The sequence below is a fragment of the Streptacidiphilus sp. PAMC 29251 genome (assembly GCF_054208735.2).
Window position 1 is genome coordinate 2,778,653 of the sequence record NZ_CM135725.2, and the last position, 55,603, is coordinate 2,834,255.

The 55,603-nt window shown below is 72.8% G+C and carries 50 protein-coding genes, 5 pseudogenes and 1 riboswitch (1 of these 56 only partly in view); of the genes and pseudogenes, 25 read left to right on the plus strand and 30 right to left on the minus strand.

The window, feature by feature from the left end; translation table 11 throughout:
* Positions 1–617, minus strand: the 5' portion of a protein-coding gene (gene pip / locus ACXKR8_RS12955) for a prolyl aminopeptidase (RefSeq protein ID WP_458273051.1). It extends 343 nt beyond the left edge of the window; only the first 617 of its 960 coding nucleotides appear in the window; its start codon is at positions 615–617; its stop codon lies beyond the left edge, outside the window.
* Positions 618–661: 44 nt separating this feature from the next.
* On the opposite strand from pip, the gene ACXKR8_RS12960 reads away from it, so the two are divergent.
* The 3 genes from ACXKR8_RS12960 to ACXKR8_RS12970 all read left to right on the plus strand — a co-directional run bounded on the left by ACXKR8_RS12960 (position 662) and on the right by ACXKR8_RS12970 (position 2,756).
* Positions 662–1,207 (plus strand): GNAT family N-acetyltransferase, encoded by a 546-nt coding sequence (locus ACXKR8_RS12960; RefSeq protein ID WP_462100486.1) that lies wholly within the window; start codon positions 662–664, stop codon positions 1,205–1,207.
* A gap of 111 nt (positions 1,208–1,318) precedes the next feature.
* Positions 1,319–2,161 carry an SAM-dependent methyltransferase gene (locus ACXKR8_RS12965; RefSeq protein WP_458273053.1) on the plus strand — a complete coding sequence of 281 codons (843 nt, stop codon included), beginning with the start codon at positions 1,319–1,321 and terminating at the stop codon, positions 2,159–2,161.
* A 64-nt stretch (positions 2,162–2,225) separates the two neighbouring features.
* Positions 2,226–2,756 carry an HAD domain-containing protein gene (locus ACXKR8_RS12970; RefSeq protein ID WP_458273054.1) on the plus strand — a complete coding sequence of 177 codons (531 nt, stop codon included), beginning with the start codon at positions 2,226–2,228 and terminating at the stop codon, positions 2,754–2,756.
* Between the two features lie 33 nt (positions 2,757–2,789).
* Here ACXKR8_RS12970 and map read toward each other — a convergent pair whose 3' ends face one another.
* Entirely contained in the window at positions 2,790–3,557 is a 768-nt protein-coding gene (gene map, locus ACXKR8_RS12975) for a type I methionyl aminopeptidase (RefSeq protein WP_458273055.1), read from the minus strand.
* Between the two features lie 62 nt (positions 3,558–3,619).
* On the opposite strand from map, the gene ACXKR8_RS12980 reads away from it, so the two are divergent.
* The gene (locus ACXKR8_RS12980; RefSeq protein WP_458273056.1) at positions 3,620–3,898 is read left to right on the plus strand and encodes a helix-turn-helix domain-containing protein; all 279 of its coding nucleotides are present in this window, start codon (positions 3,620–3,622) and stop codon (positions 3,896–3,898) included.
* Between the two features lie 43 nt (positions 3,899–3,941).
* Here the strand turns inward: ACXKR8_RS12980 and ACXKR8_RS12985 are convergent, their stop codons facing one another.
* Positions 3,942–4,562 (minus strand): class I SAM-dependent methyltransferase, encoded by a 621-nt coding sequence (locus ACXKR8_RS12985; RefSeq protein WP_458273057.1) that lies wholly within the window; start codon positions 4,560–4,562, stop codon positions 3,942–3,944.
* Between the two features lie 255 nt (positions 4,563–4,817).
* On the opposite strand from ACXKR8_RS12985, the gene ACXKR8_RS12990 reads away from it, so the two are divergent.
* The 3 genes from ACXKR8_RS12990 to ACXKR8_RS13000 all read left to right on the plus strand — a co-directional run bounded on the left by ACXKR8_RS12990 (position 4,818) and on the right by ACXKR8_RS13000 (position 8,450).
* Positions 4,818–5,573, plus strand: coding sequence for an ABC transporter ATP-binding protein (locus ACXKR8_RS12990; protein ID WP_458273058.1), 756 nt, complete (start codon positions 4,818–4,820; stop codon positions 5,571–5,573).
* The gene (locus ACXKR8_RS12995; protein ID WP_458273059.1) at positions 5,560–7,734 is read left to right on the plus strand and encodes a YhgE/Pip family protein; all 2,175 of its coding nucleotides are present in this window, start codon (positions 5,560–5,562) and stop codon (positions 7,732–7,734) included. Before ACXKR8_RS12990 ends, ACXKR8_RS12995 begins: the two co-directional genes overlap by 14 nt.
* Before the next feature lie 122 nt (positions 7,735–7,856).
* Positions 7,857–8,450 (plus strand): TetR/AcrR family transcriptional regulator, encoded by a 594-nt coding sequence (locus ACXKR8_RS13000; protein ID WP_458274970.1) that lies wholly within the window; start codon positions 7,857–7,859, stop codon positions 8,448–8,450.
* On the opposite strand, the gene yczE is transcribed toward ACXKR8_RS13000, so the two are convergent.
* Positions 8,416–9,084: a membrane protein YczE gene (yczE, locus tag ACXKR8_RS13005; protein WP_458273060.1), complete on the minus strand. Its 669-nt coding sequence runs from the start codon at positions 9,082–9,084 to the stop codon at positions 8,416–8,418. The two genes, ACXKR8_RS13000 and yczE, sit on opposite strands and share 35 nt — an antisense overlap.
* A 90-nt stretch (positions 9,085–9,174) precedes the next feature.
* On the opposite strand from yczE, the gene yczR reads away from it, so the two are divergent.
* The gene (gene yczR, locus ACXKR8_RS13010; protein ID WP_458274971.1) at positions 9,175–10,638 is read left to right on the plus strand and encodes a MocR-like transcription factor YczR; all 1,464 of its coding nucleotides are present in this window, start codon (positions 9,175–9,177) and stop codon (positions 10,636–10,638) included.
* A 15-nt stretch (positions 10,639–10,653) separates the two neighbouring features.
* On the opposite strand, the gene ACXKR8_RS13015 is transcribed toward yczR, so the two are convergent.
* Positions 10,654–11,190: a dihydrofolate reductase family protein gene (locus ACXKR8_RS13015; protein ID WP_458273061.1), complete on the minus strand. Its 537-nt coding sequence runs from the start codon at positions 11,188–11,190 to the stop codon at positions 10,654–10,656.
* A 717-nt stretch (positions 11,191–11,907) separates the two neighbouring features.
* Here ACXKR8_RS13015 and ACXKR8_RS13020 point away from each other — a divergent pair.
* Positions 11,908–12,528, plus strand: coding sequence for a DUF4126 domain-containing protein (locus tag ACXKR8_RS13020; protein WP_458273062.1), 621 nt, complete (start codon positions 11,908–11,910; stop codon positions 12,526–12,528).
* A 27-nt stretch (positions 12,529–12,555) separates the two neighbouring features.
* On the opposite strand, the gene ACXKR8_RS13025 is transcribed toward ACXKR8_RS13020, so the two are convergent.
* Complete coding sequence (locus tag ACXKR8_RS13025) at positions 12,556–14,031, minus strand: MFS transporter (RefSeq protein ID WP_458273063.1); 1,476 nt, start codon at positions 14,029–14,031, stop codon at positions 12,556–12,558.
* A 117-nt stretch (positions 14,032–14,148) separates the two neighbouring features.
* Between ACXKR8_RS13025 and ACXKR8_RS13030 the strand changes: the two genes are divergently transcribed.
* The 3 genes from ACXKR8_RS13030 to ACXKR8_RS13040 are packed head-to-tail and all read left to right on the plus strand — an operon-like array spanning position 14,149 to position 16,239.
* Complete coding sequence (locus tag ACXKR8_RS13030; protein ID WP_462100487.1) at positions 14,149–14,604, plus strand: TetR/AcrR family transcriptional regulator; 456 nt, start codon at positions 14,149–14,151, stop codon at positions 14,602–14,604.
* Positions 14,595–14,717: a hypothetical protein gene (locus ACXKR8_RS13035; protein WP_462100677.1), complete on the plus strand. Its 123-nt coding sequence runs from the start codon at positions 14,595–14,597 to the stop codon at positions 14,715–14,717. The genes ACXKR8_RS13030 and ACXKR8_RS13035 overlap by 10 nt, the downstream gene beginning before the upstream one ends.
* Positions 14,718–14,745: 28 nt before the next feature.
* Positions 14,746–16,239 carry a phytoene desaturase family protein gene (locus tag ACXKR8_RS13040; RefSeq protein WP_458273065.1) on the plus strand — a complete coding sequence of 498 codons (1,494 nt, stop codon included), beginning with the start codon at positions 14,746–14,748 and terminating at the stop codon, positions 16,237–16,239.
* 39 nt (positions 16,240–16,278) lie between these two features.
* Here the strand turns inward: ACXKR8_RS13040 and ACXKR8_RS13045 are convergent, their stop codons facing one another.
* A complete protein-coding gene (locus tag ACXKR8_RS13045) occupies positions 16,279–17,055 on the minus strand; it encodes a hypothetical protein (RefSeq protein ID WP_458273066.1) in 777 nt (258 codons plus the stop codon).
* Positions 17,056–17,134: 79 nt separating this feature from the next.
* Positions 17,135–18,055, minus strand: coding sequence for a methylenetetrahydrofolate reductase [NAD(P)H] (gene metF, locus ACXKR8_RS13050; protein ID WP_458273067.1), 921 nt, complete (start codon positions 18,053–18,055; stop codon positions 17,135–17,137).
* A gap of 163 nt (positions 18,056–18,218) precedes the next feature.
* On the opposite strand from metF, the gene ACXKR8_RS13055 reads away from it, so the two are divergent.
* Positions 18,219–19,340, plus strand: a complete 1,122-nt coding sequence (locus tag ACXKR8_RS13055) for a polyprenyl synthetase family protein (RefSeq protein ID WP_458273068.1) — start codon at positions 18,219–18,221, stop codon at positions 19,338–19,340.
* 15 nt (positions 19,341–19,355) lie between these two features.
* Here the strand turns inward: ACXKR8_RS13055 and thiE are convergent, their stop codons facing one another.
* The 3 genes and pseudogenes from thiE to ACXKR8_RS13070 form a co-directional block, all read right to left on the minus strand.
* Complete coding sequence (thiE, locus tag ACXKR8_RS13060) at positions 19,356–20,033, minus strand: thiamine phosphate synthase (protein WP_458273069.1); 678 nt, start codon at positions 20,031–20,033, stop codon at positions 19,356–19,358.
* On the minus strand, positions 20,030–20,395 hold the full coding sequence (locus ACXKR8_RS13065; protein ID WP_458273070.1) for an Rv2175c family DNA-binding protein: 366 nt from the start codon (positions 20,393–20,395) through the stop codon (positions 20,030–20,032). Before ACXKR8_RS13065 ends, thiE begins: the two co-directional genes overlap by 4 nt.
* A 39-nt stretch (positions 20,396–20,434) precedes the next feature.
* Positions 20,435–21,668, minus strand: a pseudogene (locus ACXKR8_RS13070) (NAD(P)/FAD-dependent oxidoreductase).
* A gap of 48 nt (positions 21,669–21,716) precedes the next feature.
* Positions 21,717–21,802: riboswitch (TPP riboswitch) on the plus strand.
* A 9-nt stretch (positions 21,803–21,811) separates the two neighbouring features.
* On the opposite strand from ACXKR8_RS13070, the gene thiO reads away from it, so the two are divergent.
* From thiO to ACXKR8_RS13095, 5 genes are all read left to right on the plus strand, one after another.
* Positions 21,812–23,047 carry a glycine oxidase ThiO gene (thiO, locus tag ACXKR8_RS13075; protein ID WP_458273072.1) on the plus strand — a complete coding sequence of 412 codons (1,236 nt, stop codon included), beginning with the start codon at positions 21,812–21,814 and terminating at the stop codon, positions 23,045–23,047.
* On the plus strand, positions 23,044–23,265 hold the full coding sequence (thiS, locus tag ACXKR8_RS13080; RefSeq protein ID WP_458273073.1) for a sulfur carrier protein ThiS: 222 nt from the start codon (positions 23,044–23,046) through the stop codon (positions 23,263–23,265). Before thiO ends, thiS begins: the two co-directional genes overlap by 4 nt.
* A gap of 9 nt (positions 23,266–23,274) precedes the next feature.
* Positions 23,275–24,069, plus strand: coding sequence for a thiazole synthase (locus ACXKR8_RS13085; protein ID WP_458273074.1), 795 nt, complete (start codon positions 23,275–23,277; stop codon positions 24,067–24,069).
* A 112-nt stretch (positions 24,070–24,181) separates the two neighbouring features.
* The gene (gene pknB, locus ACXKR8_RS13090; protein ID WP_462100488.1) at positions 24,182–26,143 is read left to right on the plus strand and encodes a Stk1 family PASTA domain-containing Ser/Thr kinase; all 1,962 of its coding nucleotides are present in this window, start codon (positions 24,182–24,184) and stop codon (positions 26,141–26,143) included.
* A gap of 36 nt (positions 26,144–26,179) precedes the next feature.
* Positions 26,180–26,884, plus strand: coding sequence for a nitroreductase family protein (locus tag ACXKR8_RS13095; protein ID WP_458273076.1), 705 nt, complete (start codon positions 26,180–26,182; stop codon positions 26,882–26,884).
* Between the two features lie 6 nt (positions 26,885–26,890).
* Here ACXKR8_RS13095 and ACXKR8_RS13100 read toward each other — a convergent pair whose 3' ends face one another.
* The gene (locus tag ACXKR8_RS13100) at positions 26,891–27,436 is read right to left on the minus strand and encodes a GNAT family N-acetyltransferase (protein WP_458273077.1); all 546 of its coding nucleotides are present in this window, start codon (positions 27,434–27,436) and stop codon (positions 26,891–26,893) included.
* A 14-nt stretch (positions 27,437–27,450) separates the two neighbouring features.
* Positions 27,451–28,102: pseudogene (locus tag ACXKR8_RS13105) on the minus strand (sulfite oxidase-like oxidoreductase).
* A gap of 159 nt (positions 28,103–28,261) precedes the next feature.
* Between ACXKR8_RS13105 and bfr the strand changes: the two are divergent.
* Positions 28,262–28,741: a bacterioferritin gene (bfr, locus tag ACXKR8_RS13110; protein ID WP_458273079.1), complete on the plus strand. Its 480-nt coding sequence runs from the start codon at positions 28,262–28,264 to the stop codon at positions 28,739–28,741.
* Here the strand turns inward: bfr and ACXKR8_RS13115 are convergent.
* Entirely contained in the window at positions 28,738–28,974 is a 237-nt protein-coding gene (locus ACXKR8_RS13115) for a (2Fe-2S)-binding protein (RefSeq protein ID WP_458273080.1), read from the minus strand. The two genes, bfr and ACXKR8_RS13115, sit on opposite strands and share 4 nt — an antisense overlap.
* 141 nt (positions 28,975–29,115) lie before the next feature.
* Positions 29,116–30,478, minus strand: a pseudogene (locus ACXKR8_RS13120) (class II 3-deoxy-7-phosphoheptulonate synthase).
* A gap of 357 nt (positions 30,479–30,835) precedes the next feature.
* Here ACXKR8_RS13120 and ACXKR8_RS13125 point away from each other — a divergent pair.
* Positions 30,836–32,793: pseudogene (locus ACXKR8_RS13125) on the plus strand (anthranilate synthase family protein).
* A 10-nt stretch (positions 32,794–32,803) separates the two neighbouring features.
* Positions 32,804–35,974: a S41 family peptidase gene (locus ACXKR8_RS13130; RefSeq protein ID WP_458273083.1), complete on the plus strand. Its 3,171-nt coding sequence runs from the start codon at positions 32,804–32,806 to the stop codon at positions 35,972–35,974.
* A gap of 42 nt (positions 35,975–36,016) precedes the next feature.
* Here the strand turns inward: ACXKR8_RS13130 and ACXKR8_RS13135 are convergent, their stop codons facing one another.
* The 6 genes from ACXKR8_RS13135 to ACXKR8_RS13160 form a co-directional block, all read right to left on the minus strand.
* The gene (locus ACXKR8_RS13135) at positions 36,017–36,478 is read right to left on the minus strand and encodes an FMN-binding protein (RefSeq protein WP_458273084.1); all 462 of its coding nucleotides are present in this window, start codon (positions 36,476–36,478) and stop codon (positions 36,017–36,019) included.
* A gap of 15 nt (positions 36,479–36,493) precedes the next feature.
* Positions 36,494–37,879, minus strand: coding sequence for a ferredoxin reductase family protein (locus ACXKR8_RS13140; RefSeq protein ID WP_458273085.1), 1,386 nt, complete (start codon positions 37,877–37,879; stop codon positions 36,494–36,496).
* 92 nt (positions 37,880–37,971) lie between these two features.
* Positions 37,972–38,997 (minus strand): 6-phosphofructokinase, encoded by a 1,026-nt coding sequence (locus ACXKR8_RS13145; protein WP_458273086.1) that lies wholly within the window; start codon positions 38,995–38,997, stop codon positions 37,972–37,974.
* Positions 38,998–39,106: 109 nt separating this feature from the next.
* Positions 39,107–39,754 carry a response regulator gene (locus ACXKR8_RS13150; protein WP_458274972.1) on the minus strand — a complete coding sequence of 216 codons (648 nt, stop codon included), beginning with the start codon at positions 39,752–39,754 and terminating at the stop codon, positions 39,107–39,109.
* 29 nt (positions 39,755–39,783) lie between these two features.
* Positions 39,784–41,034, minus strand: coding sequence for a MacS family sensor histidine kinase (macS, locus tag ACXKR8_RS13155; protein WP_458273087.1), 1,251 nt, complete (start codon positions 41,032–41,034; stop codon positions 39,784–39,786).
* 15 nt (positions 41,035–41,049) lie between these two features.
* On the minus strand, positions 41,050–41,760 hold the full coding sequence (locus ACXKR8_RS13160; protein WP_458273088.1) for a lysophospholipid acyltransferase family protein: 711 nt from the start codon (positions 41,758–41,760) through the stop codon (positions 41,050–41,052).
* A 155-nt stretch (positions 41,761–41,915) separates the two neighbouring features.
* Here ACXKR8_RS13160 and ACXKR8_RS13165 point away from each other — a divergent pair, with 155 nt between their 5' ends.
* Together ACXKR8_RS13165 and ACXKR8_RS13170 are read left to right on the plus strand one after the other, a co-directional pair.
* Positions 41,916–42,674 (plus strand): alpha/beta hydrolase, encoded by a 759-nt coding sequence (locus tag ACXKR8_RS13165; RefSeq protein WP_458273089.1) that lies wholly within the window; start codon positions 41,916–41,918, stop codon positions 42,672–42,674.
* 5 nt (positions 42,675–42,679) lie between these two features.
* Complete coding sequence (locus ACXKR8_RS13170) at positions 42,680–43,246, plus strand: hypothetical protein (RefSeq protein ID WP_458273090.1); 567 nt, start codon at positions 42,680–42,682, stop codon at positions 43,244–43,246.
* Between the two features lie 17 nt (positions 43,247–43,263).
* Here ACXKR8_RS13170 and ACXKR8_RS13175 read toward each other — a convergent pair whose 3' ends face one another.
* The 6 genes from ACXKR8_RS13175 to ACXKR8_RS13200 form a co-directional block, all read right to left on the minus strand.
* Entirely contained in the window at positions 43,264–44,022 is a 759-nt protein-coding gene (locus ACXKR8_RS13175) for an endonuclease/exonuclease/phosphatase family protein (protein ID WP_458273091.1), read from the minus strand.
* Positions 44,023–44,121: 99 nt separating this feature from the next.
* Positions 44,122–45,063 carry an ROK family glucokinase gene (locus ACXKR8_RS13180; protein WP_458273092.1) on the minus strand — a complete coding sequence of 314 codons (942 nt, stop codon included), beginning with the start codon at positions 45,061–45,063 and terminating at the stop codon, positions 44,122–44,124.
* Between the two features lie 179 nt (positions 45,064–45,242).
* Entirely contained in the window at positions 45,243–45,749 is a 507-nt protein-coding gene (locus tag ACXKR8_RS13185) for a DUF5304 family protein (RefSeq protein WP_458273093.1), read from the minus strand.
* 107 nt (positions 45,750–45,856) lie between these two features.
* Positions 45,857–47,104, minus strand: coding sequence for an ArsA family ATPase (locus ACXKR8_RS13190; protein WP_458273094.1), 1,248 nt, complete (start codon positions 47,102–47,104; stop codon positions 45,857–45,859).
* Positions 47,104–47,562, minus strand: coding sequence for an SRPBCC family protein (locus tag ACXKR8_RS13195; RefSeq protein ID WP_458273095.1), 459 nt, complete (start codon positions 47,560–47,562; stop codon positions 47,104–47,106). The genes ACXKR8_RS13190 and ACXKR8_RS13195 overlap by 1 nt, the downstream gene beginning before the upstream one ends.
* A gap of 50 nt (positions 47,563–47,612) precedes the next feature.
* Positions 47,613–48,380 (minus strand): metallophosphoesterase family protein, encoded by a 768-nt coding sequence (locus ACXKR8_RS13200; RefSeq protein WP_458273096.1) that lies wholly within the window; start codon positions 48,378–48,380, stop codon positions 47,613–47,615.
* 177 nt (positions 48,381–48,557) lie between these two features.
* Here ACXKR8_RS13200 and ACXKR8_RS13205 point away from each other — a divergent pair, with 177 nt between their 5' ends.
* Positions 48,558–50,351: an AMP-dependent synthetase/ligase gene (locus ACXKR8_RS13205; protein WP_458273097.1), complete on the plus strand. Its 1,794-nt coding sequence runs from the start codon at positions 48,558–48,560 to the stop codon at positions 50,349–50,351.
* 7 nt (positions 50,352–50,358) lie between these two features.
* Here ACXKR8_RS13205 and ACXKR8_RS13210 read toward each other — a convergent pair.
* A pseudogene (locus ACXKR8_RS13210) lies at positions 50,359–51,514 on the minus strand (glycosyltransferase family 4 protein).
* Here ACXKR8_RS13210 and ACXKR8_RS13215 point away from each other — a divergent pair.
* Positions 51,513–52,895: a glycosyltransferase 87 family protein gene (locus ACXKR8_RS13215; RefSeq protein ID WP_458273099.1), complete on the plus strand. Its 1,383-nt coding sequence runs from the start codon at positions 51,513–51,515 to the stop codon at positions 52,893–52,895. The pseudogene ACXKR8_RS13210 and the gene ACXKR8_RS13215 sit on opposite strands and share 2 nt — an antisense overlap.
* A gap of 14 nt (positions 52,896–52,909) precedes the next feature.
* On the opposite strand, the gene ACXKR8_RS13220 is transcribed toward ACXKR8_RS13215, so the two are convergent.
* Both ACXKR8_RS13220 and ACXKR8_RS13225 read right to left on the minus strand, forming a co-directional pair.
* The gene (locus ACXKR8_RS13220; RefSeq protein WP_458273100.1) at positions 52,910–54,265 is read right to left on the minus strand and encodes a hypothetical protein; all 1,356 of its coding nucleotides are present in this window, start codon (positions 54,263–54,265) and stop codon (positions 52,910–52,912) included.
* 41 nt (positions 54,266–54,306) lie between these two features.
* Positions 54,307–55,371, minus strand: a complete 1,065-nt coding sequence (locus ACXKR8_RS13225; RefSeq protein WP_458273101.1) for a C40 family peptidase — start codon at positions 55,369–55,371, stop codon at positions 54,307–54,309.
* Between the last annotated feature and the right edge of the window lie 232 nt (positions 55,372–55,603).

Below are 55,603 nucleotides of genomic sequence, written 5' to 3' on the forward strand. Positions count from 1 at the left end.
TCCCAGGCGAGCCAGTCGGCAGCGGCCTTCTCCCGGATCGCCCGGTCGGGGTTCTCCATCAGCCGCGCGTACGCCGCCAGCAGGTCGCCGTCCCGCTCGTCCGCGGGGACGCCGTCGCGGAACCGGTCCCACGCTTCGGGGTAGAACCGCCCGGCGCCCCGGTAGAGCCAGTCGATCTCGGAGCGGCGCGTCGTCGTCACCGCCGGGATGACCATCTCGCTGACCCGCTCGGGGTGCTGTTGCGCATAGGCCAGGACGAGCGTCGAGCCCCAGGAGGCGCCGTTCAGCAACCACCGCTCGATGCCGAGGTGTTCGCGCAGCCGCTCCATGTCGTCGATCAGGTGCTGGGTGGTGTTCAGACTCATGTCCGCCGCCGGATCGCTGGCGTGCGGGGTGCTGCGGCCGCAGTTGCGCTGGTCGAAGCGGATCACGCGGTAGCGCTGCGGGTCCCAGGCCCGCGTCGGCCGCTGCGGCGCACCCGACCCCGGGCCGCCGTGGACGTTCAGAGCGGGCTTGCCCTCAGGGTTGCCCAACTGCTCGTAGTAGACGCGGTTGCCGTCTCCGGTGTCGATAAATCCACTGTCGTAGGGTTCGGTCGGAGCATAGAGATCAACCATAACGTTCGATCCTACGGGGGCTCCGCAACTGGATATCCTGCTCCATGACGATGAACGAATCCCTCCCCCCGCTCCGGCTCACCGGACGCGGCCTGGTGCTGCGTGAGTGGACGGACGACGACGCGGCCGCCCTCGCCGAGATCTTCGACGCTCCGGACATCGCCTACCGCACTCCCCTGGCCTCGCCCTTCGACCTGCAGGCCGCACAGGAGCACCTCGAGCGAGTGCGCCGACGCCGGATCGACGGCCACCGGATCCACCTGGCCATCACCACCGACGGACGGCATCCCCAGGGCGAAGTACTGCTCAACCTGTCCAGCCGCAGCATCGGCTACGTCGTCGGCGCGGCCCACCGCGGCCAACGCCTGGCCGTACGGGCGGTGCAGCTGCTGACCGAGTACGCACATCGGGAGCTGGCCCTGCCCCAGGTCCTGCTGGAGATCGAGCCCGACAACCACCCCAGCATCGCCGTGGCCCGATCCGCAGGGTTCCACCTCACTGACAGCGCACCAGAGGTGGTGCAGGACAAGGGACGCAGCTACACCCTCCTGACCTGGACGCACGAGGACTCGCTGCCAAGCCGCCTGTAGGGGCAAATCCCTTGGCACTGACCCAAGTTGTCCGATTGTCCGTCCACGCCCCACCCACCGCGCCTAGGGTGGCTCCCGACTGTTCCGGGGAGAACACACAAAAGAGGCGGCATGACGACCCAGCCCGACGCGTGGATGACCGACACCGGCAGCGACTACCACCCTCCGACCGAGTTGAACACCGGCGTCGCGCATCCCTCCCGGGTATACGACTTCCTGTTGGGCGGAAAGGACAACTTCCCGGCCGACCGGGCGGCGGGCGAGGCCATGCTCGCGCTCGGCGATGAGGCCCGCACCGCCGCGCGGGCCAACCGCGCCGCGCTGCAGCGCGCCGTGCGCCACGTGGCCGGCCTGGGCATCGACCAGTTCCTCGACATCGGCACCGGCATCCCGACCGCGGGCAACACCCACCAGGTCGCCCAGCAGGTCAACCCGGACGCCCGGGTGGTCTACGTCGACAACGACCCGATCGTCCTGGCCCACGCCCGCGCCCTGATGTCCGGCAAGGGGCACGGCGCCACCAAGGTGCTGCAGGCCGATCTTCGCGAGGTCGAGGCCATCCTCGACTCCGAGGAGGTCAAGGCCCTGATCGACTTCACCCGGCCGGTCGCACTGCTGCTGGTCGCGGTGCTGCACTTCATCCCCGACGGCGACGACCCGCACGGCATCGTGGCCCGGCTGCTGAAGGCCCTGCCCTCGGGCAGTTTCCTGGTCCTCACCCACGGCACCAGTGATGTGCTGACCGAGGAGGAGAAGGCAAAGGTCGACTCGGCGTACAGCAAGGTCTCGTCGATGCTGCAGCTGCGCACCCGGGGCGACATCGCCCGCTTCTTCACCGGCCTGGACCTGGTCGAACCCGGCCTCGTCCTGGCCCCGTTCTGGCGCCCGGACACCGAGCCGCCGCAGGGCAGCGACCGAATCGGAATCCTCGCCGGCGTCGCCACCAAGCCCTGACACCCAGCGCCGGGGTCCGGGTCGGCGCCGGCCGGTCACCCCCGGGAGCCGCTATCGTTCGGCGGTGACCGGTTCCGCCGAACTCCCGCTGCTCTTCCTCGATGTCGATGGACCGCTCATCCCGTTCGGCGCAGCCGCGCATCCGACCTACCGGATCGGCGACGAGCCGACGGGCAGCGGCTCGAACCCGCTGCTGAGCAGAATCAACCCGGCGCTGGGCGCCAGGCTGGCGGCGCTTCCGTGCAGGCTGGTCTGGGCGACCACGTGGATGACCGACGCCAATGAGTGCGTCGCGCCGCGGCTCGGACTGCCGGAGCTGCCCGTGGTGCTCTGGCCGGAGCCGTCCGACGACGATGACCGGAACGACTGGGAAGAGCGGGATGCCCGCGCGGGACTGCACTGGAAGACCCGCGCACTCGTCGACTGGGCCGCCGGGAGGGCGTTCGCCTGGGCCGACGACGAGATCACCGCCACCGATCGGGCCTGGGTGTCGACCCACCACGGCGACCACGCGCTCTTGCACCGCGTCGACCCCCGCCTTGGCCTGACCGACGCGGACTTCGCCCTCCTCGACGAGTGGTTCCGCAGGCTGTGAGCCGGCCGTCCACGTCGTGAGCGGGTCGGCGGGTCAGGGCAGGGTGAGGACGCGGGGGCCGTCCTCGGTGATGGCGATGGTGTGTTCGATGTGGGCGGCCCGGCTGCCGTCGATGGTGCGCAGGGTCCAGCCGTCGGGGTCGGTGCGGTACTCGTTGCGGCCTCCGGCCATCAGCATCGGCTCGATGGCGAGGGTGAGGCCGTGCCGCAGGGCGAAGCCGCGACCGGGGCGTCCGTGGTTGGCGACGTGGGGGTCCTCGTGCATCTGGCGGCCGATGCCGTGGCCGCCGAAGTCGGTCGGCATGCCGCAGTCGGCCGTGCGGGCGACCGCGCTGATGGCGTGGGAGATGTCGCCGATGCGGTGGCCGACGGTGGCGGCGGCGATGCCCGCGTCCAGGGCCTGCTGGGTGGCGGCGATGAGTTCGAGGTCGGCGGGGCGGGGGGTGCCGACGGTGAAGCTGATCGCGGCGTCGCCGGTCCAGCCGTCGAGTTCGGCTCCGCAGTCGACGCTGACCAGGTCGCCGTCGCGCAGCCGGTAGTCGTCGGGGATGCCGTGCACGACGGCGTCGTTGACAGAGGCGCAGATGACGGCGGGGAAGGGGCTGGGGGCGAAGGAGGGCTGGTAGCCGAGGAACGGGGAGCGGGCGCCGGCCGCGTCCAGGACGTCCCGGGCGGCTTGGTCGAGCTCGCGCAGGCGGACCCCCACGGCCGCCGCCGCCCGAGCGGCGGCGAGGGCGTGGGCGACGACGCGTCCGGCCTCGCGCATCTGCTCCAGTGCGGTGTCCGTCTTGATCTCCACCATGGTGTGCGACTCCCTGCGAGGCGGTGCTACCCAATACTTATACCGGTATTAGTATCACGGACATGGTGAGAGTTCCTTTGAGTCCGCAAGAGCGGCAACGTGGAGAGCGCTTCGGAGCCATGCTCCGCGAGGCCCGTGGCGACCGCAGCATGGTGGACGTGGCAGCGGCGGCCGGGGTGTCCGCGGAGACCCTGCGCAAGATCGAGACCGGCCGGGCCCCGACCCCGGCCTTCTTCACCGTGGCCGCCCTGGCCCACGCCCTGGACCTGTCGCTGGACGTCCTGGCCGCGGCCTGCGCGCAGGATGCCGACAGCGGCGGCCAGGAGGCCATGTCGGCGTGAACCTCGGCTCCGGCTCCGGCCACCGGATCCCGTCGGCGCCGGATCAGGACGGAGCCGTCCAGGACATGGCCAGGGCGAAGCCCAGGTCGTCGAACCGGGCCCCGGGAAAGACGCTGCCGTAGAGGTCGCGGAACTGGTCCCGCGACAGGTAGCGGTCGCTGAGCAGATGCGCCAGCCACTCCCTGCCGTGCCAGAAGCGCAGCTGGAACCAGGCGTCGCGCAGACCGACCCGGCGGATCTCCCGGGGGAAGTCCCGGACGGCCGGCCAGGTGTAGGCCTCGCGCGGGGGTGTCGGGTAGTGGTCGCAGACGTTGTCGATCACGGCCACGGTGCCGCCGGGCCGGACCAGGCCTTTCAGGTGCTCCAACCCGGCCCGGTAGTCCGGGACGTGATGCAGCATCGTGTGGCTGTAGACCAGGTCGAAGCCGTCGTCGTCGATCAGGTCGAAAAGGTCGCTCCGCAGATAGCGGACGTTCGGCCGGGCGCGCGTAGCCCTCGCGATGTCGAGCAGCGGGGCGCTGAGGTCGAGGCCGACGACCTCCCCGAAGTCCTCGGCGAGCAGCTCCACGGCGTGCCCCGAACCACATCCCGCGTCGAGCGCCCGCTCGCCCTTCAGGCCCAGACCGGCCAGCCAGCCCGTGTTCTGCCCGGGCAGCAGCCCCACAAAACGATCGTAATTCCGGGCGAAACGGTCAAATGACTGGGGATCAGCTCTCTGCGGCATACCCCTGCTTACACGGAACCCGGCCCCCGGCGCAGGCCCGCGAGACGTTCGCCACATCGGCCGGGAACCGCCAGCAGGAGCCGTTTGCGTGACGAAAGGGCGGTTACAGTTTGTACTGACCAGTCAGTATAAAAAGAGGGGGGCCGGATCCTCGTGGAGGACCGCACCGAAGCAGAGCCGTCAGCGGGGCCGTCCGTGGAGCCGGAACAACCCGAGCAGCCGACAGAACCGACCGGGCCCGCTGCGGCCACCGTGACCGCCGAGGGCCTGGGGCTGCGGGGTCCGCGTGGCTGGGTCTACCGGGGCGTGGAGTTGGCCGCGGAGCCCGGCAGCCTGACGGTGATCGGCGGAGCGGCCGGTTCCGGTCGCACCTCTCTGCTGCTCACCCTCTCCGGGCGGATGAAACCCAGCGAGGGCCTGGCCGTGGTGGCCGGGCTGCGGCTGCCGCAGCAGGCGGCGGCGGTACGGCGGATCGCCGCGCTCGGTCCGGTGCCCGGGGTCAACGACCTGGAGGGCACCCTCACCGTGGCGGAGCACCTGCGCGAACGCCGGCTGCTGCACTTCTCCCGGCGCTCGCAGCGGCACGCGCCGCGCCGCACCGTCGAACAGGCGCTCGCCCTGGCCGGGCTGACGGTCGACGAGCTGCCCGCCGGGCTCCGCACCCCGGTCCGTACGCTCGGCCCGCTGCAGGCGCTGCGGCTGTCCACCGCGCTCGCCCTGCTGGGAAGCCCCCGGCTGCTCTGCGTGGACGACGCCGACGACCGGCTGCCCGCCGGGGACCGGGACGCCGCCTGGGCCATGCTGCGCGGCATAGCCGACCAGGGCACCACCGTCCTCGCCACCGCCACCGACGGCTCCGCCCGCGCCGACCTGGTCGTGGCCCTCACCCCGGAAGACCTCACCCCGGAAGACCTCACCTCGGAAGGGGAGTCCGCCGATGCGCACGCCTGACCTGGCCCGCCCCGGACCGGCCCGCCTTGAGCTGCGCCGCTTCTACCGGGGACGACTCCCCCGCGCCGCGCTGGTCGCACTGATGCTGCTCCCGCTGCTCTACGGCGCGCTCTACCTGTGGTCGTTCTGGAACCCGTACGGCCATCTGAACCGGCTGCCGGTCGCCCTGGTGGTGCAGGACCAGCCGGTCACCGTGCAGGGGAAGCAGATCGACGCCGGCCAGCAGCTCGCCGACCAGCTGAAGAAGCGTCAGATCTTCGGCTGGGACACCGTCAACTCCCAGCAGGCGGCCAAGGGGGTCGCCTCGGGGAAGTACTACCTCTCGCTGACCATCCCGGCCGACTTCAGCCGGGACATCGGCAGCAGCGACAGCGACCACCCCGCCGACGGGGAGCTGAAGGTGCAGACCAACGACTCCAACAACTACATCGTCGGCCAGATCTCCCGCTCGGTGTTCGACGAGATCCGCGCCGCCACCTCCAGCCAGGCGTCCAAGGGCTTCTACGACCAGGTCTTCGTCAGCTTCTCCGACATCCACGACCAGACCGTCAAGGCCGCCAACGGCGCCGACAAGCTCGCCTCCGGGGCCGAGCAGGCCCAGCAGGGCGCGAAGAAACTGGCGACCGGCGCGCAGAGCGCCCAGAGCGGGGCGCAGCAGCTGGCCACCGGCCTGGACACCGCCAGCCGGGGCAGCGCCGCGCTGGCGAAGGGCCTCGGCAGCCTGGACCAGGGGGCCGGCCAACTCGCCTCCGGCGCCCGGCAGGCAGCCACCGGGACCCAGCAACTCGCCGATGCGGTCAACTCGGTGGCCGCCGACCTCTCCCCGCTGCTGCACGAGCACCCCCAGCTGATCAGCACCTCGGCGACCCTGGTCGCCACCAACGCCAGGAAGATCGCCGCCGACCTCGGCAAACTGCCCGCGGACAGCCGCAAGGCGCTCGCGGACGCCCGTACCGCGTCCGGCCAGCTGGACTCCCTCTACGCCAAGGAGTGCGGGGCCGGCCCGTCCACCCTCGACTGCACCCGGCTGCACACCGCGGACCAGGCCGCCCACCAGGTGCTGGACGTGGCCGGACGGCTGAACACCCAGGTCCAGCAGCTCGCCCCGGAACTGGGCTCGCTGGCTGCGGACGCCGACCGGGTGGCCGCCCTGGCCAAGCCGCTGGAGCAGCCGGGTCTGGCCCGGAAGTTCGACACCGCCGTGGCCCAGGTCAACCAGCTGAACAAGGGCGTGCACACGCTGGCCACCGGTGCGGCCGCACTGCAGCAGGGGGCCGGGCAGGCCAGGATCGGGGCCGACACCCTGACCAGCGGTATGACCAGCCTCGACAGCGGCGCGCACACCCTCTCCAGCGGCCTCTACCGGCTCTCGGACGGGGCGCGGCAGCTGGACAGCGGTCTCGGCACCCTGGCCGGGGGCTCTGACAAGCTCGCCGACGGCCTGCACAGCGGCGCCGGACAGATCCCCGACTACGACAGCGACCAGCGCGACGCCAGGGCCGCCGCGATGAGCGACCCGGTCCAGCTGGCCAAGGACGAGCTCAACGCCACGCCCAACTACGGGACCGGCTTCGCCCCCTACTTCATCCCGCTGGCGCTCTGGGTCGGCGCGATGGTCGGCTACATGCTGCTGCGCCCGCTCAGCAACCGGGTGCTGGCGGCGAACGCGCCGGCCTGGCGCGCGGCGCTGGCCGGCTGGCTGCCGGTGGCCGGACTCGGGCTGCTGCAGGCCGCGGCGCTGATGGCGGTGCTCTACGGGGCGCTGGGCCTGCGGCTGGCGCACCCGGTCGGGGTGCTGGGGTTCCTGGCGCTGACCGTGCTGTGCTTCTCGGCGGTGACCCAGTGGCTGAACGCCCGCTTCGGCCCGGCCGGCCGGCTGCTCGCGCTGGCCCTGCTGATGCTGCAGCTCACCTCCGCCGGGGGCACCTACCCGGTGGAGACCAGCCCCGGCTTCTTCGGCGCGATCCACCCCTACCTGCCGATGAGCTATGTGGTGGCCGGGCTGCGACGGCTGATCAGCGGCGGCGACCTGACCGCGGTGTGGACCGGCAGCGCGGTACTGGCGGCCTTCACCCTGGCCGCGCTGGCTCTCACCACGCTGACGGCCCGTCGCCGCCAGATGTGGACCGTGGCCAGGCTGCACCCGGAGCTGACGCTGTGACAGTACGGCTGCCGGGCCGCGGCAGGGTCCGCACGGCCGCCGGGGCCGAGGTCGGCACGGCGGCCGGGGCCGAGGTCGGCACGAAGGTCCGCGCGGCGGCCGGGGCGGGTGACAATGGGGCTATGAGCACCACCTCCCGCCGTGACGCGACCCGCCAGAAGCTCTACGAGGCCGCGGTGACGCTGATCGCCGAACAGGGCTTCTCGGCGACCACCGTGGACGAGATCGCCGAGCGGGCCGGGGTCGCCAAGGGCACCGTCTACTACAACTTCGCCAGCAAGTCGACGCTGTTCGAGGAGCTGCTGCGGCACGGCGTCGGGCTGCTCACCGCCGCACTGAAGCAGGCAGGCCCCGAGGCCGGGCTGAGCGGCCTGGCGGCGCTGGACGCGATGGCCAGGGCGGGCCTGGAGTTCATCCGGACCTATCCGTCCTTCGCCCAGCTGTTCGTCGCCGAGACCTGGCGCACCAACCGGACCTGGCACGACACCCTGCGACTGATGCGCGAGGAGACCGTCTCGGTGGTCGCGGCGGTGCTCGCCGAGGCGGTCGCGGAGGGGGAGCTGCCGGACGACCTGGACGTGCAGCTGACGGCGTCGGCGGTGTTCGGCATGGTGCTGGTGGTCGCCCTGGACTGGCTGGCGTTCCAGCCGGAACGCAGCCTGGACGACATCCACGGCGGGCTCAGCCGACTGCTGCGGGCGCGGATGCCGGCCTGACCGGCTCCACCGGCTGGCCCGGCTTCGGCGTCGAGTTCGGCTCGCGGACGGTGAACAGCGGCAGGAAGAACTGCACCAGCGGGCCGATGGCCAGCGCGTAGGCGACGGTGCCGACCCCGGCGCTGCCGCCCATCAGCAGGCCGACGGCCAGCACGGTCAGCTCGATGGCGGTGCGGACCACCCGGACCGGCCGTCCGGTCCTGCGGCAGAAGCCGGTCATCAGCCCGTCCCTGGGCCCCGGGCCGAAGCGGGCGCCGATGTAGAGGCCGCCGGCCACGCCGTTGAGCACGATGCCGGCCACCAGCACCCCGATCCGCAGCGGGAGCCCGTGCAGGGTGGGGATCAGCGACAGTGCGGCGTCCACGGAGAGGCCGATGACAAAGACATTGCTGACCGTGCCGAGGCCGGGTCGCTGCCGCAGCGGGATCCAGAGCAGCAGCACAGCGGCGCCGACGATCATGGTGACGGTGCCGAAGGACAGCCCGGTGTGCCGGGTCAGGCCCTGGTGGAAGACGTCCCAGGGGTCCAGCCCGAGCGCTGCCCTGATCTGCAGGGCCATGCTGCCGCCGTAGAGGGCGAGGCCGAGGTACAGCTGGACCAGGCGGCGGGTCAGCGCGGCGGTGCCGGTGCTCATGGAAATCGGTCCCCCTTGGAATTCTCTGCTTCTGCTGCCACCCTGGACGGTATTGGCCTGCCTTTCCAGGGCCAATCACAGAGAGGTGGACTGGTCTTGAGCACACGTTCCTCCATCGGCGCGATCCAGTTGGAGCGGGTGCTGGCCGACTGGCAGCAGGGGCGCGGGCCGGCCTACCGGGCGCTGGCCGGGTCGCTGCGCACGCTGGTCCTGGACGGACGGGTGCCGGTGGAGACCAGGCTCCCGGCCGAGCGCGAGCTGTGCGCGGTGCTCGGGGTGAGCCGGACCACGGTCACCGCGGCCTATGAACTGCTGCGCGACGAGGGCTTTCTGGCCAGTCGTCGGGGCTCCGGCAGCTGGACCGCGCTGCCGGCCGGGCGGCCGATGCCGGTGGCCGGGCTCTCGCCGTTCCCGACCGACCGGGGCGGGGTGATCGACCTGGGCGTGGCCGCGATGTCGGCGGCCGAGCCGTGGATCAGCCAGTCGATGGCGGCGGCCTGCATGGAGCTGCCCGCATACACCCGTACCCACGGCGACTTCCCGGCCGGGCTGCAGGTGCTGCGGGAGGCGGTGGCCGAGCGCTTCGCGCAGCGCGGACTGCCGACCACCCCCGAGCAGGTCATGATCACCAGCGGCGCGGCCGGGGCGCTCACCCTGCTGCTGCGCGCCCTGGTCGGCCCGGCCGACCGGATCGCGGTGGAGTCCCCCAGCTACGCCAACGCGCTCCAGGCGATCCGCTTCCACGGCGGCCGGGCCGTCCCGGTTCCGTTCGAGCAGGACGGCTGGTCCATGGACGCCTGGGCCCGCGCCCTGCGCGAGGCCGCGCCCACGCTGGCCTATGTGATCCCCGATTTCCACAACCCGACCGGGCTGCTGATGCCGGACGAGCAGCGGCGCGAACTGGTGGCGCTGGCCCGGGCCACCGGGACCCAGCTGATCGTGGACGAGACCATGGTCGAGCTCTCCCTCGACGACAGCGTCCCGCTGCCCCGGCCGATGGCCTCCTTCGACCGCAGCGGCAGCGTGATCACCATCGGCTCGGCCGGCAAGACCTTCTGGGGCGGGCTGCGCATCGGCTGGATCCGGGCCGCCCCGGAACTGATCCGCCGGATCGCCGGCGACCGCGCCAGCCTGGACGTCTGCTCCCCGGTGGTGGAGCAGTTGGCGGTGCGTCACCTGCTGACCGAGTGCCTGCCGGAGGTGCTGGCCTTCCAGCGGCAGCGGGTCAGGGAGCAGCGGGACGCACTGGTCGAGGCGGTGCACCGGGAGCTGCCCGGCTGGACCTTCCGGATCCCGGACGGCGGCCTGTCGCTGTGGGTCCGCACCGAGGACGGCGGCATCGGCGGCAGCGCGCTGGCCGCGACCGCGGCGCAGTCCTTCGGCGTCTGGATCGGCTCCGGTCCTCGGTTCGGCGTGGACGGCGTGCTCGAACGCTTTGTCCGGCTGCCGTTCGCCCAGCCGGTGGAGGTGTCGCAGGAGGCGGTCCGGCGCCTGGCCGCCGCCCGGGCCGCAGGGGCCGGAACGCCGGCCCCCGCGGAGTTCTCCCTGCTCTGAGAGCCAGGAAGAGCGCTAACGAATCACGCGGTAGTCGACGAGCAGATAGCCGGTCGGTGAGATCCCGCTTCGGATCGATTCGAGCTGAATCGACGGCAGGCCGTCGAGGAGCCGTCGTCCGCGGCCGGCGATCCTCGGCGCGATCACCAGCCTGAGTTCGTCGACCACGCCGGCGGCGAGCAACGCCTGCGCGACCGAGATGCTCGCGTGGACGCCGACATCGCCTCCGGACTGCTGCTTGAGATCCCGAACGAATTCGACCAGCCCGCCGTCGAGCGCCGTGGCATGGGCCCAGTCCTGGTCGAGGGGCGTGGATGTCGCGACGTACTTGGTGACGTGGTTGATGAAGGTCGCGAAGGGCTCGATCTGGCTTCCCGGCCAGAACTCCGCCCACTCGGCGTAGCTCCGGCGGCCAAGGATGACCGCGTCCTGTGTCGCGATCACAGCGGCGAGGTTGGCGTCCATCGCGGCGTCCCAGTCGGTGAAGAACCCGTCCGGGGCCTCGGCAACCCCGTCGAGGGACAACAGCTCATACACAACGATCTTTCGCACGCCCTGTACCTCCGATTGGTATCGATGCAGGGGTGACTGATCAAGCCGCCGAAACTCATCGCTGGGTGCGTTCGGCCGAGAGCGGTGTCCAACGCCGAGAGCAGTGCTCGTGCCGAGAGCGGTGTCCGAAACCGAGAGCAGTGCTCGCACGGGAGAGCACCGCGCATGCGGGCGAGCGGTGCTCACAACGGAGAGCCCCGCTCACATGTGCGAAGGGACGGTGTCTGCGTCCCGGCGTATCCCCTCCGCCGGCGTGCAGGCACCGCCCCTACGCTTCCCCCGATGGGCTCCCCGAGCCCACTGGTCGGCGGCGTGTTCGTGCCGCCCTGGCCGGGCAACTGCTCCGCCGCCCCGTGTCGGCGGTGCAGTCCCGTGCCAGCCCTGCGGCCTGCGTCGACCGGCCCCCGTCGGCCGCACCTGTTGCTCCCCAGGAGGAGCCCCCCGTGTGCGTCCGCCACCGGTCACCGCTGGCCACGTACCGGGCGTCGGACCTTCCGGCCCTTTGCGGCCCCGGTCCTTCCCGGTGACCCATACTTTGCCCTTTCCGCAGGTCGCGGGACATCCGTGCTCCTACTCAACCCGCCAGGTGGGTATCACTGAGTACCTGTACTCAGTGATCGCCCCGGGGAACGGGCTGCTTGCCGCTGGCGTCGGATACGGTGTCGTGCACCAGGGCCAAGGCCGGGGCCAGGGCCGGTCCGACAAGGGGACGCCACCGTGTCACTCATTCCGTTGATCTTCACCAGTGGCTGGGCCAGTGGCGTGAACGCCTACGCCGTGGTGCTGCTGATGGGCCTCCTCGGCCGCTTCGACGGCATCGCCTCGGTGCCGCCCGCGCTGGAGCGGACGGATGTGCTGGTCGCGGCGGGGGTGCTGTTCCTGTGCGAGGCGGTGGCCGACAAGATCCCCTACATCGACTCCTCCTGGGACGCGGTGCACACCGTCATCCGGCCGGTCGCGGGCGCCGTGGTCGCGGCACTGCTGGCCGGCCACGCCCATGACTCCCTGGGTTCGCTGGCGGCCGGGGCCCTGGGCGGGACCACCGCGCTGGCCAGCCATCTGGTCAAGGCCGGGCTGCGGATGGGCGTCAACACCTCGCCGGAACCCTTCAGCAATATGATCATCAGCGTGCTGGAGGACCTGACCGTCGGCGGCCTGGTCTCCCTGGCCCTGTTCCATCCGGTGCCTGCGGCGATCATCGCCGGGATCCTGCTGCTGATAGGCCTGATCCTGCTGGGCTTCACGCTGAGCCGGATCCGCCGCTTCTGGATCCGCCGCCGCGAGCGCCGCGCGCTCCGCGCCGCGAACCTCCCGGGCCCGGTCCAACAACAGCGCTAGCCATTCCGGACACGCGAGCCGCCCTCCCTAGCCGCGCTGGACGCCGGCGCTGGCGCGCACCCGCCCCGGCGGGCGGATCACCGCGACGATCAGCAGCAGCGCGATACCCATCCCCAGTGCCGCGACCCCCATCGCCGCGGACACCCCGTGCGCGAACAGCGCCTGCGCCGAGCGTCCGGCCGGGTGCCTGGTCGCCGAGGAGAACACGGTGAGCAGCACCGCCGTCCCCAGCGCGCCACCCGCCTGCTGCATGGTCTGCAGCGTCCCCGAGGCGGCGCCGGACTCCTCCGGCCGGACCCCGGAGAGGATGGTGATGCTCAGCGGCACCATGGTGAACCCGGCTCCGGTCCCGAACAGCACCATCGACGGCAGGATCCCGGTGGCGTAGGCGGTGTCGGCGTCGATCCCGGTCAGCAGCAGCAGGCCGGTGAGCAGCAGCAGCGGGCCGCCGAACAGGAACGGGCGGCTGCCGTAGCGGGGCACCAGCCTGGGCGCCAGCCGGGCCCCGACGAAGATCAGCAGGGCCAGCGGCAGAAAGGCGAAGCCGGTCCGCAGCGGGCTGTAGCCGAGCACGTTCTGCAGGTACTGGGTGACGAAGAAGAACATCCCGAACATGGCCGCGGGCAGCAGCAGCATGGTCAGGTAGCCGCCACCCCTGACCCGGTCGGTCAGCAGGTGCAGCGGCAGCAGCGGCCTGGCCGCGCGGGCCTCCCACCAGACGAACCCGGTCAGCAGCAGCACGGCCGCGGCGAAGCAGCCGAGCGTGGACGGGGAGCTCCAGCCGGCCGTGGCGGCGCGGATGAAGGCGTACACCAGGCCGCCGGTGCCGAGGGTCGCGGTGACCGCTCCGCCCAGGTCGAGCCGGCCGGGGTGGCGCTCGGGCTCACGGATCAACCGGGGCGCCAGCAGCACCACGGCCACCCCGAACGGGACGTTGATGAACATCACCGCACGCCAGGAGAAGTACGAGGTCAGCAGGCCGCCGAGGATCATCCCGACCGCCGCGCCGCCCGCGGACATGCTGGAGAACAACCCGATGGCGCGGGCCCGCCGGGCCGGGTCGCGGTAGGTGCTGACGATCAGCGCCAGGGTGTTGGGCGCGGCGACCGCGGCTCCCACACCCTGGGCCGCGCGGGCGACGATCAGCAGGGCCGGGCTGGTGGCGAAGCCGCCGAGCAGCGAGGCCAGGGTGAACAGCGCGATGCCGGCGGTGAGCAGCCGGCGGCGGCCGAGGATGTCCCCGGCCCGGCCGCCGAGCAGCAGCAGTCCGCCGAAGACCAGCAGGTAGATGTTCTGCACCCAGGACAGCCCGGCCGCGGAGAAGTGCAGGGTGCGCTGGATGCCGGGCAGGGCGATGGAGACGACGGTGGCGTCGAGGACGACCATCAGCTGGCAGCCGAGGATCAGGGCCAGGGCAAGCCCTGGCCGGGGTGGCCGCGGATCCGGTTTTGCCACGCGCTCTTCGGTCGGGGCGGTGTTGCGGGTGATGATGTTCTCGGACATGGCTCTCCCCTGAGGGGTCGTGGCGAAGGAGGGGAACGCAAGCGGAGAGATTCTCCGGTTCCCAGAACGACAATACGGAGATAGTCTCCGGTTATCAACCCTGGATGTGGATGCCGTATGACCGAGCCGCCGCCGGCGCCGCCCGCGCGACCGATGCGCGCCGACGCGCGCCGCAACTACGACCGCCTGGTCGCCGTTGCCACCGAGGCGTTCCTCGAACACGGGACCAGCGCCTCGCTGGACGACATCGCCAAGCGCGCCGCGGTCGGGGCGGGCACGCTCTACCGGCACTTCCCGACCCGGCAGGACCTGGTGGGCGCGGTCATGGAGCAGTGGATGCAGTCGGTGCTGGACGAGGCCGAGCCGCTGCTGGTCGCCGACGATCCGGCGCAGGCCCTGGACACCTGGCTGCGCCGGCTGATCGCCCATGTCACCGTCTTCCGCGGGCTCACCGCCGTCCTGCTGCCCCCCGAGCCGGGCCGCGAGTCCCCCGGCCGGGTGCTGCACACCACCATGGGGACCTGGTCGCCCGGGCCCAGGACAGCGGCCAGATCCGCGGCGACATCGGCATGAAGGACCTGCTGATGCTCATCGGCGGGATCACCTGGGCCTGCGACTCCGGCAAGACCGTGGACACCGACAAGCTGGTGGACCTGATCATGGACGGGCTGCGAGTGCGGAAGTGATCCGCGCCGCCGCATAGGATCAGCGTCCATGGCACGAATCGTCGTCGTCGGCGCAGGTATGGGCGGGCTCGCGGCCGCGGCACGGCTGGCCACGGTCGGCCACCGGGTCACCGTGTGCGAGGCAGGACCGACCCACGGCGGGATGGTCGGCCGGTTCGAACGGGACGGCTTCCGCTTCGACACCGGACCGACCCTGCTCACCCTGCCCGCGGTCTACCGCGACCTGATGCTGAAGACCGGCCGCACCCGGCTGGAGGACGAGGTCGAGCTGCGTCCGGTCGAGCCCGGCAGCGTCCACCTGCTCCCGGACGGGCGCCGGGTCGCGCTCGCCAACGCCTCCCGCGCCAAGGTGGTCCAGGCCCTGGACGACGCCCTGGGCGCGGGCGTCGGCAACCGCTGGGGGGAGCTGCTGGAGCGCGGACGGGGCGTGTGGGAGGCCACCAGGCGCCCGCTGCTGGAGGAGCCGCTGCCGGACGACCCGTCAGCCCTGCACCGCGACCCGTACGTTCCGGCGAAGCGCGGCCTGTTCGCGCGCCCCGCCCGCCCCCCGCGCAGCTCCGCCGAGGTGGCCGCCCGCGAGCTGCGGCACCCCGGCCTGACCGCGCTGCTGGACGAGTACGCGCTGCGCTTCGGGCTCGACCCCAGGCAGGCGCCCGCCTCGCTGGCGGTGCTGCCGTACATGGAGCAGAGCTTCGGCGTCTGGTACGTCACCGGCGGGATGCGGGCCCTGGCCGACGCGGTGCTGCGGCGCTGCGAGCAGCGCCGGGTGGAGCTGCGCTTCGACACCCGGGTCGAGCGGGTGCTCGGCGCCGAGCGGGTCACCGGCGTCCTGCTCGCCGACGGCAGCACCCTGGACGCCGACGCGGTGCTCTGCGACGCCGACCCGACCGCGCTCGGCCTGCCGGGCCCAGGACAGCCCCTGTCCCCGGGCCGGTTCACGGTGCTGCTCGCCCTGCGCGGCGAGCGCCCGGCGGCCGAGCCGCACCGCACGGTCGTGCACGCCCCGGACCGCCAGGACGAGCTGGACGCCCTGTTCTCCGCCGCCCCCAGGCTCTGCGCCCGGCCCACCACCCAGCTGCTGCGCCCGGACGACGCCACCCTCGCCCCGGCCGGACACGAGGCCGCGGTGCTGACGGTGACCGTGCCCGCGCACAACCCGCACAACCCGCGGAACGCGCACAACGGGGCCAACGCCCACACCGGGGCCTTCGACTGGACCGCCCCCGGCGCCGCCGAGGCCTACGCCGACACCGTGCTCGCCCATGCCGCCCCCGAGCTGCGCGAACGGGTGCTGTGGCGGGAGGTGCACACCCCTGCCGACACCGAACGCTGGACCGGCGCCCCCGGCGGCTCGGTCCCAGGACCGGCACTGGCCGGGGCGGACGGCCGCTATCTGCACGCCCCCAACCGCACCGGCACCCCCGGCCTCTACCTCATCGGCGGCGCGGCCCACCCCGGCGGCGGACTCGCCCGAGTGGGCATGTCGGCCGCCGTCACCGCAGAACTGATCGGCACGCCGTAACCCGGCACCCCGCAACCCGGCCCTCCGCAACAGGCAGGCTCAGCCGTACTGCTGGGGGTGGGGCTGCCAGGGGTCGGGTTCGGGCTGCGGCTCGGGCGGTTCGGGCGGGTACGGGGGGTAGGCCTGCTGCTGGTACTGCGGGTCGTAGCCCTCGTAGGAGGGCTCGTAGCCGACGGGCTGGTGCGGCTGCTGCTGTGGCTGCTCGTAGCCGTAGTAGGGCTGCTGGCCGTAGTCGTACTCCGCCGTGTAGGCGGGCTGCTGCTGCGGGGGCTGCTGGTACGGGTCGTAGCCGTTGTACTGCTGCTGGCTGTAGTCGTACTCCGCCGTGTAGGCGGGCTGCTGCTCGTACTCGGGCTGGACGTACTCGGCCGCGGTGTAGTCCAGCGCCGGGTCGTACCCGTAGGCCGGCTGCACGGCCTCCAGCGGTTCCACCGGGCCGACCTCGCCGACCCGCTGGCCGGGCAGCGGGACGGCTCCGACCGGGGCCTCGCCCGCCGGGAAGACGCTGCCGAGCAGCGGCAGCGCGCCCAGTGCGCCCGGCAGCGAGCCGTCGGCCGCGCGCAGCGACCAGTGCGTGCCGCCGCCGGTCCTGACCGAGCGGGTGACCAGGAACTGTCCGATGCCGAAGGCGACCACCCCGGCGCCGATCAGCGGCAGCGAGCCGGTCACCACACCGCCGACCAGGACCAGGAAGCCGAGCAGGGCCAGCGCCCGCCAGTGCGGTTCGGCCCGGTGCTGCAGCAGCAGCTCGCCGAGCAGCCACAACGCCACCACCGCGAAGGCGACGTAGAGCACCGCGTGTCCGACGACGCCCACGATTGCCTACCTTCCTGCTGCTTCTGCTGCTCCTGCTGAACTGCGCCGGCGTTCACCGGCCCCAACCACGGTACTCGGCTCAGGCCGGGCGCTGGTGCAGTCCCAGGTTCCGGTAGATCTCGGTGGTGACGGTGGAGAAGTTCATCGTCATGAAGTGCAGTCCGGGAGTATCCTCCGCGATCAGCCGGCGGCACATCTCGGTCGCGTGCTCGATCCCGAGCGCCCGGACCGCCTTGGGGTCGTCCTCGACCGCGAGCATCCGCTCCGCCAGCGCGGCCGGGAAGACGGCGGTGCTGAGGTCGGGGATGCGGCGCAGCGAGCGGATCGTGGTGACCGGCATGATCTCCGGGATGATCGGCGTCGCGCACCCGGCCGCCGCGACCCGGTCGCGGAACCGCAGGTAGTCGTCCACGTCGAAGAACATCTGGGTGATCGCGTAGTCGGCGCCGGCCCGGCACTTGTCGACGAAGTGCCGGATGTCGCTGTCCCAGTCCGGCGAGCGCGGGTGCATCTCGGGGAAGGCCGCGACGCCGACGCAGAAGTCGCCGGAGTCCTTGATCAGATGCACCAGGTCGGCCGCGTACTCCACACCGCCGGGGTGCTTCACCCAGGGGCCCAGCGGGTCGCCCGGCGGGTCGCCGCGCAGCGCCAGGACGTTGCGGACGCCCTGGTCCGCGTAGTGGCCCAGGATGTTGCGCAGCTCGGCGACGCTGTGGTCGACCGCGGTGAGGTGGGCGACCGGGGTGAGCGTCGTCTCCTGGGTGATCCGGCCGGTGATGTTGACGGTACGGCCGCGGGTGGAGCCGCCGGCGCCGTAGGTCACCGAGACGAAGGTCGGCGACAGTGCCTCCAGCTGCCGGATCGCCTTCCACAGCCCGACCTCGGCCTCCGCCGAGCGCGGCGGCATGAACTCGAAGGAGTAGGAGCGGCTGCCCCGCGCGAGGAGTTCGCGGATCGAGAGTGCTCCGTCGCTGCGGGTGCTGGAGGTACCGAAGGCCATAAAGCGAGATTATCCGCGACGCGCACGGTTTCAGAAATGTCCGTCCGCCCACTGGTACCGCCCCCGCCACCGCGCCGACCTGGCGTTCTGCCGGGGGCTGCGCACCGGTCCCAGGGACCTCCCGCGTTACGCTGGCTGCCCCTGCACTGCTCGGAGCCCGCCGGTGTCCCTCACCTTCCCCCCGTCCCCCCTCGACGTCGCCCGCAGGCCGGGCAGCCCCGTCGACGAGGAACGGCTGCGTTCCCGGGTGGACGCGGCGCTGGCCCGGTTCCTGGACCGCCAGGACGCGGTGCTCGCGGCGATCTCGCCGGAGCTGGCCCCGGTCGCCGAGGCGGTGCGGGAGCTGGTGCGGGGCGGCAAGCGGCTGCGCCCGGCGTTCTGCTACTGGGGCTGGCGCGGGGCCGGCGGCGGGGCCGCCGACGAGGGCGCGGTCACCGCCTGTGCGGCGCTGGAGCTGCTGCAGGCCGCCGCGCTGGTGCACGACGACCTGATCGACCGCAGCGACACCCGGCGCGGGCTGCCGTCCGTGCACCGGCGCTTCGAGTCGCTGCACGCCCGGCAGGGCTGGCGCGGCGACGGCGCGCAGTACGGGGCGGCCAGCGCGGTGCTGCTCGGGGATCTGCTGCTGGTCTGGTGCGACGAGCTGGTCTGGGACTGCGGTCTCGACCTGGCCGCGGTCCGCCGGGCCAAACCGCTGTTCGACCTGATGCGGACCGAGGTGATGGCCGGCCAGTACCTGGACCTGCTGGAGCCTGCCTCCGCGGCCGCCGACGGGGCGATCGAGCGGGCCCGGACGGTGATCCACTTCAAGGCGGCGAAGTACACGGTCGAGCGCCCGCTCCAGATCGGCGGCCTGCTGGCCGCTGCGGAACCGGCCCTGACCAGCGCCTACGCGGCGTTCGGGCTGCCGCTGGGCGAGGCGTTCCAGCTGCGCGACGACCTGCTCGGCGTCTACGGCGACCCGGTCCTGACCGGCAAGCCGGCCGGGGACGACCTGCGCGAGGGCAAGCGGACCCTGCTGGTGGCCGAGGCCCTGGCGCACTGCGGCAGCGCCGACGCCCGGCTGCTGGACGAACTGCTGGGCGCCCCCGACCTGGACCAGCCGCGGCTGGAGCTGCTGCGCGGAGCGATCACCCGCAGCGGCGCGCCGGACCGGGTCGAGGCCAGGATCACCCGCCTGCTGACGGAGGCCCTCACCGCCCTGGACGCCGCCCCCCTGGCCGACCCCAAGGCCCGCCGGGTCCTCCGCAGCCTCGCCGACGCGGCAACGGCCCGGCGGTACTAGCGCAGTTGCCCGGGTTCAGTCGCGTTCGCGGACGCGGCGGGACAGGTCGACCGCGGCGGCGTGCGGGTCGGCTGCTGCGGTGAGGGCGCGGACGACCACGATGCGGCGGGCGCCGGCGTCCAGGACCTGGTCCAGGTTGCCCGGGTCGATGCCGCCGATGGCGAAGAAGGGGCGGTCCGGTGCCAGCTGCGGCTGCTGCTTGGCGGCGTACTCGACCAGGCCGAGGCCCGGCGCGTGCCGACCCGGCTTGGTCGGGGTGGGCCAGACCGGGCCGGTGCAGAAGTAGTCGGCACCGGGTTCCACCAGCGCCGCGTCCACCTCCGCCTCGGCGTGGCAGGAGCGGCCGATCAGCACGTCGGGGCCGAGCACGGCGCGGGCGGCGGCGACCGGCAGGTCGTCCTGGCCCAGGTGCAGCACGTCGGAACCGGCGGCGTGGGCTACGTCGGCGCGGTCGTTCACCGCGAGCAGCCGGCCGTGCCGGCGGCAGGCGTCGGCGAAGACCTCCAGCGCCGCCAGCTCGTGCCGGGCCTCCAGGCCCTTGTCCCGCAGCTGGACGATGTCCACCCCGCCGGCCAGCACCGCGTCCAGGAACTCGGCCAGGTCGCCCTGCTCCCGGCGCGCGTCGGTGCAGAGGTAGAGCCGGGCCCCGGCCAGGGCCTCCCGCGCGGCGGCACCGCCCACCGAGCCGCTCACAGGGCCATCGCCTGCGCCCGGCGCTTGACCTCCGTGCCGCGGTTCTCGTTGAGGGCCTGCGCGGGGGTGCCGGGCAGCGAGGGGTCGTCGGTGAACAGCCACTCCAGCATCTCCTCGTCGGAGAAGCCGCTGTCGCGGAGCAGGGTCACCAGGCCGGTGATGCCCTTGACGGTGCCGCGCTCGCCGATGAAGGCGGCCGGGACCATCAGGGCGTTGTTCTCACCGCGGCGGACGGCGAGGATCGTGCCGTCGTCGACGAGACGGCGGACCTTCGTCACGATCAGGCCCCACTGCTCGGCGATCTCGGGGACGTTCATCCAGGCGGGAATCAGGGCGTCAATTTTGGGATCAATCTGGCTCACACCCCCAAGCCTGCCATCCCGGACCGCTCCCGCGCACCATCAGGCCCGGACGGCGGCCTTCAGCGGCACCGCGGGATCGGCCGCGCGGGACCGGTCCAGCGGCGTTCCGCGCTCGATCAGCCGCCGTCCCTGGGCCAGGTCGCGGGGCTGGTCCACGGCGAGCAGCGCCACCGGGACGTCCCCGCGCAGCCACAGCACGCCCCAGCCGCCGTCGCCGCCGGGGTCGCCGCGCCAGAGCAGCTCGTCGCCGGGGCCGTGGTGGCCCGCGTACTGGACCATCCGACCGAACTGCTCGGACCAGAAGTAGGGCACCGGGTCGTACACCAGGTCGCCCTCGGGGCCGCCGCTGCTCAGGGCGTTGGCCGCGGCCACCCTGGCCCCCTTCAGTGCGTTGTCCCAGTGGTGCACGGTCAGCCGGGCGCCGTAGCGGGCGGACGGGAAGGAGGCGCAGTCGCCGACCGCGAAACACCCCGTCCGCGGAGGCGCGCAGCGCGGAGTCGGCCGCCACCGCGCCGCGGTCGTCCAGGTCGATGCCGGAGCCGGCCAGCCAGCCGGTGTCCGGGCGGGCGCCGATGCCGACCACCACGGCGTCGGCGTCCAGCTCAGTGCCGTCGGTGAGCAGCACCGCGCTGCCGCCGACCCCTTCGAGCCGCTGCTCGGAGTCCACGATCCCGCCGACGGCGGTGCTGGTCCGCAGGTCCACCCCAGCCTCGGCGTACCAGCGCCGCATCAGCGCGCCGACCTCGGCGGGCAGTGCTCCGGCCAGCGGTTCCGGGGCCGCCTCGACCACGGTGACCTCGCAGTCGAGGGTCCTGGCCGCGGTCGCGGCCTCGGCGCCGATCCAGCCGGCGCCGACCACCACCAGCCGCGCGCCCGGGCGCAGCGCGGCCCTGAGCGCGACCGCGTCGTCGTGGGTGCGCAGCAGATGGGCAGCGGCGGGCTGCCCCGGCAGGGCGATCGCCCGGGCCCCGGTGGCCAGCACCAGCCGGTCGTACGCCAGCTCGCCGGCGTCGGTCAGCAGCCGGCGGCGGTCCAGGTCAAGGCCGGTGGCGGTCCGGTCGAGCAGCAGGTCGATGCCGAGGCCGCCGTAGTCCACTTCGAGCCGGGAGTTCTCGGCTTTTCCGAGCAGGACGTCCTTGGACAGCGGCGGCCGGTCGTACGGGAGGTGCGCCTCCGCGCCGACCAGGGCCAGCCCGCCCTGGTACCCGTGCCCGCGCAGGGCCATCGCCGTCTGCACTCCGGCCATCCCGGCCCCCACCACCACGATCTGCATCCCGTCACTGTACGGGCGCGGACCCCGACTAGAGTGGACCGGACAACCCGCGGGAGCCCGGCGTACCGGGCTGAGAGGGAGGCACTCGGCCTCCGACCGTCCGAACCTGATCCGGGTCATGCCGGCGAAGGGAGCGCGCCGCAGTGCCACGTGCCCATGGAACCGACTCCCATCAAACCGAACGGGCCAGCGATGTGCTGGTCGTCGGCGGCGGCGTGATCGGTCTCGCCACCGCCTGGCGCGCCGCCCAGCGCGGCCTCACCGTCACCGTCCTCGACCCGGACCCGGGCCGGGGCGCCAACCAGGTCGCCGCCGGGATGCTCGCCCCGGTGACCGAGCTGCAGTACGGCGAGGAGGAGCTGCTGCGGCTCGGCATCGCCTCCAACCGGCGCTACGCCGCCTTCGCCGCCGAGCTGGAGGCGCTGACCGGGCTGTCCACCGGCTACCGCGCCTGCGGAACGCTGGCCGTGGCGCTGGACGCCGACGACCGGGCCGAGCTGCGCGAGGTGCATGCCTTCCAGCAGCGGCTGGGCCTGACGGCGGAGTGGCTGACCGGCCGCGAGTGCCGTCGGCTGGAGCCGATGCTGGCCCCGTCCGTGCGCGGCGGCCTGCTGGTGGCCGGGGACCACCAGGTGGACGGACGGCGGCTGGGCGCGGCGCTGCTGGCGGCCTGCCTCGGGGCCGGCGTGCGGATCCACCGCTCCCGGGCCGCCCGGATCGAGCTGACCCCGGCGGCGGACCGGGTCACCGGCGCGCTGGCCGAGGACGGCACCGCGCTCGGCGCCGGGCAGACCGTGCTCGCGGCCGGCAGCTGGTCCGGCGCGATCCCCGGCCTCCCGGCCGCGGCGCAGCTGCCGGTGCGGCCGGTCAAGGGCCAGATCCTGCGGCTGCGGATGACCACCACCGCGGGCGCCCCGCTGCCCGGCGGACCCTTCCTGTCCCGCAATCTGCGCGCGGTGGTCCGCGGCACGCACCTCTACCTGGTCCCGCGCGAGGACGGCGAGCTGGTCGTCGGCGCGACCATGGAGGAGCAGGGCTACGACACCACCGTCACCGCCGGCGGGGTGTACGAGCTGCTCCGGGACGCGCACGAGCTGATGCCCGGGATCACCGAGCTGCCGCTGGTCGAGACCGGTTCCGGGCTGCGGCCCGGCACCCCCGACAACGCGCCGCTGCTCGGCCCGACCGCGCTGCCCGGGCTGGTCGCCGCGACCGGGCACCACCGCAACGGGGTGCTGCTCACCCCGGTCACCGCCGACGCCATCGCCGACTATCTGACCACCGGTCAACTCCCGCCCGAAGCCGCCGCGTTCACCCCGGCCCGGTTCACCACGGCCGGCCGCAACCCCGTTCCTGCCGTCCCGGAGGCCTCCCGATGACCACCCCGATGACCACCCTGTCCATCCGTGTCAACGGCGCCCCCCGCGACATCGCCCCCGGCACCACCCTCGCCGAGGTCGTCGCCGAGCTCAGCGCCGCGCCCTCGGGCGTGGCCGCCGCCGTCAACGAGTCGGTGGTGCCGCGCGGCGCCTGGCCGGCCACCCCGCTCGCCGCCGACGACCGGGTCGAGATCCTCACCGCCGTCCAGGGAGGCTGAGCACGCGTCATGTCCGACGACACCCTCACCATCGCCGACCGCAGCTTCAGCTCCCGACTGATCATGGGCACCGGCGGCGCGCCCAGCCTGGAGGTGCTGGAGCAGGCGCTGCAGCTGTCCGGGACCGAGCTGACCACCGTCGCCATGCGCCGGATCAACCCCTCCGCCCGCGGCTCCGTCCTGGAGGTGCTGCGGCGCAACGACATCCAGGTGCTGCCCAACACCGCCGGCTGCTTCACCGCGGGCGAGGCCGTGCTCACCGCCCGGCTGGCCCGCGAGGCGCTGGGCACCACCTGGATCAAGCTCGAAGTGGTCGCCGACGAGCGCACCCTGCTGCCCGACCCGATCGAACTGCTGGACGCCGCCGAGACCCTGGTCGACGACGGCTTCACCGTCCTCCCCTACACCAACGACGACCCGGTGCTGGCCCGGAAGCTGGAGGACGTGGGCTGCGCGGCGGTGATGCCGCTGGGCTCCCCGATCGGCTCCGGGATGGGCATCCGCAACCCGCACAACTTCCAGCTGATCGTGGAGCGGGCCGGCGTCCCGGTGATCCTGGACGCGGGCGCCGGCACCGCCTCGGACGCGGCGCTGGCGATGGAGCTGGGCTGCGCCGCGGTGATGCTGGCCACCGCCGTCACCCGGGCCCGGGAGCCGGCGCTGATGGCGGAGGCGATGCGGCACGCCGTCGAGGCCGGCCGGCTGGCCTTCCGGGCCGGCCGCATCCCGCGCCGCTTCCACGCCGAGGCGTCCTCGCCGATGGCGGGCCGGGCCGAGTTCGACCCGGAGGCCCCGGCGTTCTAGGCCGGGGCCGGAGAGCAGGACGCCGGCCGCGCGGCCCGGTTCGTAGCGGTACGGCAACAACTGCGCTGTCGGTACGCCCGGAGCCGCCACAAAGGCCCGTAAACTCCGTGGGATGGACACCACGCTGCACGACCCACTCCTCGGGCGGATGCTCGACGCCCGCTACCGGGTCGAGCAGCGCATCGCCGTCGGCGGCATGGCCACCGTCTACCGGGGCCTCGACACCCGGCTGGACCGGGTGGTCGCGCTGAAGGTGATGCACCCCGGGCTGGCCGGCGATCCCGAGTTCACCGCCCGCTTCATCCGCGAGGCCAAGGCGGTGGCCCGACTGGCGCACCCCAACGTGGTCAACGTCTACGACCAGGGCGCCGACGGCGACGCGGTGTTCCTGGCGATGGAGTACGTGCCCGGCTGGACCCTGCGCGACCTGATGCGGGACCGGGGCGCGCTGACGCCGCGTACGGTGCTGGACATCCTGGAGCCGATCCTGGCCGGTCTCGGCGCGGCCCACCGGGCCGGTCTGGTGCACCGGGACGTGAAGCCGGAGAACGTGCTGCTGACCGAGGACGGCCGGGTCAAGGTCACCGACTTCGGGCTGGTCCGGGCGGTCAGCGGGGAGAGCTCGGTCACCACCGGGCAGGTGATGGGCACGGTCTCCTACCTCGCCCCGGAGCAGATCGAGCAGGGCGCGACCGACCCGCGCACCGATGTCTACGCCTGCGGCATCCTGATGTTCGAGATGCTGACCGGCCGCAAGCCGTACACCGGCGAGAGCCCGATGCAGGTCATCTACCAGCACCTCAGCACGGACGTGCCGGCGCCTTCGACGCTGGTCCCGGGCCTGGCCGGGCAGTTGGACGCGATAGTGACCGCCGCCGCGGCGCGGGACGCCGCCCGCCGACCGGCCGACGCGGCCGAGCTGCTGGCCGTGCTGCAGCACGTCCGGCGCGAGCTGACCCCGGCCCAGCTGGACGCCGACCCCGGCCTCCCCGCCCCGCTCCCGCCGTACCCCGGCACGCCGCCCCCGGTGGAGCACACCAGCATCATGCAGCAGCTGCCGCCGGACCTGGTGATGCCCCGGCACGCCCAGCCGGTGGACCCGGGCCCGCGGCAGCCGCGGGCGAACCGCCGTCCGCAGCGGCAGCGGCGGCGCCGCGGCTGGGTGCTGCCGGTGTCGGTGCTGCTCGCGGTCGCCCTGATCGTCGGCGGCGCGGGCTGGGCCTGGAACGGCCTCTACATGCAGCTGCCGAGCGTGCTCGGCCAGAGCCGGGACACCGCGGTGAAGACGCTGCAGGACGACGGCCTGACGGTCAGGGTCCAGCAGGACTTCAGCAGCACCGTGGCCAAGGACCTGGTGATCAGCAGCGACCCGGCGGTGGGGACCAGGATCCGCAAGGACTCCACGGTGACCCTGGACGTGTCCAAGGGCCCCAACCGGCCCGCCGTCCCGAGCCTGGCCGGGCTGTCGCAGTCGGACGCCGAGCAGGCGGTCAAGGACGCCGGCCTGGCCGTGGGGCAGTTGTCCAAGGAGGGCAGCGACAGCGTCGCCAAGGGCGACGTGATCCGCAGCAGCCCGGCCGCGGGCAGCAAGCAGCAGCCGAACACCCCGATCGACCTGGTCATCAGCTCAGGACCGGCTCCGGTGGACCTGCCGAACGTGGTCGGCGAGTCGGTCGACGACGCCACCGCGGACCTGACCGACGCCCACTTCAAGGTCGTGGTCAGCCCGGACCAGGTGTACTCGAACGACGCGGACCCCGGCGAGGTGGCCGCGATGAGCCCGGACGGCGGTTCGGCGACCCCGGGCACGACGGTGACGCTGACCGTGTCCAAGGGCAAGCAGATGGTGGACGTGCCGGACGTGACCGGGCTGACCGAGAAGGACGCCAGGAAGCAGCTGACCGGCGCGGGCTTCAAGGTCCAGGTGGTCAAGCTCAATCCCTTCGGCAACCCGACCGTGAGCATCGAGAGCCCCAACGGGAAACCAGCAGGCCGCCAAGGGCAGTACGGTCACCATCACCCTGTTCTGACCGGACCGGGGCCACCCGCTCGGCCAAACCGGGGCACCCGCTGACAGAGCGGCAGAAGACGCTCCGTAAACTCCTGGCGCATGACCTCACCTGTCGCAGCCGACCTCTTCGACACCATGGCGACCATGCGGGCCATGCGCCGGCTCAGCGCCGAGCCGGTGCCGGACGAGCTGCTGGAACGTCTCGTCCAGGCCGCCGTGTACGGGCCGAGCGCGTCCAACGCCCAGGACTACCAGTACGTCCTGGTCACCGACAGAACGGTGATGACGACCCTGGCGCCGCTGTGGGCCCGCTGCGTGGACGCCTACATGGCCTCGGTCGGCCGGAGCACCCCCTCGGCGATGGACGACGCCGCGTACGAGCGGATGTGCGCCGCGATGGAGCACCAGAAGGACCACTTCGCGGACACCCCGGCGCTGGTCATCCCCTGCTACCGGTCCCCCAAGGTCAACGCCGACCTGGACGGGCTGCGCAGCATGGTCTCCACCCTGGGCACGGCCGGCCTCGGCCGGCTGGCCACCCGCGGCGGCCGGATCAGCCTGCTGGCGGAGGCGTCCAGCGTCTACCCGGGCGTGCAGAACCTGTTGCTGGCGGCGCGGCACCTCGGCCTGGGGGCGAATCTGACGATCTGGCACATGATGCTGGAACGGGAGTGGAAGGCCACCCTGGGCATCCCCTCGGACGTGCACACCTTCGCGGTGATCCCGATCGGCTGGCCGCTGGAGGCCTTCGGCCCGGTCCGCCGCCGCCCGCTGGCCGAGGTGCTGCACCGCAACCACTGGTGAGCCCGGTCACTCCTCTGCTTTGAGCAGCCGCTGCACCACGCTCACCCCGGACTCGGCCGGCGCCGCGTTGCGTTCCGGGTCCGGCTTCCGCGACACCACGGTGAAGCCGAGCCGCTGCGGCACCGCGCCGCTGGCCTTGTTGGCCTCGTCGTGGTGGACCTCCACACGGGTCACCCCGGGCAGTTGGAACGCCGCCGCGACCAGCGCGGCGGCGGCCATGGTGACCAGCCCCCGGCCGGACCGGGCCGGGTGGATCCAGTAGCCGATCTCCATCCCGCCGGGCCCGATCCGGCGCATCAGGCTGCACGCCCCGACCGGCTGCCCGTCGGTGGTGATCGCGTAGGTGTAGGCCGTGCCGGAGTCCCAGTCCTGCTGGGACCGCCGCAGGTGCTCCAGCGTGGTCTGCCGGGTGTGCACGGCGGCCCAGGGCATCCACGGCCGCAGGTGGTCCAGGGACTCCCCGATGATCCGGTCGAGCAGATCCACTTCCTCCAGCAGCCAGCGCCGCAGCACGACCCGGTCGTACGTCAGTGTCTCCGGTGGGTGCTCCATGGCGTGATTCTGCCTCAGAGCTCGGGGCCCTCGCCCGGCTTTTCCTGGTAGGAGTAGCGCTGCTCGGACCAGGGGTCGCCGATGTTGTGGTAGCCGCGCTCCTCCCAGAAGCCGCGGCGGTCGGCGGTCATGTACTCGATGCCGCGGACCCACTTGGGGCCCTTCCAGGCGTAGAGGTGGGGCACCACCATCCGCACCGGGAAGCCGTGCTCCACGGTGAGCGGGTCGTCGTTGCGGTGGGTGGCGAACAGCGAGGAGGCGTCGGCGAAGTCCTCCATCCGGAGGTTCGAGCTGAAGCCGTACTCGGCCCAGACCATCACATGGGTGACCTCGGGCGCGGGCGGCGCCAGCTCCAGCACGGTCGCCGTGGACACCCCGCCCCAGCGGCTGCCGAGCATGCTGAACCGGGTCACGCAGTGCAGGTCGGCGGTGACGGTGGTCATCGGCAGGGTCATGAAGCCCTGGTGGTCCCAGCTGTGCTTGTCACCCGAGGCGGTGGCCCCGAAGACCTGGAAACTCCCAGCTCAACGGTTTGAATCGGGGGATCGGGCCATAGTGCAGAACCGGCCACCCGCGTTGCAGCCGCTGCCCCGGCGGAAGCCCGCCCGGCACGGGGCGAATGAGGGACTCCTGGGCCCTGGCCTGCTCGTTCTCGGACTGACCCATGCCTCCATGGTGACAGACCGAGCCGGAACCGGACGCCCAGGGGCCCGGTGGCTGGCTGAATCGCCCCCCTCAGGCGAGTGTGACCTAACTGGTATCGGCACTCGCGCGGTGGAACGATACCCAAACCACTCCCGATTGCCACAGAAAGGGCGAGACCCCATGCAGGGCGACCCCGAGGTCCTCGAGTTCCTGAACGAGCAGCTGACCGCCGAGCTGACCGCGATCAACCAGTACTTCCTGCACTACAAGATGCAGGAGAACTTCGGCTGGACCAAGCTCGCGAAGTACACCCGCTCCGAGTCCATCGACGAGATGCGGCACGCGGAGACCCTGACCGACCGGATCCTCTTCCTGGACGGGCTGCCGAACTACCAGCGGCTGTTCCACATCCGGATCGGCCAGACCGTCGGCGAGATGTTCCAGGCCGACCGGCAGGTGGAGGTCGAGGCGATCGACCGGCTGCGGCGCGGGATCGTGGTGATGCGGGCCAAGGGCGACGTCACCTCGGCGAACATCTTCGAGAGCATCCTCGCCGACGAGGAGCACCACATCGACTACCTGGACACCCAGCTGGAGCTGCTGGAGAAGATCGGCGAGCCGCTGTACATCCAGTCCCTGATCGAGCAGCCCAGCAGCTAGGCGGCCTGCGCCTCGGCGTCGGGCTCGGGCAGGCCGAGCCGGGCGGCGAGGCGGGCGGTGGGGCAGGGGCGGGCGCCCTCGTGCCCGAGCAGGGCCTGGATCCGGCGGACGCAGGAGCCGCAGTCGGTGCCTGCCTTGCAGCCGTTGGCGACCTGGCGGGGCGTGGTGGCCCCGGCCGCGATCTCGTCGCGCACATGCTGCTCGGTGACCGCATGGCACATGCACACGTACATCGCGGTCGCTCCCGTCGGTTGGTAGTTCAGCTAAGGCTAACCTTACCCATCCGAGCGGGGCACCAAAAGACCCCCCGGGATCCGTTTTCGCGGATCCGAGGGGGTCTTCGTCACACTGCTGGGCGCCGAAGGGCGACCGGGCTACTGCCCGCGGTACATCTCGGCCACCAGGAACGCCAGGTCCAGCGACTGGCTGCGGTTGAGCCGCGGGTCGCAGGCGGTCTCGTAGCGCTGGTGCAGGTCGTCCTCGAAGACCTCGTCGCCGCCGCCGACGCACTCGGTCACATCGTCGCCGGTCAGCTCCACATGGATGCCGCCCGGGTGGGTGCCGAGTGCCCGGTGCACCTCGAAGAAGCCCTTGACCTCGTCCAGGACGTCGTCGAAGCGGCGGGTCTTGTGGCCGGTCTCGGCCTCGTAGGTGTTGCCGTGCATCGGGTCGCTGATCCAGACCACCTGGGCGCCGCTCGCGGTGACCTTCTCGACCAGCTCCGGAAGCTTGTCGCGGACCTTGCCCGCGCCCATCCGGGTGATGAAGGTGAGCCGTCCGGGCTCGCGCTCCGGGTCGAGCCGGTCGATCAGCGTCAGCGCCTCGTCCACGGTGGTGGTCGGGCCGAGCTTGACCCCGATCGGGTTGCTGATCTGCGAGGCGAACTCGATGTGCGCGCCGTCCAGCTGCCGGGTCCGCTCGCCGATCCAGACCATGTGTCCGGACACGTCGTAGAGCTTGCCGGTCCGGGAGTCGGTGCGGGTCAGCGCCGTCTCGTAGTCCAGCACCAGCGCCTCGTGCGAGGCGAAGAACTCGACCGTGCGGAACTCCTCCGGGTCGATCCCGCAGGCGTTCATGAAGGACAGCGCGCTGTCGATCTCCTTGGCGAGGCGCTCGTAGCGCTGCCCGGAGGGCGAGTTGCGGACGAAGTCCTGGTTCCAGGCGTGCACCTGGCGCAGGTCGGCGTAAACCACCGGTGGTGAAGGCGCGGACCAGGTTGAGGGTCGAGGCGGAGGCGTTGTACATCCGCTTCAGCCGCTCCGGGTCCGGCCGGCGGGACTCGGGGGTGAAGGCGAAGCCGTTCACCGAGTCGCCCCGGTACACCGGCAGGGTCACCCCGTCCCGGGTCTCGGTCGGCTTGGACCGCGGCTTGGAGTACTGCCCGGCGATCCGGCCGATCTTCACGACCGGGACCGACGCGGCGTACGTCAGCACGACCGCCATCTGCAGCAGCGTCTTCAGCTTGTTGCGGATCTGGTCCGCGGACACGCCGTCGAACGCCTCGGCGCAGTCCCCGCCCTGGAGCAGGAACGCCTCACCCCTGGCCACGGCAGCGAGGCGGGTGCGCAGCTGGTCGCACTCGCCGGCGAAGACGAGCGGAGGATAGGACGCGAGGTCGGCAAGGGACTTGCGCAGAGCCTCGGCGTCCGGCCACTCGGGCTGCTGCGCCGCGGGGAGGGACTGCCAGGAGCGTTCCTGGCTGTTCTTGTCCTGGTGGGATTCAACGTTCACGGTCACGCTCCCAAGGCTACGGGGTAACGCAAACGAAATGACGCGCCCGCCCGCCGACTGAGACACGGCCGTCCGGGACCCGGATCGGCGGAGCCTACTGCCGTGCCGTGCGCGGATCCGCTAGGGTTCGGCTCGTGAACAACGCGCGCACCTACTCCTGGTGGTGGACCGTCCCCGAGGCGGCCCACTGATTCGCGCGTTCACCCGCAGACTCAACGGCCGCCCCTCGGGGCGGCCGTTCTGCGTTGTCCGCGCAGCGACCGTCCTGAGCCCTCCTCCGCTCCTGGAAGGTCCACCGCTGTGACCGACACCACTGCTCCGAGCGTTACCGCCGCCACCACCGCCGTCCCCACCACCGCCGAGCTGGTCGCCCGCCTCGCCGCAGGGCGCGAGCCCTTCGCCCTGCTGCACCGCCGCGCCCCGCGACTCCCACTGGACACCGTCGAGCTGCTGTTCGGCGAGGTCGGCGACTACCGCACGCTGGCCGAGCTGCCGCTGCCCGAGGGCGCGCCGGGACGCCCGGTGCACGACCTGCTGGCCCTGGTCCCGTACCGGCAGCTGCGCGAACGCGGGTTCGAGGCCATCGACGACGGCACCCCGCTGCAGGCCCTGCGGGTGCGCGAGTCCCACGCGCTGCCGCTGGCCGAGCTGGCGTCCGCGCTGCCGCGGCTGCCGGTGGCGCTGGACGGCGGCGGCTTCGACCTCGACGACGAGCAGTACGCGGAGATCGTGAGAGCAGTGCTCCAGAACGAGATCGGCCGCGGCGAGGGCGCCAACTTCGTGATCCGCCGCGACTTCACCGGCACCCTGCGCGACTACTCCCCCGCGCTGGCGCTGACCCTGTTCCGGCGGCTGGTGGAGCAGGAGCGCGGGGCCTACTGGACCTTCCTGGTCAGCACCGGCGACCGGGTGCTGGTGGGGGCCAGCCCCGAGGTCCATGTCCGGCAGACCGCAGGGACGGTGGTGATGAACCCGATCTCCGGTACCTACCGCTATCCCCCCACCGGGCCCTCGCTGGACTCGCTGCTGGCGTTCCTGCACGACCCCAAGGAGCTGGAGGAGCTCACCATGGTCGTGGACGAGGAGCTGAAGATGATGTGCGCCGTCGGCGACCTCGGCGGCCAGGTGCTCGGCCCCCGGCTGAAGGAGATGGCCCACCTCGCCCACACCGAGTACGAGCTGCGCGGACGCACCTCGCTGGACGTCCGCGAGGTGCTCAGGGAGACCATGTTCGCGGCGACCGTCACCGGCAGCCCGCTGCAGAACGCGGCCCGGGTGATCTCCCGCTACGAGACCTCCGGACGCGGCTACTACGCCGGCGCGCTGGCCCTGATCGGCCGTACCTCCGGCGGGGCGCAGACCCTGGACTCGCCGATCCTGATCCGCACCGCCGACATCGACCCGGCCACCGGCCGCCTCGCGGTGCGGGTCGGCGCGACCCTGGTCCGGCACTCCGAGCCGCACGCCGAGGTCGCCGAGACCCACGCCAAGGCAGCCGGGGTGCTCACCGCGATCGGCGCGCTGCCGCCGAGCGGCGGCGACACCCGTACCGTCGGACGTGCCGACGTGCGGACCGTGACGCGGACGGACGCCCGGCCCCGGTTCGCCGACCACCACCGGGTGCAGGCCGCGCTGGACGCGCGACGGACCAACCTCGCGCCGTTCTGGCTGCGCATGCAGGCAGCGGCACCCGTACCCGCCGACCCGCAGCACGTGCTGGTCATCGACTGCGAGGACACCTTCACCTCGATGCTGGCGCATCTGCTGCGCTCGCTCGGCCACCGGGTCACCGTCCGCCGCTACGACCTGCCCGGGCTGGCCGAGGCGGTGGCCGGGCACACCGGACCGCTGGTGCTCGGCCCGGGACCGGGCGACCCGGCCGACCTCACCGACCCGAAGATGCGGCGGATGCAGGGCGTGATCGGCGAGCTGATGGCGGTCGGGCGTCCCGGCGGGCTGCTCGCGGTCTGCCTGAGCCACCAGCTGCTGGGTGCGGCGCTGGGCCTGCCGCTGCGGCGCAAGGCCACGCCGTACCAGGGGCGCAGGAGCGGATCGACCTCTTCGGCACCCCGCAGATGGTCGGCTTCTACAACACCTTCACCGCCGTCTGCGACGACGCGGACGCGGCCCGGCTGGCCGCGCGCGGGATCGAGGTCAGCCGCGACCCGGCGACCGGCGACGTCTTCGCCCTGCGCGGACCGGGGTTCGCCGGGGTGCAGTTCCACCCCGAGTCGGTGCTGACCATGGACGGCGTGGGCATCGTCGCCGATCTGGTCGTACACCTGTCGACCGCCGTTCCCACGGTCAGGGGTGGCAGCTAGGGTTCCCCGGGTGACTCATGCTGACGGTTATCTCCGGTTCCCGCACCTCCACCAGGACCTGGTCACCTTTGTGGCCGAGGACGACGTCTGGCTCGCGCCGACCACCGGCGGCCCGAGCGCCAGGGCCTGGCGGGTGACGGCCGATCAGGTGCCGGTGACCCGGCCCCGGTTCTCCCCGGACGGCTCGCTGATCGCCTGGGCCTCCACCCTGGACGGCGCCCCCGAGATCCAGGTCGCGCCGGTCGGCGGCGGGCCCGCCCGGCGGCTGACCTACTGGGGCAGTGACAGCACCACCCTGCTCGGCTGGACCCCGCAGGGCGAACCGCTGGCGCTGAGCACGGTCGGCCGGATGTCCCGGGCCCACCCCTGGGCGTACGCGGTCCCGCTGGACGGCGGCCCGGCCCGGCAGCTGCCGTACGGCCGGGTCGGCGGGGTGGCGCTGGAACCCGGCGGGCCGCGGGTGCTGCTCGGCACCTCCGGACCGCGCGAGGCCGCGCACTGGAAGCGCTACCGCGGCGGCCGGGCCGGCAAGCTGTGGGTCGGCGTCGAGGGGGCCTTCGAGCGGGTGCACACCGAGATCGACGGCAACATCGACTCCCCGATGTGGATCGGAGACAGGATCGCCTTCGTCAGCGACCACGAGGGGGTCGGCCGACTCTACTCCAGCCTGCCGGACGGCTCCGACCTGCGCCGACACAGCGACCAGGAGTTCTACGCCCGCAACGCCACCACCGACGGCGCCCGGGTGGTCTTCCACAGCGCCGGCGAGCTCTACCTGGTCGACGACCTGGCGGACGCCGAACCCCGCCGCCTGGAGATCAGGCTCGGCGGTCCGCGCACCGGCCGCCGGCCCGGACCGGTCGCCGCCGCCAAGCACCTCGGCGCGGTGTCCCCCGACGCCGAGGGCCGCGGCAGCCTGCTGGAGGTCCGCGGCACCATCCACCAGATCGCCCACCTGGACGGCCCGGCCCGGGTGCTGGCGGACACGCCGGGGGTGCGCAACCGGCTGCCGCAGCCGCTCCCCGACGGCGGGTCGGTCTGGGTCACCGACGCCGAGGGCGAGGACGCGCTGGAGTTCTCCGACGGCCGCCGGGTCGGCGCGGGCGAGCTGGGCCGGGTCGAGCAGCTGGCCGCCGCACCGGACGGCAGCGTGCTGGCCGTGGCCAACCGCGACGGCGCGGTGCTGCTGGTCCAGGACGGCGCGGTGCGGGAGCTGGACCGCAGCGGAGCCATGCATGCCACCGGCCTCGCCTTCTCGCCGGACTCGGCCTGGCTGGCCTGGTCCCACGGCGCCGACGTCTCGGAGCGGCTGCGGCAGATCCGGCTGGCCCGGCTGGCGGACGGCCGGGTCACCGAGGTCACCCCGCTGCGCTTCCTCGACCACAGCCCGGCCTTCTCCGCCGACGGCGGCTATCTGGCCTTCCTGTCGATCCGCGAGTTCGACCCGGTCTACGACGAGCACGTCTTCGACCTCTCCTTCCCGCTCGCCTGCCGCCCCTATCTGGCGCTGCTGGCCGACGACGCGCTCTCCCCGTTCGAGCCGCGCCCGCAGGGCCGGAGCCTCGGCCGGAAGAAGCCCGCCGCCGCGGAGGACGCCGCCGGGGCCGGGTCCGCCGTCCGGATCGACCTGGACGGGCTGGCCGGGCGGATCGTCCCGTTCCCGGTCGAGGCCGGCCGCTATGAGTCGCTGGCGCCGGTCAAGGACGGCTTCGTCTGGCTGAACCGCCCGCTGGCCGGGGTGCTCGGGAACGCCAGGGCCACCCCGGACACCAAGGCGAAGCGGCCCGCGCTGGAGTACTTCAGCCTGGCGACCCGCCGGATCGAGGTGCTGGTGGACGCGCTGGACCGGTTCACCGCCTCCGGCGACGGCACCCGACTGGCCCTGGTCGACGGCGAGGCCCTGCGGATCGTCCCGGCCGACCGCAAGCCGGCCAAGGACGACCGGGACGACGAGGTCACGGTCGATCTGGACCGGATCAGGGTCACCGTCGACCCGCCGGCCGAGTGGCGGCAGATGTTCGACGAGGCCGGCCGGCTGATGCGGGACAACTTCTGGCGGGTGGACCTGGGCGGCGTCGACTGGGCGGCGGTGCAGCGCCGCTACCGCCCGCTGATCGACCGCCTCGGCAGCCATGACGACCTGGTCGACCTGCTCTGGGAGCTGCAGGGCGAGCTGGGCACCTCGCACGCCTATGTGAAGCCGGCCGCCCGCCGGGTCGGCGCCGCCCGGCGCCAGGGCCTGCTGGGCGCGGACCTGGCCCGCGACGAGGAAGGACGCTGGCTGATCAGCCGGATCCTGCCCGGCGAGTCCTCCGACCCCAAGGCCCGCTCCCCGCTGGCCGCACCAGGCCTCGGGGTCCGAGCGGGGGACGCGGTGCTCGCGGTGAACGGCCGCCCGGTGGACCCGGTCACCGGGCCCGCCCCGCTGCTGGTCGGCACGGCGGGCAAACCGGTGGAGCTGACGCTCGGCGCCGCCGACGGCGAGTTCGCCGTGGTCGTGGTGCCGCTCGCGGACGAGCAGCCGCTGCGCTACCAGGACTGGGTGGCGGGCCGCCGGGCCCACGTCCGCGCGCTGTCCGGCGGGCGGCTCGGCTATCTGCACCTGCCCGACATGATGAGCCCCGGCTGGGCCCAGCTGCACCGGGACCTGCACACCGAGACGTCGCTGGACGGCCTGGTCGTGGACACCAGGGAGAACCGCGGCGGCCACACCTCGCAGCTGGTGCTGGAGAAGCTCAACCGGCGGATCCTGAAGTGGCAGGCGGTGCGGGACCGCACGCCCGCCCCCCGCTACCCCGAGGACGCGCCGCGCGGTCCGCTGGTCGCGGTCGCCGACGAGTACTCAGGATCGGACGGGGACAACATCAACGCCGCCTTCCAGGCCGTCGGCCTGGGCCCGGTGGTCGGCGTCCGCACGTGGGGCGGGGTGGTCGGCGTCGACGGCCACTACAAGCTGGTGGACGGGACCGGGGTGACCCAGCCCCGGTTCCGCACCTGGTTCGAGGGCTACGGCTGGGGCCTGGAGAACCACGGCGTCGACCCCGACGTCGAGGTGGTCTGCGCCCCGCAGGACTGGGCCGCGGGCCGCGACCCGCAGCTGGACGAGGCGGTCCGGATCGCCCTGGCCGCTCTGGAGCAGCACCCGGCGGCCACCCCGCCGGAGCTCCCGGCGCTGCCGTAGCACTTGGGCCCAGCCGCTGGACGCCGCCGCTGCTCCGCGGAGCTACTTGGCGGCGTCCAGCGCGCTCTGCAGCGAGCCGATGTAGCCCTGGCTGGTGTAGGTCGCCCCGGAGACGGCGTCGATCTTGGCGCTCTGCGCCGTCAAGGTCTCCTGGGTGAGGATGGGCAGCGCCTGGGAGTTGATGTCCTCGTCCCGGGGCGTGCCGTTGGGCTGCTGCAGCACGTCCACTTTGGTGATCCTGGTCCCATTGAAGGTGACCTTGAGCTGGACCGGGCCCCACTGGGTCTGCACCGTGGACCCGGTGACGCTGTGCACCCCGGTCGCGGGCCCGCTGCCGGCCGCCTGCCCCGATGAGCCGCTCGATGAGCCGCCGGAGGAAGCACCCGAGGAGCCACCCGAGGACGTGCCGGGCGCGGCGACGGTGACGGTGTGGTGCGGCTTGGCCGCCAGCAGCAGCACCACGCCCAGGGCGGTGCCCGCGGCGGTGACGGCGATTCGGCGCATCGTTCAGTGCTTCCTCTACAGCTCGAAGGATTCGTGGTGGATCCGGCGGGACGGGACGCCCGCCGTGTCCAGGGCCTCGCGGGCGGTGCGGACCATGCCCTCGGGGCCGCACAGGTAGACGTCGTGCTCGCGCAGGTCCGGCAGCAGCGCCAGCAGCGACCGGGCCTGCAGCGGCTCGCCCACCTCCGCGCGCGGGCCGAGCAGGAACCGCAGCCGGGCGCCGCGGTTCGCCGCGATCCGCTCCAGCTCGGGACCGAACACCAGGTCCTCGGTCCTGGACGCACGGTAGACCAGGGTGAGGCCGCCGGGTGCGGCCGGGATGGTCTCGAACAGGGCCCGGATCGGGGTGATCCCGACGCCCGCGGCGAGCAGCAGCACCTTGCCGGAGGTCCGCCGGTCGGCGGTGAACGCGCCGTACGGGCCTTCGGCGAGGACCCGGGTGCCCGGGCGGAGCCGGGCCAGCGCGCCGCTGTGGCCGCCCAGCTCCTTGACCGTGATCCGCAGGTAGCCCAGGCCGGGCGGGGCCGACAGCGAGTAGGGGTTGGCCGCCCACCTCAGCCCGGGGCTCAGGAAGCGCCAGCGGAAGAACTGCCCGGAGCGGGTCCGGGCGGCCAGCTCGTCCAGGTAGTCGCCGGTGACGAAGACCGACACCACGCCGGGCCCCTCGGGCCGGACCTCGGCGACCCGCAGCTGGTGCCGGTACATGTCGCGCACCGGGACCAGGAAGCGGAACCAGAGGATCAGCGCGGCGGTGCCGAGGTAGAGCCCGTACCAGAGCGCCCGGGCGGCCGGATCGCGGACGAATTCGGCGCCATTGCTGAGCTGGTGGAAGAAGGTGAGGAAGATCGCCACATAGGTGAGCAGATGCAGGTGGTACCAGGTCTCGTAGCGCAGCCGGCGGCGCGCGGCCCGGGCCGAGACCGCCCCCACCGCGAACAGCAGCAGGGTGCCGATGGTGCCCTTGAGCAGGTCCGGGTAGTGGAACACCAGCTCCGAGGTCTGGTGCACCAGGCCGATCCTGTCGGTCAGCGAGTAGCCCCAGACGATCAGCAGCACATGGGTGATCACCAGGCCGACCATGTAGCGTCCGCCGGTCGCGTGCCAGCGGGCCAGCCGGTCGCTGCCGAGGGTGCGGTCCAGCAGCGGTATTCGGGACATCAGCAGCACCAGCACCGGCGCGGCGTACCCGGCCAGCAGGCCGAACAGCCGGCCGCCGTTGGTGATCCACTGGGCCACGCCGACGATCGAGGCGGTGTTGTCCCACCACAGCCACAGCACCGCGCCCGCACCGGCCGCGATCACGCCGAGCAGCGCGCGGGCCACGGTCTCCGCCTGTGGTCCGCGCGCCGGCGGGGGCGCGGCCGCGCCGGTACGCGCGGCCGCCTGGACAGTGCTGGTCATGCTCGCCTCCCAGGAGTACTGAGAACCGACTCTGCCAGCGTTTTCTGTGTGAACAGTAAGAATGGGCTCGCAGTTGCCCCGGGCCTGCGGTCTCAGCCGAAGAAGACGTCGAACTCGGCGTAGAGCTCGGGATCGACGGTTTTGATCCGGACCGTTGCCTCGGCCAGCGGGACCCGGATGATGTCGGTGCCGCGCAGCGCGACCATGGTGCCGAAGTCCTGGTCGTGGACCGCGTCGACCGCGTGCAGGCCGAAGCGGGTGGCGAGCCAGCGGTCGAAGGCACTGGGGGTGCCGCCGCGCTGGATGTGGCCGAGGACGGTGGTGCGGGCCTCCTTGCCGGTACGGGCCTCGATCTCATGGGCGAGCCACTCGCCGATCCCGGCCAGCCGGACATGGCCGAAGGCGTCGCGGGAGTCGTCCTTGACCATCATCTGGCCCTCCAGCGGCATCGCTCCCTCGGCGACGACCACGATCGGGGCGTAGTTGATCCGGAAGCGCTGCTCGACCCAGGCGCAGACCCGGTCCATGTCGAAGCGCTGCTCGGGGATGAGGATGACATTGGCGCCGCCGGCGATGCCGGAGTGCAGCGCGATCCACCCGGCGTGCCGGCCCATCACCTCGATCACCAGCACCCGCTTGTGGGATTCGGCGGTGGTGTGCAGCCGGTCGATGGCCTCGGTGGCGATGTTGACGGCGGTGTCGAAGCCGAAGGTGTAGTCGGTGGCGTTGAGGTCGTTGTCGATGGTCTTGGGGACGCCGACGACGTTGACCCCGTTCTCGTGCAGGGTGGCCGCGACGCCGAGGGTGTCCTCGCCGCCGATCGCGATCAGCGCGTCCACCTCGTACTTGTCGAGGTTCTCCTTGACCCGCCGGATGCCGTCGACCACCTTGAGCGGATTGGTCCGCGAGGAGCCGAGGATGGTGCCGCCCAACGGCAGGATGCCGCGCACCTCGGGGATGCCGAGGGGGGTGGTCGCGGCTTCCAGGGGGCCGCGCCAGCCGTCCCGGAAGCCGAGGAAGTCGTAGTCGTAGAGCTGCGTTCCCTTGCGGACGATCCCCCTGATGACGGCGTTGAGCCCGGGGCAGTCGCCCCCGCCGGTGAGCACTCCTATCCGCATGATCCGTCCCCTCCCATGAGTGTGACGAGGCGTCACTTCACGGTAAGGGCGGGACGGATGATTGCACCCGGGCGTGCGGCGCCGGAACGCGCCGGCGGGCCGCAGGGTGCTACGCGCCGTCGTCGAGGCCGCGTTCGATGGCGTAGCGGACCAGTTCCACCCGGTTGTGCAGCTGGAGTTTGCCCAGGGTGTTCTGGACGTGGTTCTGGACCGTGCGGTGCGACAGCACCAGCCGGTCGGCGATCTGCTTGTAGGACAGCCCCTTGGCGACCAGCCGCAGCACCTCGGTCTCCCGGTCGGTGAGCTGCGGGGCGGCCGGGGTACGGGAGTCGGCCGGCGCGGGCTCGGCCGCCAGCCGACGGTACTCGCCCAGCACCAGGCCGGCCAGGCCCGGGGTGAACACTGGGTCGCCGACCGCGGTGCGGCGGACCGCGTCCAGCAGTTCCTCCCGGCTGGCGGACTTCACCAGGTAGCCGGTGGCCCCCGACTTGACCGCCTCCAGCACGTCCGCGTGCTCGCCGCTGGCGGAGAGGACCAGCACCCGGGTGGTCGGGTCCTGCGCCATCAGCTGCCGGCAGACCTCCACCCCGGGCAGGTCCGGCAGGTTGAGGTCGAGCACGACCACCTGGGCGGCGGCGGCCGGGGCCCGGCGCACCGCCTCCCGGCCGTCCCCGGCGGTGGCGACCACCCGGCAGCCGGCGTCGGCGAGGTCGCGGGCCACCGCCTCCCGCCACATCGGGTGGTCGTCGACCACCATGACCCGGATGCCGACGTTCTGATCGTCCGTCACTTCGCCTTCTCCTTCGACCGACCGGTCTTCGCCGCCCTGGTCACTGCCTTGGTCCGGGCGGAGCCCTCGCGCGGCCGGGGCACCCGCAGCTCGACCTCGGTGCCCTGCCCGGCCGCCGAGGTGATCTCCGCGGTGCCGCCGAGATCCCGCAGCCGTCCCCTGATCGCCTGGGAGACCCCGAGCCGCCCCTCCTGCTCCGCCTCGCCGAGCCGCGAGGCGGCGAAGCCGGGACCGTCGTCGCGGACGCTGACCACCACCGCGTCCGGCTCGTCCTCGACCAGGATCCAGGTCTGTGCCGCCTCCCCGGCGTGCCGGCGCACATTGTCCAGCGCGGCGCCCACCGCCGCGGTCAGCTCGCTGGCCGCCCGGCCCGGCAGCAGCACCGGGGTGCCCGGCGCGGCCACGGTGACCCGGGCCCCGGCCAGCGGGGTGAGCAGCGCCCGCAGATCCTGCGGCACGCCGGGTTCGGGCTCGTGCAAGGGGCGGCGCGGGGCCTCGTAGGAGGGGTTGGGCGCCAGGCCCTCGGCGATCAGCGCGCGCAGGGCGATCTCCTGCTCCCCCGCCATCCGGCCGATCTCCTCGGCCTCGCCGCCGACCTCGGCGCCGCGCCGCTGGACCATCGCCAGCACCTGCAGCACCCCGTCGTGGATGTCGCGGGCCAGCCGCTCCCGCTCCCTGGTGGCGCCCTGGATCTCCAGCGCCCTGGCCAGGGTCTGCTCGCTGGCCCGGGCCAGCTGGACCACATAGCCGATGGCGACGCCGGCCAGCATCAGCAGCACGATGTTGTGCACATTGGCGGAGGTGACCCGGCCCCGCTCGCCTATGTTGGCGATGCCGATGACCAGCCCGGCCAGGGCCGCCGGACGCCAGCCGCCCATCACCGAGAAGCCCAGCACGGTCGCCGCGGCCCGGACCGTCGGCATGGTCACCCCGCCCGCGTCCACATCAGTGATGCCGTCGAAGCCGCGGGTGAGCAGGATGCCGACGACGACCAGCACCAGGTCGGCGTAGAGCCACCACCAGGTGCAGCGCTCCTTGCTGGCGAACTGCGGCACGGTGGCGAAGGTCCACACCCCCAGCACGGCCATGTAGGCCCAGGCGGCGGCGGGATGGGCGTAGCGGTCGGAGTCGACGGCGTAGCGGCCCACCGCGTACAGCAGGGTGAGCAGCCGGAACGCCGTGACCGCCCGCCACAGCGGCAGCTCCACGGAGAACACCGCGCTCGCGCTGCGTTCATTGGTGCCCATGGCCAGTCCCCCCGGCTAGGTGTCCTTCAGCTTCTTTTTGGCTTCCTGCTGCTGCTTCTTGGCGGCGGTGGCGTAGATGTCCACGTACTCCTGGCCGGACAGCCGCATGATCTCGTACATGACCTCGTCGGTCACCGAGCGGAGGATGAAGCGGTCGTTCTCCATGCCGTGGTAACGGGAGAAGTCCAGCGGCGCGCCGATCCTGATGCCGGGCCTGACCCCGAAGTTGGGCATCACCTGGCCGGGCGGCTGGAGCTTCTCGGTGTTGATCATCGCCACCGGGATCACCGGCGCCCCGGTGGCCAGGGCGATCCTGGCGACGCCGCCGACCTTGCCCCGGTAGAGCTTGCCGTCGGGCGAGCGGGTGCCCTCCGGGTAGACCCCGAACAGCTCGCCGCGCTCGATCACCGCGATGCCGCTGCGGATCGCCGCCTCACCCGCGCCGCGGACGCCGGAGCGGTCCACCGGGAGCTGTCCGACGCCCTTGAAGAACGCCGCCGTCAGCTTTCCCTTGACACCCTTTCCGGTGAAGTACTCGGACTTGGCGATGAAGGTGACCCGGCGCCGCATCAGCGCCGGGAGGAAGAACGAGTCGGAGAAGGAGAGGTGGTTGCTGGCCAGGATGGCAGGCCCTTGTGCCGGGATGTGGTCCATCCCCTCGACCCACGGGCGGAAGAAGATCTTCAGCAGTGGAGCGACGATCAGCTTCATCACTCGGTAGAACAACCCTGGCCTCCAGATTAACCGAACCATCGAGAACCTTAGCCGCTCGCCGGGAGGTGAGCTGTACGGCTGCCGCGCGGGCATGGGACGATGCACCCCACCCGTCCCCACCCGTCCCCAGCAGCCGACGGGCCCCGTACGAGTCGAAGGAGCCGCAGATGCCGCTCATGCCCGGTGCCGAACCGTACCGCCACCACGGCGGGCCGGTCGGAGTCCTGGTGTGCCACGGGTTCACCGGCTCGCCGGTCTCGATGCGGCCCTGGGCCGAGGCCGCCGCGGGCGCGGGGCTGAGCGTCTCGCTGCCGCTGCTGCCGGGGCACGGCACCCAGTGGCAGGATCTGAACGTCACCCGCTGGGAGGACTGGTACGCCACCGTCGAGCGGGAGTTCGACCTGCTGGCGAAGGACTGCGACCAGGTCTTCGTCTTCGGCCTCTCCATGGGCGGCGCGCTGGCCCTGCACCTGGCCGCGCAGAAGGGGGCGGCGGTGTCCGGGCTGGTCCTGGTGAACCCGCTGGTGCGGATGCCCGGACAGTCGCACCGCGCGCTGCCGGTGGTCCGGCACCTGGTGCCGAGCCTGCCCGGGATCTCCAACGACATCGCCAAGCCCGGGGTGGAGGAGGGCGCCTACCCGCGCACCCCGCTGCACGCGGCGTACTCCATGGCCCGGTTCAGCCGCCTGGTGCAGACCGAACTGCCCCAGGTCACCCAGCCGCTGCTGCTGTTCCGCAGCCCGCAGGACCATGTGGTGTCCCCGGCGAGCGGCCAGCTGCTGCTCTCCCGGATCTCCTCGACGGATGTGGAAGAAAAACTGTGCGAACGCAGTTTCCATGTGGCGACACTGGACCACGACGCCGAGCTGATCTTTGACGGCAGTCTCGACTTCGTACGGCGGCTCACCACCGCCGCGGAGGGATGAGCGGTATGGCGGATCTGCCTGAGGTTCCCGAGGAGCCGACCACGGAGGCCCCCGAGGAGGCCTCGGCGGAGTCGGCCGCCCCGCCGGTCCCGGCCGCCTCGGACGACGAGCTGTTCGCGCAGCTGGTCGCCGGGTTCGACACCCCGGTGGACGCCGACGCCCGGTCCTGGCCGGCCGCCGAGGACCTCGCCGACCTCTCTCCGCAGCCCCGGCCCCGGCCGGCTCCCCCGGCGCCGCTGATCCGGCTGCCGATGATCCAGGCCATCCCGCCGGTCAACCCGCGCGCCTGGACCCCGGCGGAGGATCCGGACGAGGACCACTTCGTGCCCCCGCCGCCGCCCCCGCTCCCCAAGACCGAGGCGGTGACCCGGCTGGCGATCGCCGCCGTGGTCGGCGGCCTCGCCATGCTCCTGGTCTCGGCCCTCGGCTACCTCCCCGCCCTCGGCGGTCTGGGCGAGTTGCTCGGCGTCGCCTTCTTCCTCGGCGGCGCCGCCACCCTGGTCACCCGGCTGCGGGAGGACGACGACGAGGACGACCAGGACGACGACCCGCACCGCGGGGCCGTGGTCTAGCCATTCGGTCGATCGGCCTATGAGGTAGCAGCCGGGATCCGCAGCACCGCCAGCAGCGGCAGATGGTCCGTCGCGGCGGTCAGGTCGGCGGCCCGCACGCCGGGCAGGCCGTCCGGCACCCCGCAGGCCAGCACCTCGATGCCGGAGGTGGCGAAGACCCCGTCGATCCGCTGGTAGGGGTTCTTCGGGACCGAGGTGAACTCCGAGCCCCAGGGCGCGGCGGCCCAGCCGTCCTGCAGCCGGTCCGCCAGCAGCTTCCAGCCCGGCCCGTCCGGGTGCTCGTTGAAGTCCCCGCCGACCGCCCCGAGCGGGGTGCCGACCCGGTCCAACTGCTCCAGCAGGGCCTGGAACTGGGTGTAGCGCTCCTCGGCGTTCAGCGAGAGGTGGCAGCTGGTCACCGAGAACGGCGCGGCGGCCCCGAACCGTACGACGGTGGTCGCGAACCCGCGCTGGTGCAGCCCAGGGGTGCGCGGCAGCAGCAGGTCGTGGACCGACAGCGGCACCGCGCTCGCCCGGCCCAGCAGCAGCGGCCCGGAGGCGCTGGGCCCGCCGGAGAGCACCACCAGGCCGGTCATCCGGGCCAGCAGCCTGGCCTGCCCCCGGGGGAACAGGAACCGCGGCGACTCCTGGACGCAGACCAGGTCCGGATCACAGGCGCGGACCACCCGCGCCAGCGCCCTGCGGTCGTCCCGCAGCGAGCGGATGTTGTAGCTGAGCAGCCGGACCACCTCGGATCCGTCGGGGCGCGGTCCTGAGGCGGGGAGTTCTGGCGTCATGGCGGCAAGTCTGGCACCGAGGGGCCGCCGCGGAGTGTCCGGCATGCGGAAGCCCCTGTACGACTTTCGTACAGGGGCTTCACAAAGTAATCAGAGCGATCAGACCTGGCGGGCCAGGTCCGCCGCGCCGGAGATGCCCGCGGCCGAGCCGAGGGAGGCCAGCACGACCTCGGCCCGCGGCCGGTGCACCCCGCCGATCAGATGCTTCTCGAAGGCCTTGGCGACCGGGTCGAGCAGCAGGTTGCCGGAGTCGGAGACCCCGCCGCCGAGCACGAACACGGCCGGATCGAACAGCGAGGCCAGGTCGCTCATGCCGCGCCCGAGCCAGTCGGCCAGCTCGTCGTAGACCTCCAGGGCGAGCGGGTCGCCCTCCTCGGCGGCCTCGGTGATCTGGCTGCCGGTGATGGTGTCGGCGATGCCCTCGTTCAGTTCGAGCAGCCGCTTGCCGAGGACGCCCTCGGTCGCGGCCCGCTCACGGCCGTAGCGGCGCAGCGCGCGGCCCGAGGCGTACTGCTCCCAACAGCCCTTGGAGCCGCAGCCGCAGGGGATGCCGTCCGGGACCATGTTGAGGTGGCCGATCTCGCCGGCCACGCCGAAGCTGCCCCGGTACATCCGGCCGTCCAGGACGATGCCGCCGCCGATGCCGGTGCCGACGGTGATCATGATCATGTCGTTGTGCCGGACCGCGGCACCGAAGCGGAACTCGCCCCAGGCAGCGGCGTTGGCGTCGTTCTCGATGACCGTGGGGAGGTGCACCAGGTCTTCGATCCGGGCCTTGAGCGGCTCGTTCTCCCAGTTGATGTTGGGAGCCATGATGACTGTGGAGCGCTCCCGGTCGATGTAACCGGGGGCGCCGACACCGACCGCGACGACCTCGTGCTGCGCCCGCAACTCCTTGACCGCGTCCGCGATGGCGCCAACGGCCCACTGCGGGTCGGCGGGCGTGGGCACCCGCGTACGCGCAAGAATCCGGCCGTTCTCGTCGACGACCCCGGCTGCGATCTTGGTACCCCCGACGTCGACGCCGATGGTCAGTCCCATGTGTCCCTCAGTCTCCGCTGGCTTCCCCGCTGGCCGGTACCGTACCCGCCCGGACATGGCCGGGTACACACCTGTGCGTACATTAGCCGAAGACAGAGTGGATGGGTGACGTCAGCGAGCCTTCAGGAGTCGTAGCCAAGAATGAGAGCGCTTCCTTCGTCCGGCCCCCGGTCCGGCCCTCAGTCCAGGTCGATCTGCTCGGAGGAGCCGCGCTTCTCCGCGGTCCAGCGCTTCTCGGAGGCGGCGACCGCTGAACGGTAGGCGGCGATAAGCTCCCCACCTGCGGCGATGAGGTGTCCGTAGACCTCGGGGTGCTTGACCCTGAGCGGGGCGGCGAGGTCCTGCAGGGCGCCGATGCTGTCCCCGCGGCTGAAGGAGGCGGAGGCCTCGGTGACTTTCTCACCGACCGAGGTGGCGAACCGGCGGACCTCGTCCACCAGCGGGGTCAGCTCCGGGCCGAAGAGGTCGGCGGGGCCGGCGGGCTTGTTCGCCACGGCCTCGTTCCTGGCCCGGGTCTCCTCCAGGGCCGAAGCAGAGCCGGCCTCGGCGCTGGCGCCGGTACTGGTGGGAAGGCTCTTGGCGGCGTCGCCACCGGCCTCGCCGCTGGCGCCGCGCGGCTTGGTGCCGCCCTCGGCCACAGCCTCGGCCCAGACGTCCTCGTTGTGTCGGTCGTCGGCAGTCGTCATGATTCTCTGCTCCTTCTCCGAAGGGTTGCCTCCGACGCTACCTCAACCTCTGGGCAGCGTCGGCGTTCTGGCTCGACGGGGCAATGGGACGGGGCATGGACGGGCGTTCAGCGGGGCCACAGCTGCGGATCGGGGGCGAACCGCAGGTTCAGCACACCGTCGCGGAGGGCCGCGCCGGCCACTGTGCAGCGGCGCAGCGCGGACGGCAGGACCAGTGTGCGCCGGTAGCCGCCGACACCGAGCACCAGGTCGTCCCCGCGCCGGACCAGGTCGAGATCGGCGCGCTCGGCGCCGGGCAGCGGGATCCGCCACACCAGCACCTGCTCGCCGCTGTCCCGCAGGTCCTGCACCGGCCAGTCGCCGACCGGGCTGCCCCAGGCCAGCGCCGGGAACGCGGCGGCCAGCGCGGTGAGGTCGGCGTCCGCGGCCGGCTCGTGGCCGAGGTGGCCGAGCCCGTGCACCGGGGCGTCCCACTCCTCGGCCAGCGCGGCCAGCTGCTCCCGCTGGGCCCGGTGCAGTGCGCCGAGGAAGGGGTCGTCGCCGTCCGGCAGGATCCGGTTGACCAGCAGCGACTCCACCCGCTGGCCGTACAGCGCCAGCCCGGCCCTGGCCCCGCGCAGCGCGGCCACGCCGTTCGGTCCGGCCGGGGCGTCGACCACCAGCCGGACGGTGGTGCCGGGGGCGTCGGTGACGGCGCGGACCTCGGCCAGCTCGGCGGCGGTCCAGCCGCGGGCCTCGAAGATCCAGTCGCCCGGCATCGGCACCCCGGCGACCGCGGCCAGCACCGGGCGCAGTGCCCGGGCGGCCTGACGGTTCTCCGGGATCAGCCGGCCCAGGTAGCGGTCCAGCTGCTCGGGCAGGGCCAGCGCGGCGAGGAGTTCGGCGACCGGCGGCGCGTCCACCACCACGACCTCCCACTGCCCGGAGCCGCCGTGCGTGCGCAGCGCGTCCAGCAGCGCGAGGTGGACCGCGCCGGGGAGGGCGCTGAGCTCGTCGCGCTCCAACGGGTCCACCCCGAGCAGGTCGAACACCGGTCTGGCCCGGCCCAGCAGCCGGGCGGCGGCGTCGCGGAACGCCTCCTGCGGGTCCAGCCGGGCGGCGTGGAAGCCGGCCTCCACCTGCTTGGGCACCGGCTCCAGGGCCAGGCCGAGCAGCCGGTCGAGGGTGCGGTGCGGGTCGTCGGCGGCGAGCAGCAGGGTGCGGCGGCCCTCGGCCGCCTCCCGCAGCGCGGTCGCGGCGGCCACGGTGGTACGCCCGCTGCCGCCGTCGCCGCTGACCAGGACCACGCGGGCGGCGGGCCGGCCCGGAGTCGCGGCGGTCGTGGTGGCGGCCGGCCCGGTCGCTGCCTCGGTCATCAGGCCTCGGCGCCGGAGGCGGTCTGCTGCGACTCGACCCGCTTCTTCAGTCCGGCCAGGGCCCGGTCGATGATGACCTTCTCGGCCTTGCGCTTGATCATCCCCAGCATCGGGATCTTGACGTCCACGGCCAGCTGGTAGATCACCTCGGTGCCGCCGGACGTGGCCGGGACCAGGGTGTACGAGCCGTCCAGCGACTTCAGCATCTGGCTCTTCACCAGGGTCCAGCTGACCTGGTGGTCGCCGTCCCAGGTGTAGGCGAGGACGTGCTCGTCCTTGATGGCCCCGGCGTCCAGGAGGAGGCGCACCTGCTCGGCACGGCCGCCGCTCTCACCGAGCACCTCGATCTCCTTGACCTCCCCGGTCCAGGCGGGGTACGCGGCGAAGTCCGCGATCACCGCCATGACCTGCTCCGGGGTCGCGTCGATCGTGGTGCTCGACCTGGTGTGCTCCGCCATCGGGTGGCCTCCGCGTCTCGACTTGCTGCTGACTGCTGAAGGCTACCGTTTCACCATTCGAGAACCCATGGCCGGCCGGTGGAACGGAAGTGCCCGACGTTGACGCACTCGCTGCGGCCGATCCGCATCCGCCGGGCCAGCGGCTGGTGCACATGTCCGAACAGCACGTGCCCCGGCCGGGTGGTGTGGATCGCGTCCAGGATCGCCTCGCTGCCGCGCTCGAAGCGGCGGGCCACGGTGTCGTAGGTGAGGTCGGGGACGGCGGGCGGGATGTGGCTGCAGAGCACGTCCACGCTGCCGAGGGCGGCGACCTTGGCGGCGTAGGTCTCCTCGTCCACCTCGTAGGGGGTGCGCATCCGGGACGGCAGGCCGCCGCCGACGAAACCGAAGGTGCGTCCGCCCAGCTCGATCACCTGGCCGTCCAGCACGGTGAGGCCGTCCCGGGCGAAGTCGGGCCACAGGCCCGGGAGGTCGACGTTGCCGTAGGTGGCGTAGGTGGGGTCGGGGAAGGCCGCGAACAGCTCGGCGTACTGGCGCCGGACCGCCTGCTCGGTGGCGGTCTCCCGGTCCACGTCCAGCGAGGCCCACAGCTGCCGGGAGAACTCCCTGGCCTCCTCGAAGCGGCGGGCGTTGCGCAGCTTCACGATCCTGCTGGCGTTCTCCGCGCCGAACAGGTCGGGGAAGATCCCGCGGGAGTGGTCCGCGTAGTCGAGGAAGAGGATCAGGTCGCCGAGACAGAGCAGTGCGTCCGCCCCGTCCCCCGCCCGTGCCAGCGCCTCGCTGTTGCCGTGTACGTCGCTCACCACATGCACCCGCATGGGCCCACCCTACCGACCAGCCATCCTTACCTGCGGGTCACTGTCCCGCTGCCGTAGGGTTCGAGTATCGGCAGGCGGTGTGACACAGGAGACACATTCACTTCCACCCCTACCGCAGTCATGCTACTGGGAAGTAACGTCCTGGCGTCCCGCAGCGTCGCAGACCAAGGAGCAGTCTTGCGTGAGTTCAGCCTTCCGGCTCTCTACGAGGTGCCGAACGGCGCAAACCTCTCCGACCTGATCCACCGCAACGCCGAGCGGCACCCCGCGGTCGCGGTGGTCAGCCGCAAGGTGGACGGCCGCTGGGAGGATCTGACCTCGGTCCAGTTCCTGGCCGAGGTGCGCGCCGCCGCCAAGGGCCTGATCGCCTCCGGCGTCGGCCCCGGCGACCGGGTCGCGCTGATGTCCCGCACCCGCTACGAGTGGACCCTGCTGGACTTCGCGATCTGGTGCGCCGGCGCGGTCACCGTCCCGGTCTACGAGACCTCCTCGGCCGAGCAGGTCGAGTGGATCCTCGGCAACTCCGGCGCGGTCGCCTGCATCGCCGAACTCCCCCGGCACGAGGCGCTGATCGGGCAGGTCAGGGAGCGGCTGCCGGAGCTGAAGCAGCTGTGGCAGATCGAGGCCGGCGCGCTGCAGGACCTCACCCGCGGCGGCCTGGACGTGCCGGACGCGACCGTGGACGAGCGCCGGGCCGCGCTCGGCCCGGACACCGTCGCCACCATCGTCTACACCTCGGGCACCACCGGCCGCCCCAAGGGCTGCCAGCTGACCCACGCCAACTTCCTCGGCGAGCTGGGCAATGTGGTCGCCATGCTGGAGCCCCTGTTCCGGACCGGCGAGTCCTCGGTGCTGCTGTTCCTGCCGGAGGCGCACGTACTCGGCCGGATCGCCGAGGTCTCGGCCGCGCTGGCGCCGATCAAGATCGGCCACCTGCCGGACATCAAGGACGTGGTGGCCGAGCTCAGCGCCTTCCAGCCGACGCTGATCCTCGGCGTCCCCCGGGTGTTCGAGAAGGTCTACAACTCGGCCCGGGCCAAGGCCCAGAGCGAGGGCAAGGGCAAGATCTTCGACCGGGCCGCCGACGTGGCGATCTCCTACAGCAAGGCGCTGGACACCGGCGGGGCGTCGCTCGGCCTGAAGCTGCGGCACAGGCTGTTCGACGCGCTGGTCTACCGCAAGCTGCGGGCGGCGCTGGGCGGCCGGGCTACCCACGCCATCTCCGGCGGCGCGCCGCTGGGCGAGCGGCTCGGCCACTTCTACCGGGGCATCGGCTTCACCGTCCTGGAGGGCTACGGCCTGACCGAGACCTGCGCCGCGATCGCGGTCAACCCCTACGACAAGCCCCGGATCGGCAGCGTCGGCCGGCCCGTCCCCGGCTCCTCGTTCCGGATCGCGGACGACGGCGAGGTGCTGCTCAAGGGCCCGCAGGTGTTCACCGGCTACTGGCAGAACCCGGAGGCCAGCGCCGAGGCGCTGCAGGACGGCTGGTTCTCCACCGGCGACCTGGGGTCACTGGACGCGGACGGCTTCCTGACCATCACCGGCCGCAAGAAGGAGATCATCGTCACGGCCGGCGGCAAGAACGTCGCCCCGGCCGTGATCGAGGACCGGATCCGGGCCCACCCGCTGATCGGCGAGTGCATGGTGGTCGGCGACCGCAAGCCCTTCATCGCCTGCCTGGTCACCATCGACCCGGAGTTCTTCCCCACCTGGAAGAAGCTCAACGGCAAGCCGGACGGGGCCACTGTCACCGACCTGCTCCAGGACTCCAACCTGCTCGGCGCGGTCCAGTCCGCGATCGACGACGGCAACGCCGCGGTCTCGCACGCGGAGGCGGTGAAGAAGTTCCACATCCTCGACACCGTCCTCACCGAGGACTCGGGCCACCTCACCCCGTCCCTGAAGCTCAAGCGCTCGGTCGTGATGAAGGACTACGCCACCGAGATCGAAGCCCTCTACGGCGGCTGAGCAGCTGTCAGAGCAGGGCGGCGAGGCGGGTGGCGAGGAGGTCCCAGCGCCAGGACTGTTCGACCCAGGCGCGGCCGCGGGAGCCGAGGCGTTCGCGCAGGGCCGGGTCCTGGAGCAGGGTGACCAGGCGGTCGGTCAGCTGGTCCAGGTCGCGGCCGGGGACGACATAGCCGGTCTCGCCCTCCAGGACGGCGTCCGGGGCGCCGCCGGAGTCGCCGGCCACCACCGGGAGGCCGGTCGCGGAGGCCTCCAGGTAGACGATGCCCAGGCCCTCCACGTCCAGGCCGCCGCGGCGGGTGCGGCAGGGCATGGCGTAGACGTCGCCCGCGCCGTAGTGGGCCGGGAGTTCGGCGAAGGGCACCGCGCCGGTGAAGCGCACCGAGGTGGCCACCCCGGTCTCCCCGGCCAGCTTCTCCAGATCCGCCCGGTAGGGCCCGTCGCCGACGATCAGCAGCACCGTGTCCGGCTCGGCGGCCAGCACCGCGGGCATCGCCCGGATCAGCGTGTCCTGCCCCTTCCGCGGCACCAGCCGGGACACGCAGACGATCACCGGACGTGAGCTGAGGCCCAGCCGGGCCCGTACCTCGGCGCCGCCGGAGTCCGGGTGGAAGGCCTTCTCGTCCACCCCCGGCGGGACCTGCGCCATCCGCGCCGCCGCCGCCGGGCCGATCGCGGCGGCGATCCTGGAGCGGGTGTACTCGCCCAGGTAAGTGAGGGTGTCGGTGCCCGCGCCGATCCGGCGCAGCAGCTGCCGGGAGGCCGGGAGCTGGGCCCAGGCCGCCTCATGACCGTGCGTCATGCCGAGCAGCCGCTCGGCCCCGGCCTTCCGCAGCGCCGGCGCCATCAGCCCGAGCGGGGCCGCCGCGCCGAACCAGACCGAGCCGCAGCCCTCCGCCGTCAGGATCTCGGCGGCGCGCCGGGTGACCCGGGGGGTGGGCAAGCAGCATCGTGGTCCGGTCGCGGATCACCTGGAACGGCTGCTCGGCGTCGAACCGCGCCACCTCGCCGCCGTTCCTGCGGTCGCCGCTGTCGCCCCCGTGCCAGGTCGAGGCGTAGACCACGATCTGCTCGGCGGGCATCCGCACCGCCATGTTGTGCACGAAGGTCTGGATCCCTCCGGGCCGGGGCGGAAAGTCGTTGGTGACGATGAGCGTCTTGTTCATGAGCCTCGGTCCGGCGTCCTCGGTGCGGCGGTACTTGCTCAGTACGATAGGCCAGTGCGGCAGCCGCACGGGTATCAGCCTCCCTGCTGGCGCGCCCTGTTCACCTCCCGTCCCGGGTGAGGACTCCATCAGTACTCTGCTTTCGCTGCTCCCCCGGTCCACCGCGCCGGCCCCCCGGCCCGACCCGACCAGGACGCCGCCGCGGGCGGACCCCCGCTACGCCCGGCGGGCCTGGGCCGGCCCGGTCGCGGTCTGGACAGCGGGACGTGCGCTGCTGCTGGCGGCGGTGCTCGGACTGCTGCCGTTCGCCCGTCAGGACGTCAGCAGCGACGTCAAGGTGATCTACCAGGGCTGGGCCCAGCTGCTGGCCACCGGCACCTTCCCGCTGGACGACGTGACCTGGCAGTACCCGCCGCTGGCGGCGCTGGTGATGCTGGTCCCGAGCTGGCTGCCGTGGTCGTACTTCACCGGCTTCCTGGTGCTGGTCGGGGTGTGCGACGCGCTGGTGCTGGCCCTGCTGCTGCGGGCCTCCCGCCGTGGCGGGCCGCTGGCCGGGGCCTGGCTCTGGGCGGCGGCGGTGCCGCTGCTGGGGCCGACCGCCTACTGCCGGTTCGACCTGGTGGTGACGGCCGTCGCGGTGACCGGACTGCTGGCGGTCCGGGCCAGGCCGCGGCTGGGCGGGGTGCTGGCCGGCCTCGGCGCGCTGCTGAAGGTGTGGCCGGCCCTGACCGTGCTCGGCACCCCGCGCGGGCCCAGGACCAGGGACGCCTGGACCGCCGCGGCGGTGTCCGCGCTGGCGGTCTGCTTCTGCTGCGCGGTGACCATGGTCGGCGCCTTCTCCTTCCTCGGCTTCCAGGAGGACCGGGGCGTGGAGGTGGAGTCGCTGGGCGCGCTGCCCTTCTACGCCGCGCACCTGTTCGGCTGGGCCGGGCAGGCCGAGATGCACTACGGCTCCACCGAGTTCCTCGGCACCGGCGTGCGGACGGTCGGGCAGCTGATGGTGCTCAGCAGCCTGGCCGGCTTCGGCTGGCTGCTGCTGTGGCGGGTCAGGGCCCGGCGCTGGACCGCGGCCACCCCGTTCGACGCGGCGCTGGCGGCGCTGCTGCTGTTCACCGTCACCAGCCGGGTGATCAGCCCGCAGTACCTGGTCTGGCTGATCGGCGCGGCGGCGGTCTGCCTGACCTCGCGGCGGACCACCCAGCGGCCGACCGCCTGGCTGATCGCGGCGGCGGCCCTGTTCACCTACCTGGAGTTCCCGCTGCTCTTCGGCGAACTGACGGCCTTCCGGCCGCTGGGCGTCGCGGTCCTGTGCACCAGGGACCTGCTGCTGGCCGCCGCCGCGGTGGTGTCCTGCCGCAGGCTCTGGCGGGAGACGGTGTAGTCGGTTCTCCGACGTCAGGTCTTGGACTTGGCCGCGGTGAGCAGGTCCTGGCGCCACTGCTTGGTGAAGTCGGTGAGGCCGATGCCGATGGCCCGGCGCAGCCCGGTGTTCACCGCGGTCTCCTGGCCCTTGCCGCCCCCGGCCGCCGCGACCGCGGCGTAGAGGGCGACCAGCCGCGGCTGCCCGTGCCGCAGCACCACGCTGCGGCAGGCGAACCAGGCCTGCTCGTACGCCTGCGGCAGCCCGGTCGCCGAGCCGTCGAAGGCGGCGTCGGCCGGCAGCGCGAGCGGAATCAGGCCCTTGCCGAGGTCGGCCAGCAGCTCGGGGGCGATCTGACGGGGCGTCCGGCCGGTGCCGAGGTAGCCGGTCCAGTTGGCGGCGCCCTCGGAGAGCCAGCGCGGGGTCCACTGCTCGGTGATCGCCCGGGTGGCGACGTGGGTGGTCTCGTGGGTGGTGACGACCCGTCGGCCGAGCGCGTTGAGGCTGTCCCAGACCTGCGGGTTGACGGTGATCCGCTCGGTCCTGGCGGCCTCGGACGGGCCCAGCTCGCCGGTGGTGACGGCGGCGATGGAGCTGTAGCCGAGCGGGTCCACGCCGAGCAGCCGGCCGAACTGGTCCGCGCCCAGCGGCGCCAGCAGCACCGTGCGGCCGCCCCAGCCGGTGCCCCAGAGGGCGCTGACGGCCGGTACGGCGCGGTCCGCCTCGTCGGCGATGGATTGCAGCGTGTCCTGCCCGCGCAGGCCCAGCACCAGGCAGCTGCGGCCGTGCACCACGCTGACCGGGCCGAGGTCCCAGAGCTGGACCGCGCCGCCGGGGTGGTCGCTGTCGGAGCTGAGCAGCCAGTCGCCGCCGGCGCCCGCGCCGTCCTGCCGGGTGAAGGTCAGGTACTGGGTGGCGGTGACCGGGTCGGAGTCGAAGCCGGAGAGCCGGTAGCCGAACTGCACCGCGACCGCGCGGCGCTCGCTCGGGGGCATGGTCGGCGGCAGCGGGAAGGCGTCCAGCTGCTGCACCCGGTAGGTCCAGCTCGCCAGCGGCACCTGGGCCAGGTTCGCCAGCATCGCGGCCTGGCTGTCCCGCAGCGCCTGGGCGGCCGGGAGCAGGGTGCCGGCCAGCGCCGTCTGGTCCCTGGCCAGGACGGCGGCCGCGCGGCGGTCCAGGGCCTGCTGGATGCCCTGCCGCACCGCCGCCTCGGCGCTGCCGGCCTGGTTGGCCCGGTCGGTGCCGGCGGTCGCGGGGGCGGTGGAGGCGTCGGCGGCCGGCTCGGCGTCATCGGCACGGCGGTGGCGGTCGTGCCAGGCCGCACCGCCGAGGCCGCCCGCGGCGAGCAGCGCGGCGCCGCCCGCCAGGACGGCTCTCCTGCCTGTCGCCATCACCGCACTCCCTGCGACAACTCCTGCGGATCCGAGGGGGGTCAGATCCGGACCACACCTGCCACCGGCATCGTGTTCACCGGCTCGTAGCGGACCCTCGCGCCGGGGTAGGGCGCGTGGATCACCATGCCGTTGCCGGCGTACATGCCGACGTGGTGGCGATCGCTGTAGTAGATCACAAGATCTCCAGGTCGGGCCTGGGACAGCGGGATCTGCCGGCCCGCGTACATCTGCCCCTGCGAGGTGCGCGGCAGGTGCACCCCGGCGTGCTGCCAGGACCAGTACATCAGCCCGGAGCAGTCGAAGGCGTCGGGCCCGGTCGCCCCGTAGACATAGGGCCTGCCCAGGGCGCTGCGGGCGGCGGCGAGGGCGATCGCCGCCCGGCTGGACGCGGGGCCCTGGTCCGGCGGCAGGACGGTGTCCGCGGCCTGGGCCGCGGCCTGCGCGGCGGCGTCGGCCACCGCGGCCTCGCTGTGCCGCAGGGCGGTGCGCTGCGGGGCGGAGAGCCCGGCGAGCAGCGCCCTGGCGTGGCTGAGCTGCCGCTGCACCTGGGCCTTGCTGCCCGCGATGGACTGCCGCAGCGCCTCCAGCTGGGCCAGCTGGGAGACCGCCTGGGCCCGGTCCTGGCCCAGCTGCCGCTGGTCGTCCTGCAGCAGCTGCAGCCGCTGCGCGGTCGCGGCGTCCAGCTCGTCCACGCTGCCGGCCTGGGCCAGGAACTGGTCCGGGTGGGCGTCGAGCAGCAGCCGCACCAGCGGGTCGATCCCGCCGCCCTGCCGGTACTGGGCGCCGGCGACCTGGCCCATCGTGCCGACCATGGTGTTGATCCGCTGCTGCTCGGCGGCGACCCGCTGCTGCAGCAGGGCGGAGGTGCGGAGCAGCGCGCGCTGCTGCTCCCTGGCCCCGTCGTACTGCTGTCCGGCGACCTCGGCCTGGGCGTAGAGGCTCTGCACCTGCTGCCGTACCTCGTCCGCGGTGGCGGGGGCGGTCCGCGCGCCGGGGGTGGGTTCGGCCAGGGCGCTGCCGCCGCCGGCCAGGACCGCGGCGGTGGCCGCCGCGACGGTCACCGCGGTCCGGGAGAGCGCGGCGACTGCGGAGTGCTGGCCCATGGGTCGGGCACGTCGGTGGGACGCCACGAGGGCGAACTCCATTCGTCCGGTGCCGGTCCTGCCCGCGCGACGCCGGCTGCGTCGGCCCAGGATGCCCGGCGGTCCACCGGTGCCGCCCGGAAGGGCGGTCGACGACACGGAGGACCGAGCGCAGACGTTAGCGAGTCGGGCGCAGCTAGTCCAAACCCTCGCTATCCCGAATATTCGGTCGAATACCGAACATATCTATGGA

Excerpts from the sequence above, each read along its gene's own strand:
- ACXKR8_RS13185 (WP_458273093.1), bottom strand. The coding sequence starts at position 45,749 with ATGACGACTGCCGACGACCGACACAACGAGGACGTCTGGGCCGAGGCT.
- ACXKR8_RS13220 (WP_458273100.1), bottom strand. The coding sequence starts at position 54,265 with ATGGCGACAGGCAGGAGAGCCGTCCTGGCGGGCGGCGCCGCGCTGCTC.
- ACXKR8_RS13145 (WP_458273086.1), bottom strand. The coding sequence starts at position 38,997 with ATGCGGATAGGAGTGCTCACCGGCGGGGGCGACTGCCCCGGGCTCAAC.
- ACXKR8_RS13190 (WP_458273094.1), bottom strand. The coding sequence starts at position 47,104 with ATGACCGAGGCAGCGACCGGGCCGGCCGCCACCACGACCGCCGCGACT.
- ACXKR8_RS13100 (WP_458273077.1), bottom strand. The coding sequence starts at position 27,436 with ATGGAGCACCCACCGGAGACACTGACGTACGACCGGGTCGTGCTGCGG.
- ACXKR8_RS13165 (WP_458273089.1), top strand. The coding sequence starts at position 41,916 with ATGCCGCTCATGCCCGGTGCCGAACCGTACCGCCACCACGGCGGGCCG.
- ACXKR8_RS13200 (WP_458273096.1), bottom strand. The coding sequence starts at position 48,380 with ATGCGGGTGCATGTGGTGAGCGACGTACACGGCAACAGCGAGGCGCTG.
- ACXKR8_RS12980 (WP_458273056.1), top strand. The coding sequence starts at position 3,620 with ATGGTGAGAGTTCCTTTGAGTCCGCAAGAGCGGCAACGTGGAGAGCGC.
- ACXKR8_RS13150 (WP_458274972.1), bottom strand. The coding sequence starts at position 39,754 with ATGGTGGTCGACGACCACCCGATGTGGCGGGAGGCGGTGGCCCGCGAC.
- metF (WP_458273067.1), bottom strand. The coding sequence starts at position 18,055 with ATGGCCTTCGGTACCTCCAGCACCCGCAGCGACGGAGCACTCTCGATC.
- ACXKR8_RS13115 (WP_458273080.1), bottom strand. The coding sequence starts at position 28,974 with ATGTACGTGTGCATGTGCCATGCGGTCACCGAGCAGCATGTGCGCGAC.
- ACXKR8_RS13225 (WP_458273101.1), bottom strand. The coding sequence starts at position 55,371 with ATGGGCCAGCACTCCGCAGTCGCCGCGCTCTCCCGGACCGCGGTGACC.
- ACXKR8_RS13135 (WP_458273084.1), bottom strand. The coding sequence starts at position 36,478 with ATGCGCCGAATCGCCGTCACCGCCGCGGGCACCGCCCTGGGCGTGGTG.
- bfr (WP_458273079.1), top strand. The coding sequence starts at position 28,262 with ATGCAGGGCGACCCCGAGGTCCTCGAGTTCCTGAACGAGCAGCTGACC.
- ACXKR8_RS13025 (WP_458273063.1), bottom strand. The coding sequence starts at position 14,031 with ATGTCCGAGAACATCATCACCCGCAACACCGCCCCGACCGAAGAGCGC.
- ACXKR8_RS13095 (WP_458273076.1), top strand. The coding sequence starts at position 26,180 with ATGACCTCACCTGTCGCAGCCGACCTCTTCGACACCATGGCGACCATG.
- thiS (WP_458273073.1), top strand. The coding sequence starts at position 23,044 with ATGACCACCCCGATGACCACCCTGTCCATCCGTGTCAACGGCGCCCCC.
- ACXKR8_RS13140 (WP_458273085.1), bottom strand. The coding sequence starts at position 37,879 with ATGACCAGCACTGTCCAGGCGGCCGCGCGTACCGGCGCGGCCGCGCCC.
- pknB (WP_462100488.1), top strand. The coding sequence starts at position 24,182 with ATGGACACCACGCTGCACGACCCACTCCTCGGGCGGATGCTCGACGCC.
- ACXKR8_RS12960 (WP_462100486.1), top strand. The coding sequence starts at position 662 with ATGACGATGAACGAATCCCTCCCCCCGCTCCGGCTCACCGGACGCGGC.
- ACXKR8_RS13195 (WP_458273095.1), bottom strand. The coding sequence starts at position 47,562 with ATGGCGGAGCACACCAGGTCGAGCACCACGATCGACGCGACCCCGGAG.
- map (WP_458273055.1), bottom strand. The coding sequence starts at position 3,557 with ATGGTGGAGATCAAGACGGACACCGCACTGGAGCAGATGCGCGAGGCC.
- ACXKR8_RS13180 (WP_458273092.1), bottom strand. The coding sequence starts at position 45,063 with ATGGGACTGACCATCGGCGTCGACGTCGGGGGTACCAAGATCGCAGCC.
- ACXKR8_RS13170 (WP_458273090.1), top strand. The coding sequence starts at position 42,680 with ATGGCGGATCTGCCTGAGGTTCCCGAGGAGCCGACCACGGAGGCCCCC.
- ACXKR8_RS13030 (WP_462100487.1), top strand. The coding sequence starts at position 14,149 with ATGACCGAGCCGCCGCCGGCGCCGCCCGCGCGACCGATGCGCGCCGAC.
- ACXKR8_RS13175 (WP_458273091.1), bottom strand. The coding sequence starts at position 44,022 with ATGACGCCAGAACTCCCCGCCTCAGGACCGCGCCCCGACGGATCCGAG.
- yczE (WP_458273060.1), bottom strand. The coding sequence starts at position 9,084 with ATGAGCACCGGCACCGCCGCGCTGACCCGCCGCCTGGTCCAGCTGTAC.
- ACXKR8_RS13000 (WP_458274970.1), top strand. The coding sequence starts at position 7,857 with ATGAGCACCACCTCCCGCCGTGACGCGACCCGCCAGAAGCTCTACGAG.
- macS (WP_458273087.1), bottom strand. The coding sequence starts at position 41,034 with ATGGGCACCAATGAACGCAGCGCGAGCGCGGTGTTCTCCGTGGAGCTG.
- ACXKR8_RS13215 (WP_458273099.1), top strand. The coding sequence starts at position 51,513 with ATGAGCCTCGGTCCGGCGTCCTCGGTGCGGCGGTACTTGCTCAGTACG.
- ACXKR8_RS12995 (WP_458273059.1), top strand. The coding sequence starts at position 5,560 with ATGCGCACGCCTGACCTGGCCCGCCCCGGACCGGCCCGCCTTGAGCTG.
- ACXKR8_RS13085 (WP_458273074.1), top strand. The coding sequence starts at position 23,275 with ATGTCCGACGACACCCTCACCATCGCCGACCGCAGCTTCAGCTCCCGA.
- ACXKR8_RS13040 (WP_458273065.1), top strand. The coding sequence starts at position 14,746 with ATGGCACGAATCGTCGTCGTCGGCGCAGGTATGGGCGGGCTCGCGGCC.
- ACXKR8_RS12965 (WP_458273053.1), top strand. The coding sequence starts at position 1,319 with ATGACGACCCAGCCCGACGCGTGGATGACCGACACCGGCAGCGACTAC.